The 54,955-nt window shown below is 64.5% G+C and carries 55 protein-coding genes and 1 pseudogene (1 of these 56 running past the window's edge); 20 read left to right on the top strand and 36 right to left on the bottom strand.

The genetic code is table 11. From position 1 onward, the window contains the following. Positions 1-44: 44 nt before the first annotated feature. From Har1131_RS09105 to Har1131_RS09095, 3 genes are read left to right on the top strand one after another with little or no spacing between them, the layout of a single operon-like run. The gene (locus tag Har1131_RS09105; RefSeq protein ID WP_151145996.1) at positions 45-1,325 is read left to right on the top strand and encodes a Single-stranded DNA binding protein; all 1,281 of its coding nucleotides are present in this window, start codon (positions 45-47) and stop codon (positions 1,323-1,325) included. Beyond that, complete coding sequence (locus tag Har1131_RS09100; RefSeq protein WP_151145993.1) at positions 1,322-3,043, top strand: hypothetical protein; 1,722 nt, start codon at positions 1,322-1,324, stop codon at positions 3,041-3,043. Before Har1131_RS09105 ends, Har1131_RS09100 begins: the two co-directional genes overlap by 4 nt. A 48-nt stretch (positions 3,044-3,091) precedes the next feature. Next, positions 3,092-3,841, top strand: a complete 750-nt coding sequence (locus tag Har1131_RS09095; RefSeq protein ID WP_007190136.1) for a metallophosphoesterase — start codon at positions 3,092-3,094, stop codon at positions 3,839-3,841. Between the two features lie 19 nt (positions 3,842-3,860). On the opposite strand, the gene Har1131_RS09090 is transcribed toward Har1131_RS09095, so the two are convergent. Next, positions 3,861-4,709, bottom strand: coding sequence for a class 1 fructose-bisphosphatase (locus Har1131_RS09090; RefSeq protein ID WP_004960905.1), 849 nt, complete (start codon positions 4,707-4,709; stop codon positions 3,861-3,863). A gap of 176 nt (positions 4,710-4,885) precedes the next feature. Here Har1131_RS09090 and Har1131_RS09085 point away from each other — a divergent pair, with 176 nt between their 5' ends. Continuing rightward, complete coding sequence (locus Har1131_RS09085) at positions 4,886-7,720, top strand: DEAD/DEAH box helicase (RefSeq protein ID WP_050038174.1); 2,835 nt, start codon at positions 4,886-4,888, stop codon at positions 7,718-7,720. A gap of 23 nt (positions 7,721-7,743) precedes the next feature. Here Har1131_RS09085 and Har1131_RS09080 read toward each other — a convergent pair whose 3' ends face one another. Both Har1131_RS09080 and Har1131_RS09075 read right to left on the bottom strand, forming a co-directional pair. Next, positions 7,744-8,481 (bottom strand): sporulation protein, encoded by a 738-nt coding sequence (locus Har1131_RS09080; protein WP_014040549.1) that lies wholly within the window; start codon positions 8,479-8,481, stop codon positions 7,744-7,746. Positions 8,482-8,657: 176 nt separating this feature from the next. Further along, positions 8,658-9,794, bottom strand: coding sequence for a PAS domain-containing protein (locus Har1131_RS09075; RefSeq protein ID WP_050038175.1), 1,137 nt, complete (start codon positions 9,792-9,794; stop codon positions 8,658-8,660). Positions 9,795-9,988: 194 nt separating this feature from the next. Here Har1131_RS09075 and Har1131_RS09070 point away from each other — a divergent pair, with 194 nt between their 5' ends. Beyond that, positions 9,989-10,606, top strand: coding sequence for a zinc ribbon domain-containing protein (locus tag Har1131_RS09070; protein ID WP_225308099.1), 618 nt, complete (start codon positions 9,989-9,991; stop codon positions 10,604-10,606). A gap of 35 nt (positions 10,607-10,641) precedes the next feature. Further along, a complete protein-coding gene (locus Har1131_RS09065) occupies positions 10,642-12,399 on the top strand; it encodes a DNA mismatch repair protein (RefSeq protein ID WP_050038176.1) in 1,758 nt (585 codons plus the stop codon). Between the two features lie 5 nt (positions 12,400-12,404). Here the strand turns inward: Har1131_RS09065 and Har1131_RS09060 are convergent, their stop codons facing one another. The 5 genes from Har1131_RS09060 to Har1131_RS21730 form a co-directional block, all read right to left on the bottom strand. Then, positions 12,405-12,869, bottom strand: coding sequence for an SRPBCC family protein (locus tag Har1131_RS09060; protein WP_050007419.1), 465 nt, complete (start codon positions 12,867-12,869; stop codon positions 12,405-12,407). Positions 12,870-13,159: 290 nt separating this feature from the next. After that, on the bottom strand, positions 13,160-13,471 hold the full coding sequence (locus Har1131_RS09055) for a hypothetical protein (RefSeq protein WP_050007418.1): 312 nt from the start codon (positions 13,469-13,471) through the stop codon (positions 13,160-13,162). Between the two features lie 645 nt (positions 13,472-14,116). After that, a complete protein-coding gene (locus tag Har1131_RS09050; RefSeq protein ID WP_151145990.1) occupies positions 14,117-16,498 on the bottom strand; it encodes a cation-translocating P-type ATPase in 2,382 nt (793 codons plus the stop codon). Next, a complete protein-coding gene (locus Har1131_RS09045) occupies positions 16,495-17,268 on the bottom strand; it encodes a sulfite exporter TauE/SafE family protein (RefSeq protein ID WP_008308858.1) in 774 nt (257 codons plus the stop codon). Before Har1131_RS09045 ends, Har1131_RS09050 begins: the two co-directional genes overlap by 4 nt. 1 nt (position 17,269) lies before the next feature. After that, on the bottom strand, positions 17,270-17,446 hold the full coding sequence (locus tag Har1131_RS21730; RefSeq protein WP_023843297.1) for a hypothetical protein: 177 nt from the start codon (positions 17,444-17,446) through the stop codon (positions 17,270-17,272). Positions 17,447-17,613: 167 nt separating this feature from the next. On the opposite strand from Har1131_RS21730, the gene Har1131_RS09040 reads away from it, so the two are divergent. The 4 genes from Har1131_RS09040 to Har1131_RS09025 are packed head-to-tail and all read left to right on the top strand — an operon-like array spanning position 17,614 to position 21,680. Further along, complete coding sequence (locus Har1131_RS09040; protein WP_014040558.1) at positions 17,614-18,846, top strand: halocyanin domain-containing protein; 1,233 nt, start codon at positions 17,614-17,616, stop codon at positions 18,844-18,846. Positions 18,847-18,850: 4 nt separating this feature from the next. Further along, the gene (locus Har1131_RS09035) at positions 18,851-19,420 is read left to right on the top strand and encodes a cytochrome c oxidase subunit II (protein ID WP_014040559.1); all 570 of its coding nucleotides are present in this window, start codon (positions 18,851-18,853) and stop codon (positions 19,418-19,420) included. Then, complete coding sequence (locus Har1131_RS09030; RefSeq protein WP_014040560.1) at positions 19,420-21,108, top strand: b(o/a)3-type cytochrome-c oxidase subunit 1; 1,689 nt, start codon at positions 19,420-19,422, stop codon at positions 21,106-21,108. Before Har1131_RS09035 ends, Har1131_RS09030 begins: the two co-directional genes overlap by 1 nt. Positions 21,109-21,131: 23 nt before the next feature. Next, positions 21,132-21,680: a hypothetical protein gene (locus tag Har1131_RS09025; protein ID WP_008308848.1), complete on the top strand. Its 549-nt coding sequence runs from the start codon at positions 21,132-21,134 to the stop codon at positions 21,678-21,680. A 5-nt stretch (positions 21,681-21,685) separates the two neighbouring features. Here Har1131_RS09025 and Har1131_RS09020 read toward each other — a convergent pair whose 3' ends face one another. The 9 genes from Har1131_RS09020 to Har1131_RS08980 all read right to left on the bottom strand — a co-directional run bounded on the left by Har1131_RS09020 (position 21,686) and on the right by Har1131_RS08980 (position 31,473). Continuing rightward, positions 21,686-22,957, bottom strand: coding sequence for a zinc ribbon domain-containing protein (locus Har1131_RS09020; RefSeq protein WP_151145987.1), 1,272 nt, complete (start codon positions 22,955-22,957; stop codon positions 21,686-21,688). A gap of 40 nt (positions 22,958-22,997) precedes the next feature. Next, a complete protein-coding gene (locus Har1131_RS09015; protein WP_050038180.1) occupies positions 22,998-24,140 on the bottom strand; it encodes a zinc ribbon domain-containing protein in 1,143 nt (380 codons plus the stop codon). 60 nt (positions 24,141-24,200) lie between these two features. Beyond that, positions 24,201-25,409 (bottom strand): PP2C family serine/threonine-protein phosphatase, encoded by a 1,209-nt coding sequence (locus tag Har1131_RS09010; protein ID WP_050038181.1) that lies wholly within the window; start codon positions 25,407-25,409, stop codon positions 24,201-24,203. Then, positions 25,406-26,644, bottom strand: coding sequence for an FHA domain-containing serine/threonine-protein kinase (locus tag Har1131_RS09005; RefSeq protein ID WP_014040565.1), 1,239 nt, complete (start codon positions 26,642-26,644; stop codon positions 25,406-25,408). Before Har1131_RS09005 ends, Har1131_RS09010 begins: the two co-directional genes overlap by 4 nt. A 56-nt stretch (positions 26,645-26,700) precedes the next feature. Continuing rightward, entirely contained in the window at positions 26,701-27,885 is a 1,185-nt protein-coding gene (locus tag Har1131_RS09000; protein WP_050038182.1) for a VWA domain-containing protein, read from the bottom strand. A 133-nt stretch (positions 27,886-28,018) separates the two neighbouring features. Beyond that, positions 28,019-28,621, bottom strand: coding sequence for a hypothetical protein (locus tag Har1131_RS08995; protein ID WP_151145983.1), 603 nt, complete (start codon positions 28,619-28,621; stop codon positions 28,019-28,021). Beyond that, on the bottom strand, positions 28,611-29,726 hold the full coding sequence (locus Har1131_RS08990) for a DUF3179 domain-containing protein (RefSeq protein WP_023843300.1): 1,116 nt from the start codon (positions 29,724-29,726) through the stop codon (positions 28,611-28,613). Before Har1131_RS08990 ends, Har1131_RS08995 begins: the two co-directional genes overlap by 11 nt. A gap of 108 nt (positions 29,727-29,834) precedes the next feature. Further along, positions 29,835-30,473, bottom strand: a complete 639-nt coding sequence (locus tag Har1131_RS08985) for an alpha/beta hydrolase (protein WP_014040569.1) — start codon at positions 30,471-30,473, stop codon at positions 29,835-29,837. Between the two features lie 166 nt (positions 30,474-30,639). Next, on the bottom strand, positions 30,640-31,473 hold the full coding sequence (locus Har1131_RS08980) for a VOC family protein (protein WP_044952237.1): 834 nt from the start codon (positions 31,471-31,473) through the stop codon (positions 30,640-30,642). A 285-nt stretch (positions 31,474-31,758) separates the two neighbouring features. Here Har1131_RS08980 and Har1131_RS08975 point away from each other — a divergent pair, with 285 nt between their 5' ends. Beyond that, a complete protein-coding gene (locus Har1131_RS08975; protein ID WP_004592453.1) occupies positions 31,759-31,995 on the top strand; it encodes a UPF0058 family protein in 237 nt (78 codons plus the stop codon). A 137-nt stretch (positions 31,996-32,132) separates the two neighbouring features. Here Har1131_RS08975 and Har1131_RS08970 read toward each other — a convergent pair whose 3' ends face one another. Next, on the bottom strand, positions 32,133-32,606 hold the full coding sequence (locus tag Har1131_RS08970; protein WP_014040571.1) for a DUF555 domain-containing protein: 474 nt from the start codon (positions 32,604-32,606) through the stop codon (positions 32,133-32,135). A gap of 251 nt (positions 32,607-32,857) precedes the next feature. Here Har1131_RS08970 and Har1131_RS08965 point away from each other — a divergent pair, with 251 nt between their 5' ends. From Har1131_RS08965 to Har1131_RS08955, 3 genes are read left to right on the top strand one after another with little or no spacing between them, the layout of a single operon-like run. Continuing rightward, positions 32,858-33,766: a DNA-3-methyladenine glycosylase gene (locus Har1131_RS08965; protein WP_050038185.1), complete on the top strand. Its 909-nt coding sequence runs from the start codon at positions 32,858-32,860 to the stop codon at positions 33,764-33,766. Between the two features lie 5 nt (positions 33,767-33,771). Beyond that, complete coding sequence (locus Har1131_RS08960; RefSeq protein ID WP_151145980.1) at positions 33,772-34,095, top strand: acylphosphatase; 324 nt, start codon at positions 33,772-33,774, stop codon at positions 34,093-34,095. A 46-nt stretch (positions 34,096-34,141) separates the two neighbouring features. Next, the gene (locus tag Har1131_RS08955; protein ID WP_050038186.1) at positions 34,142-35,584 is read left to right on the top strand and encodes a bifunctional ADP-dependent NAD(P)H-hydrate dehydratase/NAD(P)H-hydrate epimerase; all 1,443 of its coding nucleotides are present in this window, start codon (positions 34,142-34,144) and stop codon (positions 35,582-35,584) included. A gap of 9 nt (positions 35,585-35,593) precedes the next feature. On the opposite strand, the gene hflX is transcribed toward Har1131_RS08955, so the two are convergent. Then, positions 35,594-36,904: a GTPase HflX gene (gene hflX / locus Har1131_RS08950; RefSeq protein WP_014040575.1), complete on the bottom strand. Its 1,311-nt coding sequence runs from the start codon at positions 36,902-36,904 to the stop codon at positions 35,594-35,596. Positions 36,905-37,094: 190 nt separating this feature from the next. Next, positions 37,095-39,290 (bottom strand): catalase/peroxidase HPI, encoded by a 2,196-nt coding sequence (gene katG / locus Har1131_RS08945; RefSeq protein ID WP_050038187.1) that lies wholly within the window; start codon positions 39,288-39,290, stop codon positions 37,095-37,097. Between the two features lie 201 nt (positions 39,291-39,491). Here katG and Har1131_RS08940 point away from each other — a divergent pair, with 201 nt between their 5' ends. Further along, a complete protein-coding gene (locus Har1131_RS08940) occupies positions 39,492-39,839 on the top strand; it encodes an FUN14 domain-containing protein (protein ID WP_008308823.1) in 348 nt (115 codons plus the stop codon). A gap of 15 nt (positions 39,840-39,854) precedes the next feature. Here the strand turns inward: Har1131_RS08940 and Har1131_RS08935 are convergent. From Har1131_RS08935 to Har1131_RS08925, 3 genes and pseudogenes are all read right to left on the bottom strand, one after another. Beyond that, positions 39,855-40,579: pseudogene (locus Har1131_RS08935) on the bottom strand (ribosome assembly factor SBDS). 87 nt (positions 40,580-40,666) lie between these two features. Beyond that, a complete protein-coding gene (gene psmA, locus Har1131_RS08930) occupies positions 40,667-41,443 on the bottom strand; it encodes an archaeal proteasome endopeptidase complex subunit alpha (protein WP_014040579.1) in 777 nt (258 codons plus the stop codon). A 2-nt stretch (positions 41,444-41,445) separates the two neighbouring features. Further along, positions 41,446-41,931 (bottom strand): Rpp14/Pop5 family protein, encoded by a 486-nt coding sequence (locus tag Har1131_RS08925; protein WP_050007415.1) that lies wholly within the window; start codon positions 41,929-41,931, stop codon positions 41,446-41,448. Between the two features lie 275 nt (positions 41,932-42,206). Here Har1131_RS08925 and Har1131_RS08920 point away from each other — a divergent pair, with 275 nt between their 5' ends. Next, complete coding sequence (locus tag Har1131_RS08920) at positions 42,207-42,569, top strand: hypothetical protein (RefSeq protein ID WP_151145977.1); 363 nt, start codon at positions 42,207-42,209, stop codon at positions 42,567-42,569. 68 nt (positions 42,570-42,637) lie between these two features. Here Har1131_RS08920 and Har1131_RS22520 read toward each other — a convergent pair whose 3' ends face one another. The 4 genes from Har1131_RS22520 to Har1131_RS08905 all read right to left on the bottom strand — a co-directional run bounded on the left by Har1131_RS22520 (position 42,638) and on the right by Har1131_RS08905 (position 44,287). Next, positions 42,638-42,763: a hypothetical protein gene (locus tag Har1131_RS22520; protein ID WP_023843303.1), complete on the bottom strand. Its 126-nt coding sequence runs from the start codon at positions 42,761-42,763 to the stop codon at positions 42,638-42,640. Between the two features lie 195 nt (positions 42,764-42,958). Then, positions 42,959-43,669 (bottom strand): RNase P subunit p30 family protein, encoded by a 711-nt coding sequence (locus tag Har1131_RS08915; protein WP_064287872.1) that lies wholly within the window; start codon positions 43,667-43,669, stop codon positions 42,959-42,961. After that, positions 43,669-44,094, bottom strand: coding sequence for an RNA-binding protein (locus tag Har1131_RS08910; protein ID WP_151145974.1), 426 nt, complete (start codon positions 44,092-44,094; stop codon positions 43,669-43,671). Before Har1131_RS08910 ends, Har1131_RS08915 begins: the two co-directional genes overlap by 1 nt. A 7-nt stretch (positions 44,095-44,101) precedes the next feature. Further along, positions 44,102-44,287, bottom strand: coding sequence for a hypothetical protein (locus tag Har1131_RS08905; protein WP_004515500.1), 186 nt, complete (start codon positions 44,285-44,287; stop codon positions 44,102-44,104). 643 nt (positions 44,288-44,930) lie between these two features. Between Har1131_RS08905 and Har1131_RS08900 the strand changes: the two genes are divergently transcribed. Continuing rightward, complete coding sequence (locus Har1131_RS08900; RefSeq protein WP_044951872.1) at positions 44,931-45,500, top strand: NUDIX hydrolase; 570 nt, start codon at positions 44,931-44,933, stop codon at positions 45,498-45,500. Positions 45,501-45,519: 19 nt separating this feature from the next. Here the strand turns inward: Har1131_RS08900 and Har1131_RS08895 are convergent, their stop codons facing one another. Both Har1131_RS08895 and thiC read right to left on the bottom strand, forming a co-directional pair. Next, the gene (locus Har1131_RS08895; RefSeq protein ID WP_014040585.1) at positions 45,520-46,344 is read right to left on the bottom strand and encodes a hypothetical protein; all 825 of its coding nucleotides are present in this window, start codon (positions 46,342-46,344) and stop codon (positions 45,520-45,522) included. Positions 46,345-46,641: 297 nt separating this feature from the next. Further along, complete coding sequence (gene thiC / locus Har1131_RS08890; protein WP_050038190.1) at positions 46,642-48,084, bottom strand: phosphomethylpyrimidine synthase ThiC; 1,443 nt, start codon at positions 48,082-48,084, stop codon at positions 46,642-46,644. A gap of 118 nt (positions 48,085-48,202) precedes the next feature. Between thiC and Har1131_RS08885 the strand changes: the two genes are divergently transcribed. Continuing rightward, positions 48,203-49,084 (top strand): extracellular solute-binding protein, encoded by an 882-nt coding sequence (locus Har1131_RS08885; RefSeq protein ID WP_014040587.1) that lies wholly within the window; start codon positions 48,203-48,205, stop codon positions 49,082-49,084. Further along, positions 49,059-49,859: an ABC transporter permease gene (locus Har1131_RS08880; RefSeq protein ID WP_050038191.1), complete on the top strand. Its 801-nt coding sequence runs from the start codon at positions 49,059-49,061 to the stop codon at positions 49,857-49,859. Before Har1131_RS08885 ends, Har1131_RS08880 begins: the two co-directional genes overlap by 26 nt. Before the next feature lie 31 nt (positions 49,860-49,890). Here the strand turns inward: Har1131_RS08880 and Har1131_RS08875 are convergent, their stop codons facing one another. The 7 genes from Har1131_RS08875 to Har1131_RS08845 all read right to left on the bottom strand — a co-directional run bounded on the left by Har1131_RS08875 (position 49,891) and on the right by Har1131_RS08845 (position 54,599). Next, positions 49,891-50,718 carry a molybdopterin synthase gene (locus Har1131_RS08875; protein ID WP_014040589.1) on the bottom strand — a complete coding sequence of 276 codons (828 nt, stop codon included), beginning with the start codon at positions 50,716-50,718 and terminating at the stop codon, positions 49,891-49,893. Between the two features lie 72 nt (positions 50,719-50,790). Continuing rightward, a complete protein-coding gene (gene moaC / locus Har1131_RS08870) occupies positions 50,791-51,264 on the bottom strand; it encodes a cyclic pyranopterin monophosphate synthase MoaC (protein ID WP_014040590.1) in 474 nt (157 codons plus the stop codon). A 76-nt stretch (positions 51,265-51,340) separates the two neighbouring features. After that, positions 51,341-51,949, bottom strand: a complete 609-nt coding sequence (locus Har1131_RS08865) for a molybdenum cofactor biosynthesis protein B (protein WP_129755256.1) — start codon at positions 51,947-51,949, stop codon at positions 51,341-51,343. 116 nt (positions 51,950-52,065) lie between these two features. Then, positions 52,066-52,584, bottom strand: coding sequence for a TRAM domain-containing protein (locus tag Har1131_RS08860; protein ID WP_014040592.1), 519 nt, complete (start codon positions 52,582-52,584; stop codon positions 52,066-52,068). A gap of 138 nt (positions 52,585-52,722) precedes the next feature. Then, positions 52,723-53,040: a DUF5783 family protein gene (locus tag Har1131_RS08855; RefSeq protein ID WP_014040593.1), complete on the bottom strand. Its 318-nt coding sequence runs from the start codon at positions 53,038-53,040 to the stop codon at positions 52,723-52,725. Positions 53,041-53,188: 148 nt separating this feature from the next. Continuing rightward, positions 53,189-53,854 (bottom strand): HD domain-containing protein, encoded by a 666-nt coding sequence (locus Har1131_RS08850; protein ID WP_151145971.1) that lies wholly within the window; start codon positions 53,852-53,854, stop codon positions 53,189-53,191. An 85-nt stretch (positions 53,855-53,939) separates the two neighbouring features. Beyond that, positions 53,940-54,599, bottom strand: a complete 660-nt coding sequence (locus Har1131_RS08845; RefSeq protein WP_050007411.1) for a helix-turn-helix domain-containing protein — start codon at positions 54,597-54,599, stop codon at positions 53,940-53,942. Positions 54,600-54,779: 180 nt separating this feature from the next. Between Har1131_RS08845 and Har1131_RS08840 the strand changes: the two genes are divergently transcribed. Next, on the top strand, positions 54,780-54,955 hold the start of the coding sequence (locus Har1131_RS08840) for a hypothetical protein (RefSeq protein WP_007190101.1). The gene runs 400 nt beyond the window's last position; the window shows 176 of its 576 coding nt (coding positions 1-176); the start codon lies at positions 54,780-54,782; its stop codon lies off the right edge, out of view.

Raw genomic sequence — 54,955 nt, 5'->3', positions numbered from 1 at the left:
CCGGCCGAAAACGCTTTTGAGTGCTCCCGTCGAACCGTCAGTCGATGTCTCTCGAAGACCATGCCGAGGAGCTCGCCTCCGACCTCGGTGTTGACAAAGAGGAGGTCACACGCGACCTGGAAAACCTCGTGAACTACTCCGTCCCGATGGACGAGGCCAAGCAGAGCCTCAGACGGAAGTACGGCGATGGCAGCTCGGGCGGCGATAGCACGCCGTCGAGCAAGGCCATCAACGAGGTTTCGACCGACGACTCGAACGTGACGGTCACCGCCGTGGTGCTCACGTCGGGTCGTCGCTCCATCCAGTACAACGGGGAACAGCACGTCATCCGCGAGGGCCAACTCGCCGACGAGACGGGGAAGATATCCTACACGGCCTGGGACGGCTTCTCGGGCGACCTCCAGCCCGGCCAGACCGTCCAGCTCGGCAACGCCGGCGTCCGCGAATGGGACGGCCAGCCGGAGCTTAATCTGGGCGACAGCACCAACCCCGAGGTCGTCGACGAAACGCTCGACATCGACTATGAAGTCGGCGGCCGCGCCGCGCTACAGGACCTCGCACCGGGTGACCGCGGCATCACTGTCGAGGTGCAGGTGCTGGAATGCGAACAGAAGGTCATCGACGGCCGCGACGGCGAGACGACAATTCTCAGCGGCGTCCTCGGCGACGAGAGCGGCCGCCTCCCCTTCACTGACTGGGAGCCCCACGAGGAAATCGAGGAAGGGGCGTCCGTCCGCCTCGACGAGACGTTCGTCCGCGAGTTCCGCGGTGCGCCGTCGGTAAACGTCTCGGAGTTTTCGACGGTGACCGCGCTGGACCGCACGGTCGAGGTCACCGAAGACGCGCCCCGGATGTCCATCCGGGAGGCTGTCGAGAGCGGCGGCCTGTTCGACGTGGAACTGGCCGGCAACGTCATCGAGGTGCGGGACGGCTCCGGCCTCATCGAGCGTTGTCCGGAGTGTGGCCGCGTCATCCAGAACGGCCAGTGTCGCTCCCACGGCGCGGTTGAGGGTGAGGACGACCTGCGGACGAAGGCCATCCTCGACGACGGGACCGACACCGTCACCGCGGTACTCGACGACGAACTGACCGCCCGGGTGTACGGCGGCGACCTCGACGACGCCCGCGAGCACGCCCGCGACGCGATGGACAAGGAGGTTGTTGCCGAGCGTATCAGCGACCGCATCGTCGGCCGCGAGTACGTCGTCCGCGGCTCGCTGTCGGTCGACGAGTACGGCGCGAACCTCACCGCCTCGACCTTTACCGAGGCCGACGACGACCCGGCGACGCGTGCGCAGGCCCTCCTACAGGAGGCGGACACATGAGCGAATCCGGCGACAGCGGCCCCGGCCGCCGGGAGGTCGCCCATCGGCTGTTCGCCGCGGAGTTCGACGACGCCGACTTCTCGTATTCGGAGTCCGACGAGGAGCGCGCGCCGAACTACGTCGTCACGCCGACCGGCGCGCGGGTCAACCGCCTGTTCCTCGTCGGCGTCCTCACCGAACTCGAACAGGTCAACGACGACGTGTTGCGCGCCCGGGTCGTGGACCCGACCGGCCCGTTCGTCATCTACGCCGGCCAGTACCAGCCCGACGAACTGGCGTTTCTGGAAGGGGCCGACCCGCCGATGTTCGTCGCCGTCACGGGCAAGGCCCGCACCTTCCAGCCCGACGACAGCGACCGGGTGTTCACCTCGGTGCGACCCGAGAGTATCAGCGAGGTCGACGCGGACACGCGGGACCGCTGGGTCGTCCAGGCCGCCGAGCAGACCGTCTCGCGCATCGGACAGATGGCCAGCGCGAAACAGGCCGGTTTAGCCGGCGACGAACTCCGCCTCGCGCTGCTGGACCAAGGCATCGACGAGAGTGCCGCGGCCGGCATCACGCTCGCGCTGGATCATTACGGCACGACCGGCGACTACCTCGACACGCTCCGGACGACGGCGCTCGACGCCGCTCGTGTCGTCGCCGGCGACACGGACGAGGCGGAAGGGCTGTCGTTGTCACCGGACGACGGGACCGACGACCCGATTCCGTTCCTTGCCTCTCTCGACCTCGATACTGACGTTTCCACCCCGGAGACGGCGACTGAGGACGCAGAGGGAGACGCGACGGCAACCGAGTCCGGCGCTACTGAGCCGACGACAGACGAGGAGGTGGCCGACGCGGCCGAGAAAGGTGCGCCCGCAGACGCTGCCGACGCCGAGCCCGCGCCCGGTTCGCCCGGCGCACCGGTCGGCGACGAGTCGACAGAGCCAGACGCCGGCGCGGCCACGAGTGACGCACCCGTCGAGACGCCCGAGACAGCGACCGACGCCGCAGCCGACGAAACCACGCCGGGTGAGTCCGTGGGTGAGGACGTGTCCTCGACGCCTGAACAGAGCGAGCCCGTGGACGAACCACCGGTGTCGAGTGAGCCGGTGACCGACGCCGACGCGATGGGACAGGACGAACCGGAGTCGTCGTCCGAACCCGACAACGGCGGTGACCTCGGCGACTTCGACACCGAGTTCGAACTGGACGAGGACGAACGCGAGGAAATCGAACAGGAGTACGGCACTGACTTCCAGAGCGGGACGGAAGTGGATGAGCCCGGCGAGGCCGACATCGAGACGCCGGACCACGAAGAACTGGCCGACGCGGCCCAGGAGGGCGCGCCCGCAGACGCCGCCGACGCCGAGCCCGCACCCGGTTCGCCCGGTGCACCGGCCGGCGATGAGTCCCCCGAGCCGACCGCTGACGCGGCCACAAGCGACGCACCCGCCGAGACGCCCGAAACAGCGACCGAGGCCGCAGCCGACGAAACCACACCAGACGAGTCGGCGAGCGAGGACGCGCCTACCGAGGACGTGGACCTCGAAGACGCCGTCATGGCGGTCATGGATGACCTCGACGACGGCAGTGGGGCCGACCGCGAGGAACTCCGCTCGACGGTCGTGAGCCGCCACGGCGCGGACGCCGATGCCGTCGAGGACGCCATCCAAGACGCGTTGATGGGCGGACGCTGCTACGAGCCCGAGGACGGCAAGCTCACACCCATCTGACGCACCGAGCCGCGGTCCTTTTCTCCCCTGCGACCCAACCGAGCGCAGATGCGTGTCGAACCGCTTCCCGACGTCCCGGCGGCCACCGTCGATACTGACGGGGAGCGACTGCTGGCGGTGGCCGATTATCACGCCGGCATCGAAGCAGGGCTCAGATACGAGGGGGTCGAACTCCAGTCGGCCGCCGAGGCCCGCCGGGAGCGGTTGCTGACATGCCTGAGACGCGCCCGGGCCGACCGGCTGGTCGTCATCGGCGACCTGGGCCACGCCATCGGCGACCCGTTCGCAGACGAGCGAGCGGAGCTCGAAACGCTGTTCGACGCCCTTGACGTGCCCGTGACACTGGTGAAAGGGAATCACGACGGCGGTCTGGAGCCAGTCTTGTCTGACCTCGACGCCGACGTCGAAGTGACGCCGGGACACGGCACCCGCATCGGCGCTGTCGGGTTCGCCCACGGCCACACCTGGCCCGCGCCGGACGTGCTCGAAGCCGACGTCGTCTGTGTCGGCCACGAACATCCCGTCGTCCGACTCGAAGACAGCGTCGGTGGGGCCCAGAAGGAGCGGGCCTGGCTCCGCGGCTCGCTGGTGACTGAGCCCTTTGCCGAACAGTTCGACCAACCAGTCGAGAACGCGCCGGACATCGTCGTCTTTCCGGCGTTTAACGACCGCTCCGGCGGGACGTGGGTCAACGTCGACGGCCAGGAGTTCCTCGCCCCGTTCCTGCCCGAGGGCATGGCGGATACCGAGGCGTTCCTGCTTGATGGCACGCGGTTAGGGGCCTACCGACAGGTCTGAGCCAGCGTTTTGTACCCGCCTATGTTTCCGAGAGCGCCGCTTCGAGTTCGTCGACCAGTTCTGTGTTCCCGAGGAACGTCGGCGTCCGGTCGTGGATACCGTCCGGTTCAACGTCGAGCAACGACTGCGAGCCGTCGCTAGAGGCCCCACCGGCAGCCTCGACGAGGTACGCGAGCGGCGCTGATTCGAAGTGGACCCGAAGCTTACCGTTTGGGTACCCCGACGTCACCGGATACCCGAACAGCCCGCCGTATTCGAGCACCTGCGCCAGGTCGGCGACGGTCGCGCCGCCGTAGCGGAGCTTCAGGTCCCGCTCGAAGGACTGGGCGATGTCGTTGAACGCGTCGCTTCGTTCGCCAGTCTTGCCCGCTAACCCGACAACAGTCGCCTCTGCTGGCAGTTCGAACTGGCCCCAGCGCTCGCTGTGCCCGTCCCGGAGGAGGTGCTCCTGAACGACATCGCGGTCGGACCGGGCGATTGTCAGCGTCGTGTATGGGCCGTACAGCACCATCAGCGATGCGACCATTTCCCGGCCCGCCGCGGGCAGTTCAGCGTCGTAGACCCCGATTATCGTCCCCACGGAGTTGTTCGAGGCGAGGTTCGAGGAGCCATCGAGCGGGTCGATAGCGATACTGTAGCCTTCACCGCAATCGACCACGTCGCTACGTTCCTCGCTCGCGTACGCGCCGATGCCGTCGATGTACGCGAGTGCGTCGAAAAACAGGTCATCGGCCCACACGTCGCCACCGACCTGTTGCTCCCCACTCGGGTTCTCGCCAGCGGCTCTGTTGGCGTAGTTCGCCAGGTTCCCGCTAACGTAGTGGGCCGTGTCCTTTACCGCCCGTTCGATCTCATCAAGCGTGTTCACAGGCCATCACCGGCCGCAGTTGCACAGGCGTCAGTCATGATTCCACATATCCCAGGGCAACGACATAAGGCTGTACCCGTTCTCCCCCGCAACGCCCGCAGTGCTCTGGTTACCGATGGGGGACGAGAGAATGTGACACAACGTGTTTAACCCGGTGTAGTCGCTAGAGAGGGGCGATGACTGACGGGGTCGCTCGCGGCGATGACGCCTTCACTGCGCTCGGGCCGGCCGTCCGCAGTGCGCTCTCCGAGCGCGGTTTCACGACGCCGACCGACCCACAGCGAAAGGCGATTCCAACTCTGGCTGACGGGCGAGACGCGCTAGTCGTCGCCCCGACCGGAACCGGAAAAACTGAAACGGCGATGTTGCCGGTCTTCGACGCGCTGGCCGAATCCGAGGACCGCTTTGGCATCGGCGCGCTGTACATTACGCCGCTCCGGGCGCTGAACCGCGACATGCGCCAGCGCCTCGACTGGTGGGGCGAAACGCTCGGCCTCGAAGTGGACGTTCGCCACGGCGACACGACTGACTACCAGCGCCAGAAGCAGGCCAACGACCCGCCGGACGTGCTGGTGACTACGCCGGAAACGCTACAGGCGATGCTCACCGGGTCGAAGCTCCGGACAGCGCTAGAGGATGTCGAGCATATCGTTATCGACGAGGTCCACGAACTCGCCGCGGCCAAGCGCGGCGCACAGTTGACCGTCGGCCTCGAACGGCTCCGGGAGCTCTCCGGGCAGTTCCAGCGCATCGGCCTCTCGGCGACCGTCGGCGACCCAAACGAGGTCGGCCGGTTTCTCACCGGCGGCCGCACGTGTGCCATCGTGGAAGTGGACATCGGCAGCCGGCTAGATATCGAAGTGGTTCGGCCCCAGATTACTGACCGCGACGAGCAGCTATCAAGCACCCTCGTCACCGACGCCAGAACGGCCAGTCACGTCCGGTACATTGCCGACCTCATCGACGAACACGAGTCTGTGCTGCTGTTCGTCAACACCCGACAGACAGCCGAGGCGCTTGGCTCGCGGTTCAAGGAACTCGGGACCGACCTCGGCGTTCACCACGGTTCGCTGTCGAAGGAGGCCCGCATCGACGTGGAGGACCGCTTCAAGGCCGGCGACCTCGACGCCCTGTTGTGTACCTCCTCGATGGAGCTGGGTATCGACGTGGGCCACGTCGACCACGTCGTCCAGTACGGCAGCCCCCGCCAGGTGTCCCGCCTCGTCCAGCGGGTCGGCCGCGCCGGCCACCGCCGCGACCTCGTTTCCTCGGGCACGGTCGTTACGACTGACACCGACGACACGCTGGAGGCGCTGGCGATTGCGAGACAGGCCGAAGCCGGCGATGTCGAGCCCGCCGAAATCCACGACGGGAGCCTCGACACAGTTGCCAACCAGATCGCCGGACTGGTGATGGATACCGGCGAAATTCGGGCGATGCGGGCCTACGAGATACTGACCCGCGCGTACCCGTTCCGGGACCTCGACGAGGCCCAGTTCAAGCAGGTCGTCGAGGAACTCGCAGCGAACAACGTCATCTGGCTCGACGAGGACCGGGACACGTTAGAGAAGCGCCGCGGGACCTGGCAGTACTTCTACCAGAACCTCTCGATGATTCCCGACGAGGCCACATACGACGTGGAGGACGTGGCCTCAGGCCAGCAGGTCGGGACCCTCGATGAGAAGTTCGTCGTCAACTTTGCCACGCCCGGCGAGGTGTTCGTCCAGCGCGGGGAGATGTGGCGCATCACGAACATCGACGAGGAAGAGGAAGTCGTGACCGTCTCACCCATCGAAGACCCCGCCGGTGAGGTCCCGTCGTGGGTGGGGCAGGAGATTCCGGTTCCGAGAGCCGTCGCCGCGGAAGTCGGCGAACTCCGTCGTGTGGCTGGTCGGCAACTCCAGGACGGCGCGGACACCGAGGCCGTCGCCAGAGACGTGGCGACTCGCTATGCCGCCGGCCCGGAGACCGTCGCCGAGGGACTTTCGCAGGTCGAGAAGCACGAGGGGCCGATTCCGGACGACACGACTATTCTGGTGGAGTTCCACGGCCGGGAGGTCATCGTCAACGCTTGCTACGGGCACAAAATCAACGAAACGCTGGGCCGGGTCCTCTCGGCGCTGCTCGGTCAACGGGCAGGGTCGTCGGTCGCGATGGATGTCGACCCGTACCGGATTACGCTGGAGGTCCCGCGCCGGATCACCGCCGGCGATGTCATCGAAGTCATTGAGGACACCGATCCTGACCACCTCCCAGCACTCATCGAACTCAGCCTGAAAAACGCCGACGCGCTGAAGTTCAAGCTCGCGCAGGTGGCGACGAAGTTCGGCTCGCTCAAGCGCTGGCGGGGCCGGGGGTCGACTGACTTCGGCCGTGACCGCCTGCTGGCAGCGCTTGAGGACACGCCGATGTATGACGAAGCCCTGCGCGAGGTTCGCCACGAGGACCTCGCTATCGAAGCGACAGCCGACCTCCTCCGGGATATCCAGCGCGGCGACGTGGCGCTCGAAACAGTGGGCGAGCACACGCCCATCGGGACCGGCGGCAGTTCCTCCGGGCGGGAACTCCTCTCACCGGAGAACGCCGACGCGAGCGTCATCAAAACCGTCAAGGAGCGCATCCAGAGTGACCGCGTCATCCTCGCATGTCTGCACTGCAAGGAGTGGGACCGCAAACAGCAGGTCAAGCGCGTGCGGGATCAGCCGTCGTGTCCGCAGTGTGGCTCGACCCGCATCGCCGCGCTGAATCCGTGGGCCGAGGAAGTCGTCTCGGCCGTCCGGACCGACGACAAGGACGAGGAGCAGGAGAAGATGACCGAACGAGCCTACCGCTCGGCCTCGCTGGTCCAGAGCCACGGGAAGCGGGCGGTGGTCGCGCTGGCCGCCCGCGGGGTCGGGCCCCACAACGCCGCCCGAATCATCAACCGCTTGCGGGAGGACGAAGACGAATTCTACCGGGACATCCTCCGACAGGAGCGGGAGTACGCACGGACGCAGTCGTTCTGGGGTTGAGAGCGGCACAGTACGCCAGCAGGCTAACTCAGTTCCCGAATCGCTTCCGCAAGTCGTGGCTCGATACCGTCAGGGTCAGGGGCTTCTATCGTGAGTTTCGTGTGTCGCTCGTCGGCATCAGTCACCTCCGAAAGCAGTCCGGCGCTGCGGTCGACCTCGACGTACAGCGTAAGTCCGTCGTCGTCGAACACCGGGACGATCTCGACCTCGTCGACCGCGCCGGCGAACTCGCCGCGCTGGGGCCGGAACTCGAACTCCTGAGCGAAGTTCGCCGAGGTAGTGAACAGGCTCCCGGCCGTCGCCTCACAGGCCGAGGCATGGAGCGAGAAACCGAGCGAATCCAGCGCGTCGAACACCGCTTGCGTGCGGTGTGTCGGTTCGACTTCGATGTAATCCTCGTCGCCGGGGTCGACCGCCATCGAGATATCGAGGCCGGTCTCGATTTCGACGGCCGTCGAGCGCGTAGTCACCGGCGTCTCCCTGGGAATATCTATAGTAGTCTCGAAACGTCGTTTCTCGCCCGCTTCGATAGTGAACGGTTCGGTAAGTTGCCACTGATCGATGATGGCGTCCTTGTACCCCTCGTCGGATTTATATTCGGTTTCCAGCGCGAAGTAGACCGCGTCGACATCCTGATCCGTCGACCCGCCCTCGACGTGGACCTCGGCCTGGACGGATTCGCCGGCTCTGACGGTATCCGTCGGCAGAATCGTGTCTACTGTGGCCGAGCCGATGCCGATTCTGGAGAGCACGTCTTTCATTCGTGTTGTGAAATTCGACCGTCACAGAGTATAAAGTTCAGGGAGCGACGCTATCGAAAGAATGGGGTTACGAGAGTGCCCGGGCACGTCCGGCTCCGGGCTGAGAGAGCCAGTTGGGACCGTTTCACCCTGACATAGCCGTTTGGAGCCGTCGGTTCCACTGCGGACGCAACCGATCAGTCGTCTGATGTACGTTGACTTATCATGACGACTCCAGCCGTGTTGCCGTCCAAGTCGGTGAGAGAGCGGCCGCTGAACTCATACGTACGGCGGTGCCCGCCGTCGGTGAGTAGGGCGGCCGTAACGGTAGCTCGCCCGCGATCGAGAGACCGATGGACCGCGTCGGTAATCGCCTCCCGCTCGGCTTCGGGAAACAGGTCGGTGATCGGCAGCCCTTCGGCTGCTTGTCCGGTGTGGCCTGTAAGCTCACCCGCCCGTTCGTTGCAGTGCTCGATGTGCCCATCTGCACTGAGGACGAACAGTGGGTCCTCCAGCGCATCGAGCGCTTGCTGGATGACCGCACGCTCCTCCAGTAGTTCCTGTTCGCGGTTGTGACGCTCGGTGATGTCAGTAAACGCAACGACCAGTTGTTCGACCTCGCCGTCAGAGATTATCGGCGTAGCGCTGACTTCGTGGATGACTTCCCCGACCGGGTGGTCCAGTGTCAGCGTGTATTCGATTGTCTCGCGCGTGGCGACGCATTTCCGGTACGCACCAGCGATCTTTCTACTATTTTTCTCCCCAAGTGCTTCAACTGGAGTCTTACCGATAAGCTCTGACTCTACGAGGCCAGTGAACTCAAGCACTCGTGAGTTGCATCGCCGGAATCGGAACCCGTCTTGTTCAACATCGACGAGGAGGAGTCCGTTTCGCGTGTTCTCGAAAACAGCGGCGTACTCTGCTGTGGTTTCCTCCAGTTGCTTTCTCGACTGATACTGCGTGACAGCGTTGCTTATTCGATTGGCTAGCAGCTCGTACTGCTCAGCTCCGGATTGTTTCTGCAAGTAATCAGTCGCACCGGTAGAAATGGCATCGCTTGCAATCTCTTCGCTTCCTCGACCGGTGAACATGATAAACGGGAGTTGCGGGTGTCGCTCACGGACCGCCTGCAAAAATTCAAGCCCGTCTGTCTCGGGCATCTCGAAGTCTGAAACGACACAGTCAGGAAGAGAACGATCCATAGCCTGTAGCCCATCGGTGGCACTTGGGACAGTTTCGACCGTGAACCGCTCGTCTTCACGTTCAAGTAGCTCAGCCGTCACTGTAGCGAGGGCCTCGTCGTCGTCCACAAGAAGAATGCTAACCTCCCCCATATATCATGATAGCAGCCGAATGGATTATCTCTTTGCATAGTTCGCACCAATCATGACATTTAAATTTTAACTAAGTGGATAGGCAACGCAACCGCTCTACGATCTCTTAAGCCGTACTTTCTCTAAGTGTGTCCGAATTTATACTATTCTAATAGCAATGGTTTATCCGGACTACTCAAAGCGCTCGGCGTGCAATGGGGGATATGACCGAGTGGCGCGATGCGTCGGACCCCGCCTGCCCGGAGTGTGGCGAGCCGCTGGAGCCGACGGCGATGGCCTGCCCACACTGTGACGCGTCGTTACTCACCGACGAACAGACGGAGATGCTTGACGAACGCCTGACCGAGACGCTCGAGTCGATGGACGCCGGTGCGCCGACGTGGGCAGTCACGCTCACGGGGCTCTCGCTCGGCATCGCCATTGCGCCGCTCGTACTGTACGCCGTCGTCATCCTCGTCGGCGATCTCTCGCTTCCCGTGGCCGTCGGCGTCTTGCTGGCCGGCTGGCTCGGTCCAGCCGCGTATCTCTCGCGGCTGCGTAATCCCAGCGAAGTGCTGGCCCGGGGGCTGTACCTCGTCGTCGCCGGCGTGGCCGTCGTCGTGCTCGCAGTCGGCTACGAGGTCCTCCTGTCGGATGGCCCGTCAGTCGTCTCCGAACAGACCGCGCTCGTGTCGCTCGGTCTGGCGATTCCGGCGGCGCTGGGAGCACTCATCGCGCGCCGCGCGGCCCGGCGGGCTGACCGGCAGGCCCGCGGGGAGCCGGGGCCGCTGCACGAGCGCTTCGGTATCGACGACGACGAGCCCGACAACTGAAAACGCCTAAGCGGGCCGCCGTTGTCCACCCGTGCATGCGACTGGAGGAGTACTGGGGCATCGGCCCGAAGACGTCCGAACTGCTCACCGAGGAGCTGGGCGTCGAGCGGGCCATCGAGGCCATCGAGTCGGCGGATACGCGTGCGCTAACCACGGCCGGCCTCTCCCGGGGGCGAGCGACGCGAATCCTCCGGCGGGCGACCGGGGCCGAGTCGATGGACCTGCTCGCCACCAGAGATACCCGCGACGTGTACAAGGAACTACTCGACCTCGCCGAGGAGTACGCGGTCACCGAAGATGCGGCCGACAGCATCCGGGTGCTGACGCCGCTACCGACCCGCGAGGCGATGGACGAGCGGCTGGACGACGTGCTCGAAGCGCGGGATACGTGGGCCGACCTCTCGGAGGCGGACCAGCGGGCCGTTCTCGACGCGTTCGACGCGTTCGACGCTGACGGGGGTGAACTAGCCGCGGTCGACGTGGCGCTGGCGCTCCGGGACACCGGCATCGAGAGCGGCGTGTTCGAGCCACTGGCGACCCTCGACGGCGAGTCACTGACGGCTGGCCGGGCGGCGCTCGCCGGCCTCGCGGGCGACGGCGAGTCCGTCGGCGAAGGGGCCGACGAGGAACTCGACCGCCTGCGCGACCAGCTCGGGCAAATAGAGGATCTTGCAGCGGCATCAATGGAGGTCGTCGAGGCCGTTCAGGAGGGCGCTCGGCGGCCCGACGAGTTCCAGGACGCGCTCGTCCGGCACGTCACGGGCGAGACAGGTATCGACGCTGCCAGAGTCCGCGACGCGATGCCCCGCGAGGCGACCGACGCGCGGGATTTCGTCGACGTGGCGCTCCGGGAACTCCGAAGCACGCTCCGAAGCGACGTCCGGGAGCGCGAGGGGACGGTCGCCGACCGGCTGGAAGACGACCTCGCGGACGCCCGCGGGGACATCGACGCCGCCATCGAGGCGGTGGACGACATCGCGTTCTCAGTGTCGCTCGCCCGCTTCGCCATCGCGTTCGACCTGACGCGGCCCGCCTTCGTCGAGGACCGCAAGACCATCGCGGTGAAGCGGGCCCGGAACCTCACCATCGCCGACGTGGAAAGCGTCCAGCCGGTCACCTACGCCATCGGCGACCACACGCTGGACCTGGACCGGGCGAACCAGCCGCCAAGCGGCGACCGGGTGGCTGTCCTGACCGGCGCGAACTCCGGCGGGAAGACGACCCTGCTGGAGACGCTGTGTCAGGTGCAACTGCTGGCCCAGATGGGGCTGCCGGTCCCCGCCGAGGCCGCCGAGGTGGGCATTGTCGACACCGTCGTGTTCCACCGTCGGCACGCCTCGTTCAACGCCGGCGTCCTCGAATCGACGCTGCGCTCTGTCGTCCCGCCGCTGACCGAGAGCGACCGGACGCTGATGCTCGTCGACGAGTTCGAGGCTATCACCGAGCCCGGCTCCGCCGCCGATCTCCTCCACGGACTCGTGACGCTGACCGTCGACCGCGACGCGCTGGGCGTGTTCGTCACTCACCTCGCGGACGATCTCGAACCGCTGCCTGTCGAGGCCCGTGTCGATGGCATCTTCGCCGAAGGGCTGAATCAGGACCTCGAACTACAGGTCGACTATCAGCCCCGGTTTGGCACTGTCGGGAAGTCCACGCCGGAGTTCATCGTCTCCAGGCTCGTTGCGAACGCAAAGGACCCTGTCGAGCGAAACGGGTTCGAGACGCTCGCCACGGCCGTCGGCGAGGAAGCGGTCCAGCGGACCCTCTCGGACGCGCTCTGGACCGACGAGTAGCGCGGTTACGACAGCGAACTGGCGACGACTCGCTCCTCTCCTTCGACCGCCTCGGCGACGTTGTCCAGCAGCCGCCGTACCTCCCGGCGGTTGTACCACCTGATAAGCGGCGCGAGGAGAACCTCCGGGAGTGGCCCGGGGACCTCGTACTCGGCCGCGTATGTGAGCCGCGTGCCCCCGCGCTCCGGTTCGAACCGCCAGGCTATCCGGCCCGTCAGGTCGCCGCTCATCTCGTAAACGATACGCTCGGGCGGCTTGTACGTCGAGGCACGGACCTCACCGGTGAAGGTGATTCCGAACATTTTGTACTCGTACGCAGCGCGGTTTCCGCTGTTTGGCAGCCGCTCGATGCGTTCGGCGCGGGTAAGGCTCGGCGTGACGGCCGCCTGGTTCGACGGCTCGTCCATGAACGTGAACACTGTCTCGACTGGTGCATCGAGCCAGCGGTCGTCGGACGTATGGACCGTCATGTGTCCTGCTTCGCACTCCAGTATCTTACACGCTCGGCCACACAGTGACAACAGACCAGTCTGGGGGTCAGGAACTAGTGCGACCGGTCCCGGCGGCTACAGCCGACGGGTACGGCGTGACTGTGCTCGGCTCTTCGAGTCGCGTCGCCGCCTACCGATGACAGCGGCGAGGTAGGTTCTATGCATCATGAATGACTCCCCGGCAGGAGCCGAACCTGCGCCGGGCGGGAACCCGACTCCGCCTGGTGATTCCATGGAGGCAAGAGACGGGACGAGTTGGAGGGGTGCGCTTACGCGTCACCGGCCACGTCGACGCGGTTGACCGCCATCACGCCGAACCCCGCTTGCAGGAGTTCGGTGCGGCCGTCGGCGGTGTTTTCGTCGTCGTTGACTCGCAGGGTCAGCGACACGTCGGCGTCGACCCGGATGTCGGTCCAGGTCGGCCGGACGCTGGTCACGCGGTCGACCGCCACGTCTTCGACGCCGTCGACGGCCGCGAGGACACCGGCGACACCGGCTTCGAGGGTCTCGGACCCGCCACGCGGAACGCGCAGTGATACGTCGGCCGATACCTCGGTCGGGGGAGTCGCCTGCAGCGACATAACGCCGACGGCCGGAGTCGAACCGGGCCGAGAGGGCACTCACCAGTCGAGTCGCGTCGGTCGGAGACTGCGCGGGTGGCGGGCGCGTACGTCCGGCCCGGAACGGCCGGTACAGGATTCCCACACCGGGAGGATGGGGAACCCGAAGGCTGGACAGCGAGATAGCTACACGACACAGTACAGACTCGGGGGCGAGTGGCACAGGCCGACAGGCCACACTGGGCGGTGCAGGCCTATCAGACGGAGTGGCCGAGCGGGAGACAGGGCTTCACCGCTTGACAGTGAGCCCGAACGAATCGCCACCGCAGTGCGGCGTCCGTGAGTGGGACGCCGGTCCCACGGCAGCGAACCAGTCTATGGTGCCACGGGCGGAATTTTCACCGAGCGGGTGTCCGCAGTGGCCCGTTCCCCAATAAGGGATGCGTACTCGACCGTAGCGTCAAGGCTACGTTCGATAGCCGACCGCCCGCTGTACAGCCAGCGAGCGAACGACGTTGGCGCGGGAACGGGAATTGCGTAAGTCATGGGTCACCACGTCGGTGAAAGCGACGTATATCCGACCAGAACCGGTGATATATTAAATCTGTTTCAGACATGATACCAAATGACAAGAACGGGCGCGTTCGCTGGCACGACAGCACGGCTTCAGCCGGCCGCTGCTGGTTGCTGCGTCGCAGTCGGTCCCTCGGCACTCGCCTTGCTGTGTGACGCGGTTCCCGCGAGCGTCCGCGTGGAGTTCCCCACGACGAGCAGGCTGCTGGCCGTCATCGCCAGCGCCGCAAACAGTGGGTTCAGGACGCCAAGCAACGCGAGCGGGAGCGCCACGGCGTTGTAACAGAACGCCCACGCGAGGTTCTGTCGGACCCGCGTGCGAGTTGCGGCCGTCACGGCGAACATGTCAGGAACGGCGCGCAGGTCGTCTGTTGTGACGACCGCGTCGGCCGCATCGGCGGCCAGTGACGTGCCTGACGCCATAGCGATGCCGACGTCGGCGGCAGCCAGGGCCGGGGCGTCGTTACTCCCGTCGCCGACCATCGCGACAGTCCCGCGGGACTGCAGTCGCTCGACGACTTCGGCTTTCGCCTCCGGCGGCACCCCGGCGAACACTTCGTCGACGCCGTCGTGGCGCTCGAACGGGACGGCGGCCTCGGGCCGGTCGCCAGTGATGACGACGACATCGCGGTCCCGGGCGAGCGTCGAGACGACCGACTCCCAGTTCGCGCGGAGCCTGTCCCCCGCGACGAGCACGTCCTGTGCTTCGCCGTCCCAGCCGACGAGCGCCGGGACGCGCCCGTTCTCGGTCGCACGTTCACACCGGGTCCGGAGGCCGGCGGGCACGTCGAACCCGAGGTCGTCGAACAGCGCTTGCGTCCCGACGACAACCCGGTCCCCGTCGACCGTCGCACTGACGCCCTGCCCCGGGTGTTGCTCGAACTCGGAGACAGTCGCGTCGGGGACCGACACGGCGTCCGTCACCGCTTCGGCGACGGGATGCTCCGCGAACTGCTCGACTGCGGCCGCCCGGGCCATCGCCCGCTCGTCGGCCTGCTCCAGCAGTTCCATCTCGCCCGTCGTCAGCGTCCCCGTCTTGTCGAACGCGACCACGTCCGCGTCGGTCGCCGTCTCGAACACCGCATCGCCGGTGATGACGGTCCCGCCGTCCAGCGCCCGACGGATGCCGGCCGCGGTTGCCAGCGGCGTCGCCAGCCCCAGCGCGCAGGGACAGGAGACCACGAGTACAGCCAGCCCGGTCAGCATCGCGTCCGTGGGTGTCGCTCCGGCGACGAGGTGCCCGCCGGTGGCGAGCACAGCCAGGAAAACCACCAGCGGGACGAAGACGGCGGCGATGCGGTCGACCAGCCGCTGGACGCCGCCGCGCGTGCTCTGGACCTCCCACAACAGGTTCGTCAGCCGGTCGACGGTGCTCTCGGCGTCCGGCCCGACCCGGACGACGACGCCGCCCTGCGTGACCAGGGACCCGCCGATGACCTCGTCGCCGTCCGTCTTCCGGACGGCTAGCGACTCGCCGGTCACGAGCGACTCGTCGACGGCAGCGGTCCCTTCCACGACGGTGCCGTCGACCGGGACGCGATCCCCGGACCGGACAACGACTTCGTCGCCGGGCGACAGCACCCCTACATCGACCTCCTCGTGACCACCGTCGGTGCGTCGCCGGGCGCTATCGGCCCGCTGTGTCGTGAACTCCGTGAGGCGGTCCAGCGCGCGCCGCCGAACCCGGTCCTGGTAGTAGTCGCCGACCGAGACGGCCATGACGATGACCGTCGCCACGTCGAAGTACACCTCTGTATGTCCCAAAATGACGGCGACAACGCTGTACAGGAAAGCGGTCACGGCGGCCATCGCCACCAGCAGGTCCATGTTCGGACGGCCAGCCCGGAGACTGACGTAGGCCCCGCGAAGCAACGGCCACCCAGTGTACCCGACTACGACGCCGGTCATCACGGCCATGTTCCACAGCAGGTAGTCCCCCGCCTGCCCCGCCGGGTCGAACAGCAACAGCGACGAGTCGACACCGAGGTAGGCCGGGTAGAGAAAGAGGACGTACCACAGCATCGTCATCATCCCGAAGAAGCCGCCGACGATGAGACGCCCCTCCAGCTCGTACTCGTCGTCGGTCTCCGTGGCTTGCAGGCTGGCGTCGTAGCCGGTGCCGGCCACTACGTCTGTGAGGTCTGACTCCGAGAGCGCGTCGGCGTCGTAGGTGATTTTCATCGTCCCCGTCGGGTAGCTGGCGGCCGCGGCGGCGACGCCGTCGTGGTCTGTGGCCCGCGCTTCCAGAAACGTCTCGCAGGTCGCACAGTGCATCCCCTCGACGGAGAGGAAGGCCGTCTCGCCGTCGGCGTCGTCCGGATCGGGTCCTGTGTCGGCCGCGTCGCGGGTCTCCGTCGCCGGGTCGTCGAGCGTCCGGGCGACCTCCAGACAGCCGCGACAGCAGAACGTCCCCTCGACCGCGTCGTCGGTGACCGGCGTATCGACCGGCAGGTCACAGAGCGTACAGTGGGTCATGTCCAGGGCATCGGCAGGGGTGGTTTCGGGATGGCGATACCGAACGCCGCCAGCCCGTTCGACAGCGGGACGAGCGCGAGTGCGATGAAGACGACGCCGAGCACCCGGTGCAGCGTTGCGCGATGGCCCGGCGACAGCGTGCCGAAGGCGGTCCCGTAGGCAAACACCAGCGGGAACGTCCCGAGGCCGAGCGCGGCCAGCGAGAGCCCGCCAGTGAGCGCGGAGCCCGTCGCAAACGCATACAGGAACGCCGGGTAGAGCAGCGGACAGGGGAGCAGCCCGTGCATTGCACCCAGCGCGACCATCCCCGGGCCGTCGACCCACCGGTCGACCCTGGCGACGAGCGACGCGGAGAGTCGCTGGAACAGGTTCCCGACCAGCGGCAGCGACCGGGCGACATCGACGGCGCGACCGCGCGAGAGATACCCGATACCGACAGTGATGATCGCGAGGCCGACGAAAACCCCGACGGCTCCACGGACGGCGGTCCCGAGGCGTGCTAAGCCGGCCACGTCGTACAGAACGCTGCCAGCAGCGCCAAGCACCGTGCCGACGAGCGCGTAGCTCAGCGTCCGTCCGGCGTTGAACAGCGCGTGCTGACGTATTTCGTGGCCTGATACCGGCCCGCCGTCGTCAAGTCTATCGGCGTAGGTGGTGACTAACGGCCCGCACATCCCGAGGCAGTGGACGCTGCCGACGAGTCCCAGCCCGACGAACGCCGCGAGGCCGGCCGTCTCACCGGAACTCAGCCCCGCCGTCCCGAACTGCATATCAGACGGTACTCGACTCGGTTGGTTGTGTCATCCAGAACAGGCTGCCGGCGATGATGACGACGCTGACCAGCGAGAGCGCGACGATGGAGCGTCCGGTTCCCTGCATGTAGTACGCGACCGGCGCGAGACCGAGCAGCGCCAGCAACGTCACGAGCCGAGGGCTTGACGCAGACATATCTGGCCGTACGTTAGAGGGATTATAAAAAGAAACGGGTCGTTCCTGCCGGCTGAAAACACCATCAGGGGTTTTTTTAGGTAATCTGCTATCTTCCCAGATATGGTACGGCACGAAGCTAGAAGCAGCCAGCTGCCAGATTCGCACGACGCGGTGGGGGTGCGACGATGGCGCTGAGTCGGCGACAGTTCGTCGGTGCCGCAGCCGGGACGGCGGCGCTGGCCGCGACCGGCACGGCGACAGCACAGGAAGAACCGGACTACGGCGGCTGGTTCGACGACGTGTCGAACTACGACGGGACCGCCGACAAGCGAGGCCAAGACACTGTTACAATCACCGTCGGCGCGCAGGGCAACAACGGCGCGTTCGCCTTCGACCCGCCGGCAGTGATGGTCAGCCCGGGCACAGAGGTCGTCTGGGAGTGGAACGGCGAAGGCGGCGGTCACAACGTCGTCTCTGACGGCGACGGGCCGCTCGACTCCGGGGGCGCGGTCAGCGAAGCCGGCACGACCTACAGCCACACCTTCGAGTCTGAGGGGATGTTCAAGTACGTCTGTGTTCCCCACGAAGCGCTCGGAATGAAAGGCGCAGTCGTCGTCCGGTCCGGTGGCAGCGGGGGCGGCGACTCCGATGGCGGCGGTCAGCAACAAGGACCGCCGGCAAACCCGGATTACGGCGGCTGGTTCGACGACGTCTCGAACTACGACGGAACGACAGTCGACAGAACCGACGCCGATAGCGTCGAGATATCGGTCGGTGCACAGGGCAACAACGGCGCGTTCGCCTTCGACCCGCCAGCGGTTCGGGTGACACCCGGCACCGAAGTGACGTGGAAGTGGACCGGCGAAGGCGGCGGCCACAACGTCGTCTCCGACGGTGACGGTCCACTCGACTCCGGGGGCGCGGTCAGCGAAGCCGGCACGACCTACAGCCATACCTTCGAGGAAATGGGCGTGTACAAATACGTCTGTGTCCCTCACGAGTCACTCGGGATGAAGGGCGCTGTCGTTGTCGGTGGCCCGCTCGATGGCAGCGGTGGTGGCAGTGACGGCGGCAGCGGACAGGAAGGGAGCGGTATCGAACTCTCCGGCCCGCAGTGGCTCCTTTCAGGCTCGGTCCTGCTGGCGTTCTTCTCGCCGCTGTTGTTCGCGGTCGCGATGCGACGCCGCCAGAACGGGCGGCCACCACAGACGGGTGAAGGTGGCGAGCTACGGCGGGCGAGCGGCCCGGAACCTGTTGAAGAGGCCGCTGAAACTGAACCGGCTGTCGAGCTGGGCCACGACGAGTACGACCCGAAGGGAACGGCGGCGTTGGTCGCCTTCTACTTCGTGTTGATTGCCCTGCTGTGGGTGTTCATGTACTTCGTCGAGTTCCTCGGCCGCGTCTCCATAATCGGGTGATACCATGCAGGTTCATAGATTCGAAAAAGTTTGGCTCGGTGCAGCGATACTGCTCATCGTCGGTTTCATCGCCACCATCGCGTACGGGTCGGTTGGTGTCGGCGTCGGGATGGTCGACGATACGGGCGGACAGATCAGCGCAGAAGAAGTACAGAACGGTAACACTGGGACCCAGTTCGACGACCCCGGTGTCGTCAAAGAGGACGGGCAGTACGTCGTGTACGTCGTCGCCCGGCAGTTCCAGTTCTCTCCCGGAACTGGGGACACACCGATCCGCGTGCCCGCGGGTGAGAACGTCACGTTCAAGGTGACCAGTGCAGACGTGGTGCACGGCTTCTCAGTGGTCGAAACCAACATCAACACGATGGTCATTCCCGGGCAGGTCTCGGAAGTCTCGGCCCGGTTCAACGAGCCCGGCACCTACGGGCTCATCTGTCACGAATACTGCGGGGCGGCCCATCACACGATGGGTGGCTCCGTCGAGGTCGTCCCGCCGGAGGAGTACGATATGCAGCAAGAGAACATCGACCAGTCCGCAGATGACGCACAGGCTCAGGAGGAGGCGGATCAGTAATGGTGTTCGTCGACTCCTATCCGAAAACGTCGAAGCTCGTCCGTAGCGAGTTCCTCGTCTCGTTCATCGCTCTCGGAATCGGTGCGCTGTTCGGCGTCATCCAGGCGCTCCATCGGACCGGCGTGTTCCGGGGCTTCGTCAGTTCAGCCGACTACTACACGATTCTGACGGGCCACGGCGTCTTGCTGGCGCTCGTGTTTACCACGTTCTTCATCGCAGGACTGTTCACATGGGCTGTCGCCAGCAGTCTCGAACGGGAGTTGCCACAGCGTATCGCCTGGTCGGCCTTCTGGATAATGCTCACGGGGACGGTGCTTGCGGCCGTGTCTATCATCGGCGGTATCGTCGGTTCGCCGTCGATCCTGGGTCACGACCTCGAAGCGGACGTGCTGTTCACCTTCTACGCCCCGATGAAGGCGCACCCGGCGTTCTACATCGGCGCTGCGCTCATCATCGTCGGCTCGTGGGTCGCCGGCCTCGCGTACTTCAAGTCCCTGTGGGAGTGGCGCTCTGAGAACCCGGGTGAACGCATTCCCCTGCAGACGTTCATGGTCCTGACGACGATGCTGATGTGGTACGTCTCCACCATCGGCGTCGCCGTCGAGGTCGTCGCCTTCCTCATTCCGTGGTCGCTCGGACTCATCCAGAACGTCGACCCGCTGCTGACGCGGACGCTGTTCTGGTACTTCGGCCACCCGGTCGTGTACTTCTGGCTCATGCCGGCGTATCTCGTCTGGTACACGATTCTACCGAAGCTGGCCGGTGGGCGGCTGTTCAGTGACCCGCTGGCTCGCGTCGTGTTCGTCGCCTTCCTGCTGCTCTCGACCCCGGTCGGCTTCCACCACCAGTACACCGACCCCGGTATCCCCTCGGGCTACAAGTTCATCGCGATGACGAACACGATGTTCTTGCTGTTGCCCTCGCTGCTGACCGCGTTCACCGTGGTCGCCTCGGTCGAACACGGCGCTCGCCAGCGGGGTGCAAAGGGCTATCTCTCCTGGCTTCGGAATCTGCCCTGGGGTAAGCCGGCCTTCGCCGGCTGTATGCTCGCCGGCCTGATGTTCGCCGCAGGAGGGTTCTCCGGCATGATCAACGCCGGGATGAACATCAACTACCTCATCCACAACACCATCTGGGTGCCCGGCCACTTCCATCTCACCGTCGGGACTGCGTTCGCGCTAACGGCGATGGCGATCAGCTACTGGCTGGTCCCACAGATCACCGGGAAGAAACTCCGACAGCGCACCATCGCCACGCTCCAGCCGTACGTCTGGTTCGTGGGCATGGCGGTGATGTCGAACGCCATGCACCGCGCCGGCCTCGCCGGCATTCCGCGACGGACTGCCGAACCGACGTACGACGAGTTCGCGTTCGAGGGCGTCGCCGGAACGGTCGGCGAAATGCGCATCCAGATCGCCATCGGCGGCTTCCTGCTGTTCGTCGGCGCGGCGATGTTCCTCATCGTCATGGCCGACACCTTGCTCGCTCGCCGCGGCGGGACGCTGTCGGTCAACGGGACGATTCCGGAGCCGCTGTCCGGCGCGGACCACAGCCCGCGTATCCTGGACAACTACAAGCTCTGGACGGCGATTGCCCTGCTGCTCATCGCCATCGCCTACGGGCCGCCGCTCGCCAGCATGGTCGCTGATGGACTGTTCGCGCCCGGTAGCCCGCCGATCCCGGTCTAACACAACTTCACTACTCTCTCATCATGTTCGACGACGTCGACGGTCCGGAGCAGAAAACGCTGCTACGACTCCTCATCATCGTTGGAATCGGCTTGCCGATCCTCATCGAGGTCGTTACCTTCGGGAGTATGATGGGGCATCATTTGACCGGGGACACCGGGGGTGAGGCAGTCCCCGAAACGCCGACTGCGGAGCCGGCCGGTGCCGGCGTCGGCGACCCGATTCTGGAATCCGCGAACGTCTCAGCCCGCATCGATGCGGCGTCTGTTGTCACCGCTGACGAGGGGTGGCGGTTCACGCTCACGGTGAACGTGACGAACACCGGGTCAGACCCCGCGGCAGTTCGTCTCGACAGCGTCACCACCCGCAGCGGCGAGACGATTGCGGAATCCGCGAGCACCGGACAGCTACCAGTGAATCAGACTGACGACGTGACCAAGTCGTGGCTACTGCCCCCCGGCGAACGACCGGACACCGTCTCTGTAACGGTGCTAGTGTATCCGGACGGGGGCTCGGTACAATCGACGCAATACACCGTTGCGCTCGGTGACATCCCCGTTTCGAACCGCTGACCGTCTCACCCGTCCACGGGGTCGCCACAGGACGGGCAGGCGGTAGCGTCGGGCGGGAGCGACTCGCCGCACTCGCCGCAGTACGACTGTCCGGCGTCGCGGCCGCCCGGCGTGAAGACGGACGTATCGTCCATCCATGCCTCGTCTGTCTCCGAGGCAGCCTCATTCGAACTGTCCGTCCCGGCCGTTTCCGATTCCGTTTCTGTACCGCTGTCGTCGACCGGCGTCTCCGGTTCCGCGTCGTCGTCCGACGGCTGCGCGTTGTCCTGTTCCGATCCGTGAGCGGGCGGTTCCGCCGCCGGGACCTCGTCGGGCGAAAACACTCGGGTCCCGGTGTGTCCCGGTGGCTCCTCGTCGCTGTCAGCATCTGCGGTGTCGGTCCCCGCTCCAGTCTGTTCCCGGGAGTCCGGTGCGGCGTCCACAGTCCGTTCAGCAGTCGGACTCTCGTCGCTGCTTTGTGAGCCGCCGACCGGTGGCATGATAGGGAACCGCTGGTCCGGACGGCGCTGGGGGTTCGAAAGCGGCGCACGGATTCGAACGACGGTTCCAGCGAGCAGTTGGAACAGGAGGTACGCGCTCGCCAGCACACCGGGGACGGCGATGAACAGAGGTGTGGCTTGCGATGGCTGTACGCCCGTCAGTTGCAGCGCCGTCTCCGCCACGGGACCGACGCCCGCCCGCGCCAGCCACGGGGACAGCGACGACGACACGCCGGGTGCGACGACCGGCTGGGTCAGCCACCCAGTCCCGAGAGCAGCGGCGCTTACGAACACCAGCAGCGACAGGAGTCGTGGAACCGAAAGCGTGTAGACGCGGTGTCCATAGGCGACGGTCCGGACGACGAGATGCACCGTCCCGAACAGTGCAACTACCGTGAGCAGACGTTGCTGGCCGAGCGTGACACTGAGCAACAGGCAGCCCAGAAGCACACTGCCGGGGAGGGCGAGCAACAGGCTCGGATGGTCCAGCCGATACGCGTCGGCGAGGTTGCCGTAGCTGTTCCGAAGCCGTCGGTTGACGAGGACAACGGTCGCCAGCGACGGACCGAGGAGCCAGAGACTGGCGGCAAGTACAGTGCGTAGCGAGATAGTCCGGCCAGTAAGTGTCACAAGAACAGTACCTTCGATCCCTGGGAACTGCGCCAACAGCAGCCCCGTCGCGAGCACCCAGCCACCGTAGACGAGCCATGCCAGACCCACACCCACAAACAGCCAGGTTTCAGTTCGCAGTAGTGCGGCGGACTCGCGGAGTTCCAACCCCAGTCGACCACGCTCCATCAGCCTGATGTTTCCCGACCGACCGCTTAACTGTGGGTGGTCACGCCGCCCGAATTGTCATCGTGGCGACGCCCGACAGTTCGAGTTCGTCGCCCGGTTGGATCGGTTCCCGGTCGCCTTTCTTCAACTGGGTCTCGTTCAGCCGCGTCGGGTTGTCCCCGAGGTCGACCAGATAGTACCCTTCCGGCTGGCGGTCGAACCGGACGTGTTCGCGGTGGATCCGAACCGCTTCGTCTTCCGGTCGCCCGGCATCCAATAGTGCCGCCCGAATCTCCCGGCCGATGCGGTCACCGTCTTCGATGGTGATGTCACGACCCTCGACCGAGAGGACGAGTTTGTCCGGTACCGCCGCGTCGTCGGTGGACTGTGACGCGAGTGTGTCGACGGCGTTGCCCGTGGCTCCTGACTCACTCTCCGTCTCATCGGCGGTCGACGACCCTGTCGAGTCAGCCGTCGGCGTGTCGCTCTCGCCGCGATGTGCGTCTAAGTCCTCCCCACAGTTGACACAGAAGCTGGCATCGTCGTCGACAGCGGTGTCACAGGACGGGCACGCGTCGAGCGAGCCGTCGTCGCCCGGTGTGATATCCTGTACGTCGGCACCGCAGGCGACACAGAAATTCGCGTCGGCGTCGAGTTCGCGGTCACAGTCCGGACAGGCGATCGTCGCCGCATCGTCATCTGTCTCCGAGGCGTCGTTGGATGTCTCGGCGTCCGCATCGGAGTCACTGCTGGACTGGTCCGAGGTGTCATCATTCTCGTCGGGTTCTTCCGCAGCCTTCGGCTCGGTTTCGTTTTCGGCATCGGTGTCGGCTTCAGGCTCGTGTTCCGTCGCCGTCTCCGCCGTCCCCACCGTCTCGTCTCCGGCCTCGGCTGCCCCAGTATCCGAGGCTCCATCCACCGATGCGTCGTCGTCGCTGTCATCGTCGAGAGTGTGCCCATCCGGGGCGTCGGCTTCGTCGCTAGCCCCCATCGACCGGCCATCCGTCGGGTCCGCCTCGTCCGTGCCTTCCGGTATCAGGTCGGCGTCGTCCGGCACCGCATCGTCGGTGTCAAAATCAGCAGCGCTTTCGTCAGTGTGTTGCCACTCACCACAGTCCGGGTTTGTGCACCATCCGCCCGCGACTGTCGGATCAAAGTCCTCGTCGCATATGGGGCATTTTACCGTGCGGTCGGATTCAGGCATGGGTTTCGTTAGAGAGTATAGAGTCGAGAAATAAAATACTTGTCCCACGAAACTTTCTCTCTATTCGTCTGTCATAATAACGGTATCCCGTTCGGAAATGTCGAGATCAGGGTCGATATCTCGGACTGGCATCCCGCCGCTTTCCGGTGTTTCCGGAAGCGCACTGTCGGCAAACAGGAGCACGGAGATGTTGTCCTTCCCCCCGCGGTCGTTTGCCAGTGACACGAACTCCCGACTCGCCGCGTCGAGGGACGCTGCATCGAGGACCACGTCACGGATCTCGTCGTCGGTGACGGCCGCTTCGCGGATACGCTCGGCCACTGAATCGGCGTGGTCCGAATCGACGTACTCCTCGTACAGTTCCGGCGCGTCGGTCTGTGCGTCGATGAGTCCGTCGCTGGTCGCCAACACCGTGTCCTCCGCGTACAGCCTGACCGTCCGCGTGTCCACCCCGACAGTCGCCTCGTCGGGGTCCTCGTAGCCGGACCCGCCCAGCGCGCGTGTGATCTCGTTGCCGTTCGGGTGGACGTGTGCCTCGACCGGGTCGATTTCGTCGTTGTCGACCCACTCCTGAACGACGGCGTGGTCTCTGGTCAGCGGCGAAATCGTCTCACGGGCGCTGTTGACGACGTAAGCCCGGCTATCACCGACCCAGCCGTAGTGGAGTTTGCCGTCGGCGTAGATGCCTGCAACGACCGTCGTGTAGGATTGGGTCCCGGTCTCGTTTGCGTACCGGATGATCTCGCGGTGGGCCGCCGTAATCGCCTCCGCCACGGCAGTTTCGAGTTCCTGTTCGCCGGGCGGGTCCGGGAGGACATCGCGGGCGACATCGACGTCGAACCCGCCGGGATAACTCCGGGCCGTTCGAATCGCCACGGGGGCGAGGTGTTCAGCCACGATAGTCGTCGTAATGTACGACGCAATGTCTCCGGCGTCGTGTCCGCCGGCACCGTCGGCCACCACGAACACGCCGGCCGAACGGTTCATCGGTCTCCCGTTGCCCTCAGTGTCAGCTGAAGCCCCTTCGTCAGTGTCCGCTGCGTCCGTGTCGTCAGCGGTATCGGTCGCCGTCTCAGTACCGGCTGTCTCGTCTGTCACATCCGCCGTCTCGTCGCCGTCTGCTGTGACCGGCTCCTTCGACTGTGGCCTGTCTTGCCCGCGGTAGCCGTCCCGATGCCCCTCCTCGAACACCGTCAGCGAGACGCTGTCCTCGTTGATGCCCTGTCCTCGCTTCCGCTCGCCGATGTCGTAGTTCGTGCTGTATCTCATGACTCCTCCGGATGGAACTCGAACGTGACCCCGTAGGTCGGATGGACCAGCGACACCAGGTCGCCGTCGGTGAGTGTCACCGACTCGGGTGGAACGTTGCCGTGTCTGTCGGTCGGGTCCTCGCCCTCGGAGCGCAGACGGTTGCGTCCGGGTTCGGAGAGGACCCGCTGCCAACCGGCCCCCTTCTGGACGAACGTCCCGTTGAGGCTCCGGTCGTGGAGGGACCACTCGCCGTCCTCGATATCGAACTGTACCTGCACCGAGGAGATGTACTCCCCCTGCGGGTCTTCGATTGTTATCGATGCCGGGGGACCGCTCGCGCCCTGTCGCCCGATAGTGTCGCCCGGTTCGACGGTGAACTGCCTGTCCGCTTGAATGTACGTCACTGACGCCGTCGCGGGCGGCGTTGGATCGCGCCGTTCGAGGACCTCTTTGAGGACCGTCGCGTTCCGGTATCGGTCGCGGTAATGTGACTGCGTGGCCCGTTCGACGATTTCGGCCAGATAATCGTCGCAGTCGGCCCCGAACGCTTGCGGGTTCACCCCGTCTTTCTTCGGGACGCTCCCCTTGAGCAAGAATAGGAGTATCTTCCCGATAGAATACACGTCCGACCACGGCCCCTGCCGAACGTCGGTTCGGCTGGCCTCGGCGACTTCGCGGGGCTTGAACGGCCCCAGAATCGTCGTCCCGGTGTTGCCGGAGGACGGATCCTCGGTGGCATCGAACCCCGTCGCCGTATTGAAATCGATCAGCGTGGGCGTGATGTCGGGTGTGAGCATCACGTTCTCCGGTTTCAGGTCCCGGTAGACGATCTCGTTCTCGTGGAGAAACCCCATCGCGTCACAGAGGTCGATGCCGATCTGTCGGACCTGTTCGCTGTCGTCGATTGGGCCGTGCTGGTCGATGACTTCGTCGAGTTCGATGCCGTCGACGATCAGCTGGACGACCAGAAACGGAACGTCACGCTCCGTGACCTGATCGTAGTAGTCCATCACGTTCTCGTGACCGCCGGCCCGGCGGATGCGTTCCAGTGATCCGACCTCCTTTTTGAAGTACTCCTCGATGATGTCGGGGTCGTTCTGGGATTCGGTGTAGTTGGGGTACTTCACAGCGACCGCCTCACCCGTCTCGGTGTCTCTGGCGCGGAACGCCTTCGCGAACCCTCCCTTGCCGAGGAACTCCTCGAGTTCGTACTGGCCGGCGATGACATCACCGCTCTCAGGTTCCCAGTTCATGGATCACCCGTTTCTCCGGCCAGTAGCGGCCCTGCCGACACTGCAGGTCGTTGCAGTCACTTCTGGATGCCCTCGTCAGTGACGATCTTCGTCGCCTTGTTCTGCTCCTTGCGTCCGCCTTCCATCACGATCCGCGTCTCACGCTCAGCGGTCTGGACGGCCTCGGTGTCCTCGCCGTGGATGCGCGTCATCCGCTCCAGTTGGGTCTGTGCCTCGGCGACGTTGCCCTTGCCGAGTTCCGTCTTGATAACGGTCTGTCGGTGGTCCACGTCGACCTGTTCGTTGTGCGCGGCCAGTTTCGCCTCGTCGTCGGTGTAGTCGACGGTGATCGATTCCCGCGTCGTCTCGCCGCCAGCGTGCAGCGTGACATCCGCCACGGACACGGCGTCTTGCGGGTCGTTGGCCGGCGCGTGTATCTTCAGCACGACTCGCTGAGTCTCCCGCTCTAGCAGGTCGGGCAGCGGCACGACAGCCGCGTTGTCCTCCCAGTTGGGGTCTACAGACTGGGTCTGTGGCAGCGAGCGGTACACTTCACTCACCTCGACACCGTCAGCCACGTCAAGTTCGAGACGGGCGTCGGGAGCGACGACGGTCCCGGCCTCCTCGACTGCGTCGCCGAAGAACGACTCGATGTCACCGGCGGCGTCCAGGTGTGTCCATTCGCCGCGGGCAACGGTACCGAGCGTCCGGATCGTCTCCTCGCGGTAGTCGCTCCCGATACCGGCCGCCTTGATTCTGATGCCCTCGGTGTCGATTTCGCGTGCTAGCGTCCCGAACGCTTCCGGGTCGTGGGAGTTGTCCTTCCCATCAGAGAGGAGCAGGACCCGCCGAGCCGTGTTGTCGTCTGTCGGCAGATCCTGCAGGGACGCCTTCGCTTCCAGCAGGCCGCTGTACATATCGGTGCCCCCGCCAGCGGAGATGTCAGCGACCGCGTCCACTGCCGTTTCACGCGAAATAGTCCCCCACCGGGTCGGTGCAAGAACCGTCGTGACCTCGTTGTCGAAGGCGATGATCGAGATGTAATCGTCCTCGTCGAGTAGCCCGAACACCCATTCAGCGCCAGCGCGGGCCTGTTCGATGTCTTCGCCGGCCATCGATCCACTCGCGTCGATACAGAGAGCAATCTGTCGCGTGGGTGGCTCCTCCAACCGTCCGGGCTCGACTTCGATCTCAGCGGTCAGTTTCGCCCCGCCCGTCGGCACGTAGGGTCGGTTGACCTCGCTCACGACAGTAGCGGTCATACTGGTAGATGGGTCGTACGGAGTAATTATATGTTTCCCTCAAATCGAGGGAAAAAAGTTCCAACCGCTACCTGGGTCGGTAGCCTGTAGCTACTAGCTACCTCCCGGTAGTAGGTGCTGTCTACGCCGCCTGTCACGCTGTCTCGACTCGGCTGCCGACCCAGAGAAGGGTTCCGAGCAGTGCCACGACAGTGAGCGGAAGGAGCCACTGGAACAGCGAGAGAAGTCCAGCGCTCGCCTGCACACCGACAACGAGCAAAATAGTGGGCCCACAGCAGGCGAATCCGGAGAGCAGTCCCGGCAACCCCGACACAGCCCCTGCCCCCGGGCCGAGACGGCAGGCCGATGGGCCGCGCCACGCGACGGCGGAGACGGCGAGGTTGAGTCCGACCAGCGATGCCAAGACGGCACCGAGAAGCACGTTCAGCGGCGAGACGAGCAGTTCGACTGGGCCGACGACGACCAGTGCAATCGGTTCCCACTGAAACGGCCCGACCTGCCGGAACGCACGGGTAAGCGGGTTACTGACGACAGAAACCTCGTAGCCGGCTGGGCCGAAACCGAGGTGTCTGAGACCAGCGAGGTACAGCAGGAAGTACGCCAGTCCAGACACACCCAGAAGCAACTGACCGTCGCGGCGGGTGAGCGCTCCCCGGACCGCAACCGCAGTGTGCCGAAGCAAGCGTTCGATGCGAGCGGCCACACCAGCCCCGTCGGCTGCACTATCAGTCGACATACGCACTCTCCGGATAGAAACCGGCCCAGGCGAACCACATGGCGTCGAAGGCCAGTGAACGGTCCAGCGGGAGCGAATCGGCATCGTGTGTGGTCCCTTCGAGCGTGTAGCCGTCGTCCGCCGCTTCGACCGTCGCTGACTCCGGATTCGCGTACACGTAGCCCGTTTCGAGGTCGGTGTCGGCGACGGCGACGTACGGCGTGTCGCCGATGTTGCCTGTCAGAACGCGCTGACTCAGCAGTGTTCCCTTATCGAAGGCCACCGCCCCCGTCTCCGTCCGGGTCCCGATGACGACGGTCTTTGGGTGCGCGCGGCTGTCACCCTGCAGCGGCTCAAACAGCGTCCGAGTGCTCGAATAGTAGCCGCGTTTCGCGTTGTACTGGCCGTATGGATCAGTGCCGTAACGCCGCGAGAAGCTGGTATCCTCGGTCAGAACGGTCGTTTCCGGATAGGTACTGGACCAGCGGTCCCACGTCGTCCAAGTGATCCGGAACTCCCGCAGCGACTCGCCAGTTAATGGGCCCGTAATCGCTGTCGCCAGCATCTGTGGCCACCAGCTATCGGTGCCCCGGTCGTACATCGTCAAATTCGAGTTCACAAGCCGCCCTGAGACGCCGAACTCCACCGGACCGCGCTCAAATCCCTGTGCGGTGCCCGTCAGCGGACAGTACGTCACAGCGACGGAATTACCACCGACAGTGTCGTTCACGATTTCGTGGTGGACGAGAATGTACTGCGGATAGGCTTTCGCCTCCCCGTCGCGGACCACGCCGAACACCGGGTCGTCCGGAGCCAGTATCTCTGGAGGCGTCTCGGCAAACGTCGGGTCGTCGATGGACGGAATACCGTCTTTACGAACGCCGCCGCTGACGATCTTCTCTTCGAGCGTCCCGATCTCGTAGTCTAGATGCAGGCGACCATCAGCCGTCGGTGGCTTCGACCCGTCGCTTCGGTCGGTTGCCGTCGATGGCGTCCCGGTTCCGCCGCCGGACCCGGCCACTGAACGCGATCCAGTAGTCGAGCCGTCATCTCCCGCGCAGCCTGCGCCACCGAGTGTCACACCGGCACCAACCGTCGTGAGAAGCCGTCGGCGGGAAAGGTCCATGCCATGTGTAGTCTTTCCAATCACTAAGTCTCGCGGTGAGGGGCCGGTAACTCCCTGCTGGCACGCTCAGCGAGGCTATCTCGGTGTACGAACCAACGCTCGGACGGCCTAATTGACGAGGGTGGCGGCCAGCGACGAGACGTACGCCAGTTCGTCCTCGTTCACGCCGTGGCCCATCCCCTCGTAGATGCGTTCCTCCACGTCCCCGTTCAGTTGCTCGAAGACCGAGGCCGTGACGTGAACGCGCTCTTCGGGAATGTGCGGATCGACGTCGCTACAGCCCAGGAACACCGGCGTTTCCTCGATGTCGCCCTCGTACTCGCTCTCGTCGATGGTCTCGCCGATGAGGCCACCACTGAGAGCCACGAGCCCGCCGTAGCGCTGCGGGTTACGGGCGACGAACTCGCTCGCGAGACAGGCCCCCTGGGAGAAGCCCAGGACGAGCACACAGTCGGTTGGTATCCCGGCTTCCTCGGCCTCCGTGACGGCGTCCTCGATAGCCTGCAGTCCCGATGTCCGCCCGGGTTCGTTCTGCTCGACCGGCGAGAGGAAGGAGTTAGGGTACCAGGTGTTCCGCGCGGCCTGGGGGGCGAGCAGAGCCAGCCCGTCCTGCTGGAACTCTGTTCCCATCTGGACGATACTCCGGGCAGTCGCACCCCGACCGTGGACCAGCACCGCCGCCGCGCTCGCCTCCGATAGCGCGGCTCCAGCAGTCACGAGTTGCTGGCCCTGATGGGGGCCGCTCATCGCGCTCCTCCCGGCCGTCGGCTGTGCCCTGTCACGTCCGTGCAGTCCGTTTCTGTTCCCGTTCGCCCGGTTGCCGTAGCCAGCCACCGTGTCGTGTGCATACCTCAGATAGCGCGCGAAGACACTTGACTTGGCACATCGGTCAATCGGTCGAGATATCCCGTGTTCAGGCTCGCAATCGGAGTTCGATGTCGTCACCGTCACGCACTGTGAGACCGGTATCGGTTTCGGAGACAGCGTAGCCGGACTGACGGAGGCGCTTACGTGTCGCAGCAAGGGTTGCTTCGTCGGGGAATCGAATCTCGAACCACGCCAGACCCTGTCCGGCGTGGGGCCTTGACCGCCCCTGCCAGACGTTGGCTCCGATGTGGTGGTGGTAGTCACCGGCCGCCAGAAACACCGCGCCGTCGTACGCGGCTCTGACACGCAATCCGAGTGCGTTGGCGTAGAACGACCGGGCCGTCTCCACTGACGAAACTTCCAGATGTACGTGTCCAATATCGGACCTAGCGGGCATCGACTGTTCACCGGTCGCGGCAGCCGCGACTGACTGCGTATCGAGGGGCTCTGTCACCATTTCGACGTGACCCGACGGTGTCTCCTGCCACGGCGCCCGCGGAAAGTCCCGATAGATCTCGACGCCGTTACCGGCCGGGTCCGACAGATATAGCGCCTCGCTGACACCGTGATCCGATGCGCCGGAAAGTGTCCACTCCGATTCGATACGCTTGAGTGCATCACCCAGCGCCGCTCGCGACGGAACGCGAAACGCGACGTGGTACAGCCCGGTCCCGGCAGAACCTCTCGCTGGTGCGTCTGGCCGACGGTTCAGGATCAGTAGTTCCTGTCCACCCGCACCGAGTATCGTCCGGTCGTCGTCTGAGTCTAGGACTTGGAGGCCGACAACATCACGGTAGAAATCGACAGTCGGTGGTAAGTCAGCAACGGTCAGGGCCACCCGGCCGATCTCGGTTTCTGATGGGAGAGTGGCTTGGTCCATACCGATAGCAGGTATAGGCAGCCCATAACTCTGGGTGCCAGCCGGAGACTCCCGCAACGAGTTTGAGTCGACAGTGTTCGAGTCGAGGCCGTCCGTCATCGAAGCGTTGTACATTGCTAGCACTCGACAGTGCCTTTGGAGAAATGGTAAAATTCAGTGTAAAAAACTCAAAATATACTCCGCACCAGGAATTATTCATGAACTATTACGTATTACTAGCAGAGCCGTGTGTTAACCTTCATCAGAGTAGTACTATAACCTTCGAGTTGTTACCTTGGGTTGACTATGAAAAAGCAGGAGCTCATCCACCTTCACGGCCTGCTTGCACAGGTACAGAACCACTACGAAGCCGAATCCGGGACAGAAGTAGACCACGACGAATACGAGGAACTGGGCGTCAAGCCGACATCGATTCACAAGTCGAAAACAGACCACAAGGCCGCTGTCTTTGCGATTGCTGACGGTATTGCCTCCGAGATGGCTGACGAGACCAAAGAGCCAGTTTCTGCCGCCGCGGACTAACAGTTCTCCGTCGTTTCTATGCAGTTCTCCCGACGAGCAATGCTATTAGTGACTGTATAACGGCTGTCGGAATCATATTGGAGACGCGATACGTCGAGGGTGTTGAACAGAGAGACCCTGTTGCTCGGTAACCGGACTTACTCGTCGATTAATTCCTCGAATTCGGGTAACACGTCGTCCGATTCGTCCTCGGACTGGCCCGACGACTGGTCATCGGCCTCTGCTGTCGACTCTGTCGACGAAGACTCGTCGTCCGTCGTTTCGTCGGCCTCCTCCGGAATCTCCTCGATTTCGAGCACGTCGAGCGGGATGTTCTCGAGTCGTTGCCCAATCTCCTTGCGTGCAATTCGGGCGGCATGTTCGTCCCGTTCGACGTTGAACACGGTCATCTCCAGTTCGAGTGCGACGAGACTCTCATCGGCCGCGAGAAAAGCCGGTTCCAGTGTCTCGCCGCAGTGCGGGCAGTGCCGGTCGCCCATGTTGATCTCGACGTAGTTGAGGTCGGGGTTCAGCATTTCCCCCGTCTTCGAGATGGCGATGCGAACTGCCTCGTCCGCAGATGCCACATCGTACACTGGGACTGCGGCCTCGACAACAACTCGGCAATTCATGCTAGTATGTTTGTTTCCCAATATAATGAAGGTTAGCCCTGAAACGGGGATCACCTCTCACCCCATATATCGTGGTATAGAGGGGCAGAAAGCACCGTTGAGCCGCACAGACGCAAGCGACATAAAACATCACGACGGCGAAAAGCAGTGACAGATCAGACGGATATGAACGTCCGCTAGTCGAGAGAGGTCTCCAACCCGTGCGAGCGGAACTCGTAACGCCATTACCTCCGGGTCCGTACACACGGACAATGGAACAGGGCGTCATCGACGTCGGGTCGCTGGCCGGCGGTATCGACCTCCAGGCAACTGTCGAGAGCGGGCAGTCCTACCTCTGGAACCGGGAGGACGGCGAAATGTACCAGCGCGACGGGGGAACCGGGGACGACGCGTGGTACTGGACGACAGTCCGTCGAGACGGGTCACCAGCAGTCATCCGCGTCCGGCAGCGGGACGGTGTCCTCGAATGGGAGTCCACGATCGACGCGGAGGCAGACCTCAAGCGACTCCTGCGGCTTAGGGACGACCTCTCCGCGATTCGGACGACGGCACCGGCCGACGACGTGGTCCAATCAGCCTACGATAGGTTCTGGGGGATGCGTCTCGTTCAGGACCCACCGTTTGGCTCCCTCATCTCGTTCATTTGCTCGGCCCAGATGCGCGTGGCCCGGATACACAGTATGCAACAGGCGCTCCGCGACGCGTTCGGCGAGACAGTCGAGTTCGACGGGCGGACGTACAACGCCTATCCGACGCCGTCAGCGTTGGCCGAAACGACCGAAGAACGCCTCCGGGACCTCGGGCTGGGCTATCGAGCGCCGTACGTCCAGCGCACCGCGGAGATGGTCGCAGGCGGCGAGGCCGACCCGGAGGAAGCCGTCGGTCTCGACTACGAGGACGCCAGGGAGTCGCTCACCCGCTTCGTCGGCGTCGGCGACAAGGTCGCGGACTGCGTGTTGCTGTTCTCGCTTGACTACCTCGAAGCGGTCCCGCTAGACACCTGGATCCGGTCGACCATCGAGGAGTACTACCCGGAGTGTGAGCGAGGGAACTACACCGACACGTCCCGGGCCATCCGGGCCGCGCTCGGCGGCGAGTACGCCGGCTACACGCAGACCTACTTGTTCCATTATCTCCGGACGGGCAGCGACGAAAACTGACGCGGGTGATGGAAGGCGACAGTATAACGGAGTCCGCAATCAAACCCTCGGACATGGCTCGCACGCGAGCACATGTATTCGTCTCCGGTCGTGTCCAGGGCGTCTATTACAGAGCGACCACGCGGGAGCGTGCACAGGACCAGGGGGTCGACGGGTGGGTCCGGAACCTCGACGACGGGCGCGTCGAAGCGGTGTTCGAGGGCCCCGAAGCCGACGTGGATGCGATGGTCGAGTTCTGCCACGAGGGGAGCGAACGCGCGAACGTAACCGACGTCGAAGTCGAGTTCGAGGAGCCGAGGGGCATCGACGGATTCGAGGTCCGCTGGTAAGCCGCCGTCCCGTAGAGTTACTTCACTGGCGGGCGAACCTGCGGGTATGCTCACCGGCTCCGAAATGGGTGTCGTCGATGAGAACGCCGCGGCGCTCGGCGTCCCGCGCAAACAGCTGATGGAGTCGTCCGGGCACGCCGTCGCACGGGCGGTCCGTACCCTCGCTGACCCCGGCGACCAAGTCACCATCGTCGCTGGTCGAGGGAACAACGGCGGAGACGCGCTCGTCACCGCCCGCTTTCTCGACGAGTACGACCTCCGCGTCCTTTTGTTGGGCCGCCCGGACGCAATCTCGACGACGATTGCCAGGGAGAACTGGGATGCCCTCCAGCACGCCGAGTATCCGACGAAACCAGTCAAAGATTCCTCGGCCTTCGACCTTGGGAGCCCTGACGTCGTCGTCGACGCGATGCTAGGAACGGGAATCGCCGGTGCCCTCCGGGAACCGGAGGCAACGGCCGCCACGGCGATGAACGAGAGCGACGCGATCGTCCTCTCTGTGGACGTCCCGTCGGGCCTCGACGCCGAAACGGGGCGGCTAGCCGAGAACGCCGTCGACGCCGACCACGTCGTCACGTTTCACGACACCAAACCCGGTCTGGCGGACCTCGACGTCCCGGTCACAGTCGCCGACATCGGCATCCCCGACGCCGCGGAGTTGTTCATCGAGCGCGGTGATCTCACCCGCCTCGAACGGGACCCAGCGAGCCACAAAGGCGACAACGGCGAGGTGCTGGTCGTCGGCGGCGGCCCGTACACCGGCGCGCCGGCGCTCACGGCCCAGGCCGCCCTCAGAGGCGGGGCCGACCTCGTTCGAGTCGCCTGCCCGGCAGTCGTCGCGCGGGAAATCCAGTCCTACAGCGAGAACCTCATCCTCAGACCGTTCGACGGGGACCACCTCGCGCCACCCCACGTCGACAACCTCGCCGAACTGGCGGCAGAGCACGACACGCTGATCGTCGGGCCGGGACTCGGGAACGCCGACGCGACGCTGGAAGCGGTCGGGGACCTGCTGTCAGGATTCGAGGGGACGGCTGTCGTCGACGCCGACGCTCTTTCCGTGGTTCCGGACATCGAAACGGACGCGGACCTCGTCTGTACGCCCCACCAGGGCGAGCTTCTCGGGATGGGCGGCGAGACGTCCGAGGACTGGCGGGAGCGGGCGGACCTCGTGGAGTCCTTCGCATCGGAGGTCGACCAGACACTGCTGGTCAAAGGCCCGTACGACATCGTCTCCGACGGCGAGCGAACCCGCGTCGGCCGGACGGGCAATCCGGGGATGACGGTCGGCGGCACCGGCGACGTGCTCGCGGGCGTGACGGGGGCGCTCGCCTGCGTTCAGGAGCCGCTCGACGCGGCCGCCATCGCCGCCTACACCGTCGGCACGGTCGGCGACCGGGTCGTCGACGACCGCGGCTACGGATTGGTCGCAACGGACCTGCTAGACGAGATACCGAGCGTACTGTGGCAGCGGGAAGCAGAAGCGTAGCGTCCGCAGTCAGGCCGACGCACCGACCAGCTCCCCGGCTTTCGCTCGGGACTGCTCGATGATCGCGGGCCGCGCCTCGAACTCGATAACCACCTGGTCGCCGTAGTCGACCGTCTCCACGCTGGCGTGGTCGTGAATCCACGAGACGAGGCTCATCGTGTCGTCGGTCATCGGGAGCACGAGTCGCTCGCGTTCGTAGTCCGGCAGTTCGTGGTCGATGCGGTCCGCCAGGTCGTCGATGTTGAGCCCCTGCTTGGCGCTGACGGCGACGGGGTTCGGAGCCAGCGACGAGAGCGCGTCTTTCTTGCGGCGGACCTCTTCATCATCGACCATGTCGGTCTTGTTGAGGACTGTGACGATGGGCGCTTCGTTGCGCTCGTACAGCGTGTCGTGGCTCGTCACCAGTTTCTCCCGGATTTCCTCGACCGACTCGGAGACATCGACGACGAGCAAGACCAGATCGGCGTGGTACACCGACCCGAGCGTCGATTTGAACGATTCGACGAGCCAGTGCGGGAGGTCCTGAATGAACCCGACGGTGTCGGTGACCAGCACCTCGCGCTTGCCGACCGCCGCGCGGCGGGTGGTCGTGCCAAGCGTCGTGAACAGACGGTCCTCGCTCTCGGCCGTGGTATCGAGGTCGGGATGCAAGTCGTCGTTCTCATCGACGTCGAGGTCGTCGGCGAGGCGGCGCAGGAGCGTCGACTTCCCGGCGTTGGTGTAGCCGGCCAGCGCGACGAGGTCGAAGCCGGACTCGCGGCGCTGCTCCCGGCGGTGTCGCTCGGTCTCCTCGATGGATTCCAGTTCGTCCCGGATGTTGGCGATCTGCTTTTTGATGTCCTCTTCGCGGGACTCGTCGTACTCGCCGAGCCCCATGAACCCCGGCCGCTCGTCGCGTTTGGCCAGGCTCGCCTTGGCCTCGGCGCGCGGGAGTTCGTAGCGCAGTTCCGCGAGTTCGACCTGGAGTTGGGCTTTTCGCGTCTGGGCCCGCTGGCCGAAGATTTCGAGGATGAGCCGGAAGCGGTCGATGACGCGCACCCGCTCGGGGAGCTCGTTCCCGATGTTGTACGTCTGGTACGGGCCGAGCTGATTGTCGAAGATCACGACGGCGGCCCCTTCGCGAGCGACCGCGTTGCTCAATCGCGTTACCTTCCCCTCGCCGAGGTGGTACGCCGGGTCCTCCGTTCTGGTCTGTGTGATCTCGTCGACAACCTCGTAGCCGGCCGCCCGGGCAAGGTCCCGGATTTCCGTCGTGTCGGCGGTGCCACTGTCGACGCGCTTCGCGATAACCGCTCGTTTCGTGGTGTGTGTCGCCGTCACTCGTTGGAAAACTACGGCGTCCGATTATTTAACCCCCCGGGAGGGGACTCACACTCTTCCGGGGGTCGGCGGTTGGACGGTAAAATGGCAGATACTGAGCGATTCCTGCAGCCGGCTGGCGAAACTAACGACTTCGATACCCGCTCGAAGGCTGAAATGCAGCCAGCAAAGCGGTAGCGGTCAGTCCGGCTTATTCGAGGTCGAAGCGGTCGAGCTTCATGACCTTGTTCCATGTGTCCACGAAGTCGTGGACGAGCTTCTCCTCCGCGTCGGCCGAGCCGTAGACTTCCGAGATGGCCCGGAGCCGGTCGTTCGAGCCGAAGACGAGGTCGATGCGTGTGGCTTCCCACTTGACCTCGCCGGTATCACGGTCGAGCCCCTTGTAGACGTGTTCGGAGTCCGACGCCGGCTCCCACTCCGTGCCCATGTCGAGCAGGTTCACGAAGAAGTCGTTGGTCAGTGTCCCCGGCTCGTCGGTGAAGACGCCGAGGTCGGTGTCCCCGTAGTTCGCACCGATCGAGCGCATCCCGCCGATCAGGGCCGTCAGTTCCGACGCCGTCAGGTTCAGCAGGTCCGCGTTGTCGACCAGCACTTCCTCGGCCGGTCGCGTGATGTCGTCCTGGATGTAGTTTCGAGCCCCGTCGACCTTCGGCTTGAGAGCGTCGAAGGAGGCGGCGTCGGTGTGTTCCGGTCCCGCATCGACGCGGCCGGGTTCGAACGGGATCTCGACGTCGTAGCCGGCGTTCGCTGCCGCCTGTTCTACGGCCGCGTTGCCGCCCAGCACAATCAGGTCGGCAAGCGAGACCTGCGTCCCGTCGGAGCGCGAGTCGTTGAATTCCGTCTGGATGTTTTCGAGCGTCCCCAGGACCGTCTCTAGCTGCTCGGGCTCGTTGACTTCCCAGTTTTTCTGGGGTTCGAGTCGGAGACGAGCGCCATTAGCGCCGCCGCGCTTGTCGCTGTCGCGGTAGGTCGATGCCGACGCCCACGCGGTCTTGACGAGCTGGGAGACAGAGAGGTCCGAATCGAGGATCTTTTCCTTGAGCTCGGTGACCTCCTCGTCCCCGATCAGGTCGTAGTCGGCGTCCGGGAGCGGGTCCTGCCAGATCATCTCTTCGTCAGGAACCTCCGGACCGAGGAACCGCTCAGGCGGCCCCATGTCGCGGTGGGTCAGCTTGTACCAGGCCTTCGCGAAGTTCATCCCGAACTCCATCGGGTTCTCCTGGAAGGTTTCCATGACCTCTCGGTAGTCCGGGTCTCGCTTCAGGGCGATGTCCGTCGTGAGCATCATCGGCGTCTGCTTTTCGTCTGGGTCGTGTGCGTCCGGCACGCTGTTTTTCAGCTCCTCGCTCGTGGGTGCCCACTGCCACGCGCCGCCAGGACCCTTCTCCGGCTCCCACTCGTAGTCGAGCAGGTTGTTGATGTATCCCATATCCCACTCGGTCGGCGACTGGGTCCACGGCCCTTCGATACCGCTCGTGATCATCTCGCCGCCTTTGCTGTTCCCGTTCTCGTTTTGCCAGCCGAGGCCCTGCTGCTCGATGGGGGCCGCTTCGGGCTCGGGACCGAGGTTCTCCTCGGGGTCGTCAGCGCCGTGGACTTTGCCGAACGTGTGTCCGCCGGCGATGAGCGCGGCCGTCTCCTTGTCGTTCATCGCCATCCGGTCGAACGTCTGCCGGATATTCTTCGCCGACGCTTCCGGATCAGGGTTGCCGTCCGGTCCTTCCGGATTCACGTAGATGAGGCCCATCACGGAGGCACCGAGCCCTTCTTCGATTTCGCCTGGCTCGTCGAAGCGCTCCTGGGTTTCCATCTCGTCTTCCGGCCCCCAGTTGACAGCCTTGTCCTCCTCAAAGGCGTCCTCGCGGCCGCCGGCGTAGCCGAACGTCTTGAATCCCATCGACTCGATGGCGACGTTCCCTGCGAGGATCATCAGGTCGGCCCATGAGATCTTTTTGCCGTACTTCTGCTTGATCGGCAGGAGCAGCCGTCGCGCCTTGTCGAGGTTCGCGTTGTCCGGCCAGCTGTTGATAGGTGCAAAGCGCTGTCGGCCGCCAGCCGCGCCACCGCGGCCGTCGGCGGTCCGGTACGTCCCGGCGCTGTGCCAAGCCATCCGGATGAACAGCGGGCCGTAGTGGCCGTAGTCGGCTGGCCACCAGTCCTGCGACGACGTCATCAGCTCTTCGAGATCCGACTTCACCGCTTCGAGGTCGAGTTTCTGGAACTCCTCCGCATAATCAAAGTCGTCCTCCATCGGACCGACATCACGGGCGTTCTGGTCGAGGATCTCCAGATTCAGCTTGTTTGGCCACCAGTCCTGATTAGATTTCGGTCGCTTCGAATGTCCACCTGCGGCACCGCTCATATCGGAATTCGGTGTTTCTGCCATCTTAACAGTAAGTAAGATTCGTCGGTAGCATACAAATCTTTGGATATGAGTAAAGAAATGGCATCGTGTGAAAAATATCGCCCCGAATTCTTTGGGACACCCCGGTAGCAACGACCCCCGTTCCTGTGGCGGAGGCTGTGTAAAAGGGAAAGCGCCAGAGGGAGCACAAAGGATTTAAAAACAGGCGGTCAGGTACGCTGTATGGGTGAGTTCGTACTCCAACTAGATGGGTTGGGCCTCCAGCAGATGGGCCTCGAATTCGGTGGCGGCGGCCTTATCGGCGGGATCATCGGGTTCGCCGCCAAGAAGGTCGCAAAGCTCATTGCCGTCATCATCGGCATCGAGCTGGCACTGTTCAAGTTCCTCGAGACGCGTGGCATCCTCCAGGTGAACTGGGACGCGATAGGCGGGGCCGCACAGAACGCGACCGGCACCGCCGGGAACGCGGCGTCGGCGCAACCGCCGTCCTGGGTCACGTCACTGCTCTCGGCGCTGCCGGTCAGCGCTGGTTTCACTGCCGGGTTCTTGGTCGGCTTCAAGAAAGGGTAACGCGACGCCGCGGCGTTAGCGCGTACTGATGTCGTCTTCGTCTTTGATTATCTGGGTTTCTGCCTCGCCGCTGGTGTGTTCGTTCACCACGTCGTAGAAGTCGTTCTGTAGGCCGGCCGGGAACGTCATGACGCCGACCCACGAGCCGTCGGACTGCCACTCCTCGCGTTCGAGGTCGCCGAACTGTCGGATCTGTGCCTGGGCGCTCCCAGCGTAGTCCGCGGGGACCTGCACGGCGACGGTGACCTCGTCGAACCGGATCGGAATGACCGGCCGGAGCGCATCGAGGGCGTCGTCGACCTGCGCCTCGACGGGTTCCATCGGGTCGACTCTGAAGTCCGTCTCTTCGAGCGCGGATTCGATGCGCTCCGGCGGGTGCGGCGCGTCGTCCATCTGTGGGTTGACCGCGTTGCGCGTGATCCGCTGGATGAGCTGTTTGTGCTTTTGTTCCTGCATCTCGCGGCGCTGGTCGGCCGTGATCTGTATCTCCCCCCGCTTGATGACTTCGGGGATGATGGCCATCGGATCAGTGGTGTCAAACACCTCTTCGAGCATATTCTCGGGCGGTCGGTCCCCCGCGAGGCGTCCTCGAACACGTCCTCCGCGGCGATAACGTCCTCGAGGTCGCCGTCGAAGTCATCACGTTTTATCGCTAGCGCCGCGTCCGGATCCACCAGTACCTCGAACCGCTGGCCGTGGGATTCGAGGCGCGCCGTCACCGCCTCGTCAAGCGATATCATACCCGTCGGTAGCAGTGGGCCAGTTAAAGGCCTTACTGCGTGGTCGGACAGAAAAAGTCCAGTCGCCCGCGAGGGCTGTCGGAAGGGTTACTCTTCGGTGGCGTCTTCGCCTTCGTCGTCCGCGTCTTCACCGGTATCAAGGAGGTCGGCCTCCGCGAGGTGAGTCTCCTTCTCCTCGTCGGTCAGCTGGCCGAACGTCTCCGTTTCGACGTCGACCGTGGCGACGCCGATGCCTTCCGGCGTGAGCCCGTCCTCGTTGACCGACGCGAGAGCGGCCAGCGCGAGGTCGACGCCCTCGTCGAGGTCCATCCCCTCGTCGTAGTGCTCTTCGAGGTAATCCCGGATGTCGCCGCGGTCGGCTCCGACAGCGAGGGCCTTCCATTCGTAGGGCGTCCCGGAGGGATCGGTCTCGAACAGGCGCGGCTCGCCGTTGACGATGCCGCCGATGATGAGCGCAACGCCGAACGGGCGCGCGCCGCCGACCTGCGTGTACTGCTGGATGTAATCGGTGATTTCCTTGGTGAGGGTCTCGACGCCGACCGGCTCGCCGTAGCGCAGCTGGTTCACCTGCGCCTGGCGGCGGGCGAAGTCGATGAGCTGTCGGGCGTCGGCGACGTGGCCGGCCGAGGCGATGCCGATGTGGTCGTCGGCCTTGTGGATCTTCTCGACCGAGGAGCGCTCCATCAGCGGCGACCGGATGCGCTTGTCCACGGCGAGAACGACGCCGTCGCTCGTTCTGACGCCGATGCTTGCTGTGCCGCGTTTGACCGCTTCGCGGGCGTACTCGACCTGGTAGAGGCGTCCGTCCGGCGAGAAGATAGTAATCCCGCGGTCGTAGGCCTGCTGTTGATTTTGTCCCTGCATAGTTATCGGAAATCGAGTGCTGTCGCGCCGACGAACGCGCCGCCGGAGGCCGCTTCGACATCGTAGCGCGGAGGCCGAACAGTAGCGCTCCGGTCTGCGTTCTCGAACACGACGTGTCTCTGTTCAGTGGCTTCCGGCGGCCCGCGTATATACTTTTCTTCACAGGCACGCACAGTGCCGCTAATCCCCCGGACACGGACCCGAACCTCATCGCCGTCGACGCTCTCCAGACAGGTCAGTGCGGCCCGCGCTGGGTCTGTCTGGCCGCGTCTGGTCCGGACGATGGCCTCGGCCGTGCCGTCGTAGTCGTGGAACTGGAGGACGGTCATGTCCGTCTCGGCGCTGCCGGTGTCGCCCAGCAGGTTCTGGGCGGCGTACCACACCGCCCGCTGGAACGCCCGACGGTCCAGCGACGCTGTCGGCCACGTCTCGATACCGACGGCCAGATAGCGCCACCGGGGCCGGAGATGCTTCGGGAGGTGTTTCATACGCCAGCGTTGGGGCGGAGGACAATGAGCAGTGTGGTGTAGCTACTGACTTTGAAGGAGGTACGACTCGTCAGTCACGCGCTGGCGTTCTTTGTACCGGTGTGGGTCCTTACCCGGTAGTATTTCTCGCACACAGGGCCGTTGTATTCGTCTTTTGACCAATCCACAAAACACTTAGCGACCAGAAATCATAATTCACTGTGGATTTGTTCCGACGGTCAGTGCTTCGGCTGGCTGGTGTTACACTCGGTGGACTCGTCACGGGATGCTCGTCAATGGATACAGAGCCACCCACAACGCAGTCACCGAAAACTGTGGCTCAGCCAGCACTGGAACTCACCGGAGAGGTTAAACGCCAAGCAGCAGCCGCGGCCCCTGCACGAGTGGCAGCGACGCTGACAAACGTCGGGAGCGAAACGGTCCGTCTCGGGTACGGTCCGACGCTGCTGTTTACCGATACGGGTCCAAGTGAGGACGTGACCCGGACCGACACCCTCGTGTTTGATCCGAAGAGTCGGGGCGTACTGCGAGCCGACCCCGTACAGACATCAGCAGGGTGCTGGCGGTACCAAGCGGACGGGAGAGAAGGGATCCAGAGTTCGATACAATACCGGGAGCTGACGCCAAACGACGAGTGATCCGGAGAGTACGATATTTATACGGCTGCCGCGGCCGAGGCGTGTCTCCCTGCAGGGACGTATCGACATCAAGACATCGTCGAAACGCCCGAGCCAGTTCGGTCGGCGACGCTGACGCTCCAGCTGGACATCGACGAGCAACAGCGGATCGCCGTCTCCGGCGAGGTGTCGGCATTCAGGAGCGCGGCGTCCACCCAATAGGCACGCAGCTACTGCGGGATCGATGTCGCTCGAAAAACACACTCCGGGAAACGCCTTTGGTGATACGTCCCCCCGTCAGTTCCGGGGTGGGGCTATCGGAGTGGTTTGTCGGCTCAATGTGTCTGGCAGCTGTCCGGGTCGCTACAGAACGAAGGTAGCAGGGTTGTTATACGTCAGAACAGCACCCGCTACGTTTCGTCGCCCTGGTCGTCGTCTTCCAGTCGGACGCCCGGTTCGATGACGGCGTCGCTCTGGCGCTCGCGGTTGCGCTCCGCGACCCGCTCCCACTCTGCCAGGCCCTTTCGGAGGGTATCAGCGTCGAAGCCGATGGTCTCCCCGACCGCGATGAGATCCCGCGGTGCGCGAATCTGGAGATGGTTACTCGGCGATGCCGAGACGACGAACGGTGCGCCGGCGTCCTCGACCAGTTCCCTGAGCTTCCGCAGTTCTTTGATGGCTCGGACGCGAGTGCCGCCGGAGGCCCGGAGCACCGGGCCGAAGTCGAACTCGACGCGGACGCCGTTGTCGGCCGCCGCGTTCGCCAGAACGTGGTTGAAATCGCCGTCCTCGCGCATCGGGTGGGCGAGCACGTCGACGGTCGGTTGCTCGACAGCGAACCGATTGATGCGGCGGTCGCCGCCGTGGACGACGACGACCGTCCGGTCGCTCCGGTAGTTCCCGACGAAACCGCTCGCTCGCGAGGGGTCGTCCGCCCGGACCTCGACGCCGGCGGCGACGTCGATGTCGTACGCATCGCTGATAGCGTCGGCGTCGTAGTCCGCCTGCGCGTCGCCGTGGTTCCTGACGACGATGCCGTCGTAGCCCGAGTCAGCGGCCGTCAGCGCGTGCCGGGCGACGGTGCTGTCGCCGTCGGGATGGGCGTAGACGGCCTCGTACATCACAACTCCTCTAGGAGTTCGCGGGCGTTTGCGACGGCCCTCTCCCGCTTTGCGGGGTAGGCCTCGACTTTCGCCCGGAGCGTGATGCCGTCGCCGCGTTCGACGCTCCCCCCGAACGCGGCCTGTTTGTCGAAGGTGAGAAAGAACGAACAGTTGTCGTCGACCCGGTCGTCCAGTTCCGCACGCACTGCGTCGATATCCGGCGCTGACGCGACCTGCGTGAGTACGTGCCGGATATCGTCAGCGTTCTCGACGCGAGCCGAGAGGACGACGATCCGGTCGCCGTAGTGCCCCTCGCTCTGTGCGCGCTCGATAGGGTAGTCCTCAGGCAGGAACGTTCGGAGCGCTCCCTCAACACGCTTGTCGTCCTCTGTCGCATAACAGAATGTCCGGAGGTCGACGTAGTGGAACGGAACCGACGACATTGAAGCCCTACTCGTCCTCGGCGGCTTCGAGGTTGTCTTCGGGGACGCCCTGCTCCTGTCCGTCCTCGAAGGAGACCGTGTAGTTGGCGTCGCCGAACATCGTCTCGACGACCTGCGTGATGGTGCCTTCCTCGCCGTCGTAGTCGCTGTGCTCGTCGTGGAGAATAACGCTGTCGTCCTCTTCGAATGCCATACTGGGCGGTACTCGGTGGCTCGTCAAAAAGGGACTGATTCAGGTTTGCTCGGCCCAGTCGCGGACGTGGTGGGAAAATGTCCCTGTGACACGGCCCAGATCTGACAATCAGGACCGCGACAAACCTCGATCAGCCCAAAGCCAGGGGTACGCTGATCAGGGCTGACCGATCTTGGTGTTCCCTGTCGCTTCCGTTGCGAAAGGCATGGCCATGATTAGACTTGTCTAAATATTTTCTTAGATAGATAGAATTAAGTGTCAGATCATTCTACAGTCACATGCGTTCCATCAACCACGGAACGCAAAGGCGTACAGATCGAGTGGGTAGAACAATCCGTCAGGTCGTCGAAACAGCCAATGAGTTCCTGCTACACGGGAGCGTGGCTATCCTTGTTCGGGCCTCTTCCCGTGTTTCGCTTCGAATGAGCCGGACCAGATATGTATCCGCGTTTGCAAGCTCTCCACCAGTGTCAGTGGCACAACGGATTCGGTTTCGAAACCCCCCTGAGATACGCCACGGCAGCCGATACGTCACAACAACTGTTATGGGACTCTCTCGACTAACCATCGACATGATCAGTCCACCGCTCTCCCCCGTCAAGACGGTTGTTTCGTCGAGGTGTCAGACACAGATAGGACACAGATGACGAGCGTCGACGACCTGTGGTACCTCTCCGACGGGGCGTGTCAGACCGCCGAGCAGACGTATCACCAGCTCCGGGAGCAGTACAGCGGCTACATCGAGTTCACGCGCCACCGTAACGTCCCGCGGAATCGGTTCCGGGACGTGGCCGCTGTCGCTCGGGACCACGGCGCACCGTACGGGGCGCACACGCTCGCCTACCGGCCCACCGGTGAACTCCTGCTCGTCCGCCACGAGGGCGTCGACATGTGGGTACTGCCCGGCGGCGAACTCGATGCCGGTGAATCCCTGCAGGAGGCCGCACTGCGGGAGTTAGGCGAGGAAAGCGGCATCGAAGCGGCCATCGAGGGACTGGGGCTGCTCGGACGGGTCGAGTTCTACTGTGACGGGAACATGGCCTGGGGCGTGCTGCCGGTGTACGAGGCGCGAGCGGAGACGACCGACATCGCAGTCAATGACCCAGATCATGAAATCAGTGAAGCCCGGTGGTTCGACGAACTGCCGGCCGATACGCGCGACCGCGAAGAGATTCTGCAGTGGCGCGGGCGGCGGTTCGGCGGCGGGGCGTAATCCGCTGAAACTGCACGGGTTACTCCGGGCCGAACGACTGGCCTTCGCGAGCGTCGGCGTTCATCCGCCGGATGGTCGCGCGAGCGTTGCTGGCGTCGTAGCCGAACAGCACGGTTTCGGCGTACTCTTCGGCCACTTCGACGGCCTTCGAGAGGTCGTCGACGTCCACGTCGACGGCGTACAGTTCGATGCTGAACGGGGTCGAGAGACGGTCCTGCCAGCCCTTTGCGAGAATCTCCAGCCAGTAGGTCGTCGAGTACGCCATGTCGTAGATGGGGACGACGAACTCGTCGACGAACTCGGCGATGTCGTCGACGGCGACGCCGGAGCGGGCTTCGAGGTGGCCGGGATAAGGGTCGGGATACAGCGTGAGGTACATCTCGCCGGGCACGCGCTCGCGAGCCTCGGCGACGAACTCCGTGATGACGTTACTGCGCCAGGCCGACCAGTCCTCGAACTCGCTGTCGGCAAAGCGTTGCTCACAGCGATCACAGTGACAGTACTCGTCCCGGGGGAAGCCCACGTCGTCGAGGCGCACGTCCTCGTTGACGGCCGCTGCCTCCTCGATTATGTCGAGCAGGCCTTCGCGGTAGCGGTCGTGGGTCGGGCAGACGTACGTCCAGTCGAAGTACGGCTGGTTCCGGGTCGCCGGTGTCCCCTCGTCGTCGAACGCGAGCAGGTCCTCCTCGCTCTCGACTGCGTTGTCGCCGAAACAGGACACCATGTTCACCGCGCCGGCAATCGGTTCGACAGCGCGGCCGGTCACGTCCTTGACCTCGTAGAACGCCCGGTCGAACTCGGACCACTCCGTCTCCTCCTCGTTACGGGTGACGACGCCGTACATACACGCTGGTACGGCGGTTCGCCGGGTAAGAGTTCGGAAAGCGACGGCGCTGTCGCTGACAGCGCAGAGACCGAGAGAATACTGCCGGCCATCGGGATACCCCACCCCATACGACGCCGTTGAGGACCAGTAGGCAGGGCGGCCGACAGTAGATTCAGAGGGCGATACAGTCGATTCGCGCAGCCTTACCGCTTGACGTAGTACGCGAGGGCAAGTGCCATGACCGCGACGAGGGCGATGACTTTCTTTGACATCGTTTCAATAAACGAACACCGATTATAAAGAACTACCGCCGTGCTAATCGTCAGCACTCCCCTCTGTATCAGCGGGCATATCGGCGTCAGAGCCGGGGATATCGGCCCCGTCGTGGGTACCGACCGGCGGTCGGTTTACCGCTGCCGCTGACGAGTCTTCGAGGGGAGTCCGGTCGTCAGCGTCGGCCTCGATCGATTCCATGTCGCCGTCTTCTCGCGCGTCCTGGTCGATCCGCATCGAACAGAACTCAACGCCGCACATCGAGCAAAAGCGCGCCTCTTTGTAGTTGTCACCGGGGAGCGTCTGGTCGTGGTACTCGCGGGCGCGGTCGGGGTCTAACGCCAGGTCGAACTGTTCGCGCCAGTCGAAGGCGTACCGGGCTTCAGAGAGCGCGTCGTCCCAGTCTCGCGCCCCCTCGCGCCCGTTTGCCACGTCGGCGGCGTGGGCGGCGATGCGATAGGCCGCAAGCCCGTCCCGCACGTCGGACTGCTCCGGGAGGCCGAGATGCTCTTTGGGCGTGACGTAGCAGAGCATCGCCGCACCAGCACGGCCCGCCTCCGTCGCGCCGATGGCGCTCGTGATGTGGTCGTATCCCGGCGCAACGTCGGTCACGAGCGGGCCGAGGACGTAGAAGGGCGCGCCGTCACAGACCTCCTGCTGACGTTCGACTTGCTCGGCGACCTGATCCATCGGGACGTGGCCCGGCCCTTCGACCATCACCTGCACGTCGTGCTCCCAGGCGGTCCGCGTGAGTTCCCCGAGCGTGTCCAGTTCGGCGAACTGCGCGTCGTCGCCGGCGTCGGCGAGACAGCCCGGCCGGAGGCCATCGCCGAGGCTGAAGGTCACGTCGTACTCGCGGAATATCTCGCAGATGGCCTCGAATTTCGTGTACAGCGGGTTCTCCATGCCGTTCTCCTCGATCCACTGGGCGAGGATAGAGCCGCCCCGGGAGACGATGCCCGTCTTCCGGCCGTCGGTCAGCGGCAGGTGTTCCATCCGGACGCCGGCGTGGATGGTCATGTAGTCGACGCCCTGCTTCGCTTGCTTCTCGATGACGTCGAGCAGCAGTTCGTGGGTAATCTCGCTCGGGTCGCTGGCGCGCTTGACCGCCTCGTAGATGGGAACTGTTCCGATGGGGACCGGCGAATGCCGGACGTTGGCCGACCGTATCTCGTCGAGGTTATTCCCTGTCGAGAGGTCCATCACCGTGTCCGCGCCATAGTGGACAGCGGTGTGGAGCTTCTCCAGTTCGCCCTCGATGTCGCTCGTCTCCTCGCTGTTGCCGATGTTTGCGTTGACCTTCGTCGCAAACTCCCGGCCGATAATCATCGGGTCCAGTGAGTCGTGACCGACGTTTGCGGGAATCACCGCCTGTCCATCGGCGACTTGCTGCCGGACGAACTCCGGTTCGACACCTTCGCGCTCTGCGACTCGCGCCATCGCCTCGGTGACGGTTCCGTTCCGGGCCGCTGCTAGCTGCGTCATAATCACTAGGTTATACTACTTGGTTATAAAGCTGCGGTGATCGGTCGCGGTAAAGAGACCCTGTCAATACTGGGACCGACCCCAACACCGATGTACGCGAACAGGAAATAGACGAACAATGGCCCGCCGGACCCGCCGCGCAGTACTCACGGCGCTGGGGAGTGGTATCGCCGCGACGGCAGGCTGTGGGTCGTTCGGTCGGGAGCGGGTGGACGTGCTGGTCGCGGGGAGTTTACAAAAGGCGGCCAGTGAGACGCTACAAACCCAAACAGACGTGGAGGTCGCTGTCGAAGCCCGCGGCTCTGTTCAGGCCGCGCGTCTGGTCGCCGACGGGAAGCGCGACCCGGCTATCGTCGCGCTGGCGGATCCGACCCTGTTCGACCGGGTCATGGACACCGCCTGGCACGCTGTGGTCGCCAGCAACGAGATGGTGTTGGCGTACAACCCTCAGACGGGCGGCGGGACGCGCGTCGCGGAGGCGGACCCGTGGTACGCCCCGCTCCGGGGGGACAGTGTCTCACTGGGCCGCACCGACCCGACGCTCGACCCGCTTGGCTACCGGACCCTGTTCGTGCTGGCCCTCGCAGCCGACTACTACGACGAACCCGGCCTAGCTGAGGCGGTTCTCTCGCCGGACCAGACCTATCCGGAAACGCAACTGCTCGCACAGTTCGAGACGGGAGCCGTCAACGCCGCGTTCGTCTACCGGAGCATGGCAATGGAGCGGGACTACCCGTTTCGGGAGTTCCCCCCGGAGATACACCTCGGCGACCCCGCACACGCGGAGCGGTATCGGACCACCAGCTACGAACTGCCAAACGGCACGGCAGTCGCCGGCAACCCAATCGAGTACGGAGCCGTCCGCCGTGACGAGCAAGAAGCGACGCGTACAGCCTTCGAAACAGTCCTGTCCGGCGACTGGCTCGCACCACACGGATTTACCGTCCGTCAGGCGTATCCTCGACTAGTGGGAGATGTCCCGAGTACTGTCACGCGGTGAGACCAGAGCCGGCCACGCGGTCGGCGTGCGGGAACTCGTGCCCGTCCTGGGAGCGGTGCTGCTCCTGTATTTCGTCGTCCCGGTGATGGTGCTCGTGCTCACGTACTCCCCGACAGCGCTACTGACGAGTCTGACCGAGACGTACGTCATCAACGCCGCAATCACGTCGCTCGTCGCCGCGCTCGGCAGTACCACCATCGCCGTCGTGTTCGGCCTGCCGTTGGCCTACTGGCTCTCGAAGAACACCGGCGCGCTGGCGACCGCCGCGATGGGGGTCGTCGTCCTGCCGCTCGTCCTCCCACCGATCGTCAGCGGGATGTTGCTGTTGACCGTCGTCGGCCCGAACGGACTCGGCGGCCTTACCGACCTGGCGCTGACCCGGTCGCTGCTGGGCGTCGTCGCCGCCCAGACGTTCGTCGCGTCGCCGTTCTTCGTCGTCACCGCCAAGGCCGCCTTCGACGGCATCGACGACCACCTCGAAGAGGCCTCCCGGTCGCTGGGCCGTGACTGGGTCGGGACGATGCGCTCGGTGACGGTGCCGCTCGCAAAGCCCGGCCTGCTCGCCGGCCTCGTACTGACCTTCGCCCGCGCGATGGGCGAGTTCGGCGCGACGATGATGCTGGCGTACTACCCGCGGACGCTGCCGGTCCAGATCTGGGCCTCGTTCATCTCGGACGGACTGGACGCGGCGCTTCCCGTGGCAGTGGTCCTGCTGAGCGTCGCGCTCGGGACGCTGCTGATAGTCCATGCGCTGCGGGCGACACCGTGGCGATAACGGTCGGCGTTGTAAAAATCGCGCCGCCGACTTACCGCTCGTGCGCCCAGAACTCCTCGTCGACGGTGACCTCTTTCTTGAACAGCGGCACCTCCTCCTTGAGACGGTTGATGCCGTCTTCGACAGCACGGAACGCCTCGCCCCGGTGGCCGGCCAGGATGACCACGAAGACGATGTCCTCGCCAGCGTCGACTACCCCGGTCTTGTGGTGCAGGCGAACCGCGTAGACGCCGTCCCGCGCTTCGAGGTCCCGCCGGAGCGCGGCCATCTTCTCTGTGGCGACCTCGTCGTAGCGCTCGAACTCAAGCAGTTCCGTCGGCTGGTCCTCCGGTCCCTCCTGTGCGCGGACGCGCCCGGTGAAGGTCGCAATTGCGCCGGAGTAGACTTCGTCCGGATCCCGCTTTACGTCCGCTACGAGCGTCTCCAGCGTGATGTAGGGGTCCCGTTCCTCCATCGCCGCGACGATGTCGTCGAGATCGGCGTCCGCGCCGTGGGGTGCGCGATGCACGACGGGGTCGGCGACCTCGCGGTCGTCCAGAACGACCTTCGGGATGCTCGCGTCCGAATATCCCTCGACAAGTGCGTAGTCGTAATCGGGCGCGAGCGCGTCCAGCGTCTCATCGAGCGTTCGGGATTCGCCCGTCGCGTACCACTCGCCGTCGTCGGTGAGCGCGACCGTCTCGGCCGCGCCGGCGTCGCGGTGGCGAGCCGTGTCTTTTCCGTCCGTGTCGACGTCCGGGGCGTGCGTGCAGTGTTTGACCGTCGCGACGCGTCCGGACCCGGAGAGCCGCTGGGTCAGCCGCTCGACCAGCGTGGTCTTCCCCGACTCGGAGTGGCCGACGATACCGAGGACTTGCATGCACACCGGTAACGGGGCGACGTAGATAGACCTTTTTCATGGCAGCCCCGAATCCGTCGCCAGTAGCCGTGCTCACCGGTCGACGGTCTTCTCGACCACGCGGATGTCTTCGATGGCCGTCGCGGGGTACTCGCCGTCCTCGTCTTTCTCGTTTGCCTTCACCATGTCCCACACGACGTTGAGGCCGGTCGTCACGCCCTCCAGCGCCTCCATCTCGCAGCCGGTCTTGCCGACCGTCTCGACGGCAACGGTGATTTCGACGGCCGCGTCGCCGACGGTGAACTCGACTTCGACGTTCGTGATAGGAATCTGGTGGCACATCGGCACTGTCTCCCAGGTGTGCTTGACCGCCTGAATCGCGCCGATGCGGGCCGTCGTCAGCACGTCGCCTTTCTCCACCTCGTCGGCGTCGATGGCCGCCAGCGTGGACTCGGTGAGCCGAATTTGTCCGCGTGCGACCGCGCGGCGCTGGCTCTCGGCCTTGTCTCCCACATCCACCATCTGTGCGTCCCCGTCCTCGTCGACGTGCGTGAACTCCTCGGGCATGCCTCCCTGTAGCCGACGCCGGCCCAAAACCGTGCGGGTGCGGGTCCGCGTACCGGCGGAACCGTGCGGGGCCGCGTTACCGACGGACGAGGCCGAGCAGGTGACCCACGGCTGGCGCGACGAGTTTCTCCGCGCCCGTTCGGGCAGCGTTCTCGCTCCCGGGCAGGCAAAACACCAGTCGGTCATCGACGACGCCGGCGGTCGCTCGCGACGCCATCGCCATCGGCCCGACCTCCTCGTATGAGAGCCAGCGGAACAGTTCGCCGAAACCGGGAACCGGCCGGTCGAACAACGGTTCGATGGCGTCAACGGTCACGTCATCGGGCGTGAGTCCGGTCCCGCCGGTCGTCAGGACGACGTCGACGCCGTCATCCAGCAGATCGGCGACGGCGTCCTCGATAGCGTCCATCTCGTCCGCGACGAGGCGGCGCTCGGCGATTTCGTGGCCCGCGTCCTCGCAGGCCGCGGCGATGATGTTGCCGGCAGGGTCGTCGTCCAGCGTTCGCGAGGTCGAGACCGTGAGGACCCCTATTTCAACCCCTTCGGCGTCGTGGGCGTGATGGTCGTCGTGGGCGTCGTAGTCGTGCTCTCCATGACTGTGGTCGTGGTCACTGTCATGGCCGTGCTCTGCGTGTTCGTGGCCCGCCTCGCTGTCGCTGGCTGCCTCGTCATGGTCGTGTCCCATACCCGAAACGACAGTCGGCGGAGAAATATACCCTCGGCTGTTTGGCCGGTGACCGGCGGTCGGACGGCGGCCCCGGCACCGCGCCAAGCCAGGTCTGGGGCCGAGAGGTCAGCGGCTTACTCGTAGTACGGCAGGCGCTCGACGACCTCCGCGAAGGCCACGTTCTCGCGGACCTGATCCATCTCGACGCGGAGACGCTCCCCGACATCTGCGTCAGAGACGATGACGACGTACCCGCCGTCGATACGCGCGACCCCGTCGCCTTTGTCGCCGATGTTTTCGATCTCGACCACGCGCGTTTCACCCTCGGCAACTGGCGGGGACGACGGTGCGAACTCCGGTTCCCTGCTCCGCCCGTCGGACCGGGAATCGGACTGGGTCTCAGACTTGGATTGGGAATTGGACTGAGGCTCGGGCTCCGATTGGGAATTAGACCGAGGCTCGGGACTGGAATGAGACTGTGACTGGGGAGTGGGTGCCGAAGCCGCCGACTGGAACAGTGCAATCCGGTACAGCGTCTCGGGGGCCAGCGTTCCCAGTTCGACTTCTTGTTTCGGAATCTCGACCACGTACGAGTCGTTCTGCTCCTCGACGGAAGCCGTAAAGAGACAGTGAAGATCTGAATCGGTCGCCATTAGTATAATTGGTTCAGCTAGCACCGGAACTGCATTGATTCTGGTGTTTTCGATCCGTCGGGCCGAGCACTGCTGGAAGGGGTGACAGACAGGCTGTGCACGCCCGCTATCGAGCGATCCGTCGGGCAGAACTCGGGGTTACTCGAACTCGAACAGCCGACAGAGCTCGCGCTCGATGGCGTCGGTGAACGCCGACAGCACTGTGTCGAACGTCGCTTCGTCGCCCGGGAGAGACTGTGCACGCGCCGCAGTGTCGTCGGGCAGCCGGATGCTGAACGTCCCGTCCCCCTCGTACACCGGCTCGCTCTCGCTGAGAATCTGCCGGTCGATCCCGCGAAGGACCTCGGAATCGTACTGCCCGTGTAGCTCCTGGTACGCGTTCGAATACGCCGTTTCGAGCTCCTCGAAGTAGTGGACGTACTTCTCGTCGAACTTCTCGGCGTCGAACTCGGTCATAGATGCAGTGTCGCCGGGGCGAGGGTAAAGGGTTCCGTGCCTCAGAGATGGAGTTCCCAGCCGAAACCGCTGCAGCGTCAGTCGACATCAATGCGGTCGGATTCGGGCTCCGCCGGTCGAGGGTCTATCGGTCACGACCGGACGCCGCTTACCACTCCCGCGTACCCCCGATTTCACCGTCGAATCGAGTGAAAAACTCGTCCATGAATTCCCGACGAGTCCGACCGAGACGGCGGCCGGGGTGGGTGTACAGCATATCTAGACGTTCTCGGGCCCATTCCCGAAGCAGCGTGATATCCGGATGATCCGACGATTCGAGGTCAGTATCTGACGTGTCATCGATGACAGCGTATTTCTTACCCGTCCGCCCAGATCGCTCGCCGACGATACAGGCCAGTCGGACGAGTCCGCGTGCCCCGGCAGCGTCCAGTTTGTCCGCATCGAAGAGGAGTTTCGCCTCCAGCGTTCTCGGCTCCGGAGAACTCGCGCGGATACTGTGTGCTCGGATACAGTGTTTGACACGGTCGATTCGGTCGGGCTTCACGTCTTCGGCCGCGAGTAGTTGCGCGGCTTCCGCCGTGGCCCATTCGTCGTGGTCATCGATTTCACCGGCCCGCTCCCGGGGCCGACCGATATCGTGGAGCCACGCCGACGCGGCAAGGACATCCCGGTCGACCGAGCCGTCGCAGTGCCCCGCGAGCCGAAGCGCGACGTCTCGGACTCGCTTGGCGTGAAACTGGTCGTGCGCTGGGAGGGCGTCTTCGTAGTACGGGACTGACAGTGTTCGAGTGAGGGGACCAAGTTCCAGTGTCATTGGCGGCGGTGGCACCTCGCATGCCGGCTGGAATAACTGCTGTGAAATGCCTCTGTATCGCTGACATGAAGTGGAGCGGTCCCACTCAGCGGGAGTCAAGCAGGTCGTCGAGGAGTTTCCGCTGGGCGGCGGCGAGATGTTCGGTGAACGTCGAGGTGGAGATGTCAAGCGCTTCGGCCACGTCGCCGGCAGTCGCATCGCGCGGATGCTCGAAGTACCCCATCTGGTGGGCCTGGCTCAGCACCTCGCGCTGGCGATTGGTCAGTTTCGCGCGGTCGAGCACGACCGGCTGATCCGTCTCCGTGGACGTGTCTTCGAGTAGCCGCCGTAGTTTGACGGTCTCGCCTTCCGACTGGAGGTCGGCAACGATATCCCGCAGAGTCGGCATATCGTCGACGAGAAACGTGACAACGATGGATTCGGTATCCGCCGTGAACTTCTGGACGACACAGCCGGCCGCTTCGATACGTTCACAGACACAACCCTGTTCGGCCGCCCGGGACACCTGGAAGACGTGTCGCTGGTCGTAAGCGAAGACATGGTCCACATTCGGGAGTTCGCTCTGTAGCGCTCCCGGGTGGTCATCACCGCCCTTGAGCGTGAACTCTTCGAGAACGCGGTCGGCATCGCCACTCGTTGCGCTCCGAGAGACCGACGACACTGACCACTCCTCGTCAGCGTGTGGCTGTACTTGACAGGACCGAGGACCGAACACTTCGACCTCGGCGAGCATTCGGCCCGACATACACGGTAGATGGGCCGGCCTCCATAAGAAAGGGCAGGCGAACATGTTCGTATAAAAAACCGCCATATAATGGGCCTAAGATGTCGGGCTGGCAGTTCATCCGGGTTCTGGGACAAACCCCGAACACAGCGACACAGCGCAGCCGTTCGAATCGCTGGCGAACCGAGATAACACAAGATTATGAGACGCAACACGATACTCATCGGTCTGTTGATAACAGCGGTGTTGCTGCCGATGTGGTACGTCGCTTTACACGGCGAGCCACCGTCGGAAGAAATCGCTATCGACGAGAGCGTCAGCGACATCCGGCCGCTCGAAAGCCCAGTAGAGACGCCGAACAAGCTGTCACCGAGCCA

It is taken from the genome of Haloarcula sp. CBA1131 (genome assembly GCF_008728975.1).
GTDB classification, from domain to species: Archaea; Halobacteriota; Halobacteria; order Halobacteriales; family Haloarculaceae; genus Haloarcula; species Haloarcula hispanica.
This window is presented reverse-complemented; position numbering and strand designations above follow the sequence as displayed.

Excerpts from the sequence above, each read along its gene's own strand:
- Har1131_RS09105 (WP_151145996.1), top strand. The coding sequence starts at position 45 with ATGTCTCTCGAAGACCATGCCGAGGAGCTCGCCTCCGACCTCGGTGTT.
- Har1131_RS09100 (WP_151145993.1), top strand. The coding sequence starts at position 1,322 with ATGAGCGAATCCGGCGACAGCGGCCCCGGCCGCCGGGAGGTCGCCCAT.
- Har1131_RS09095 (WP_007190136.1), top strand. The coding sequence starts at position 3,092 with ATGCGTGTCGAACCGCTTCCCGACGTCCCGGCGGCCACCGTCGATACT.
- Har1131_RS09085 (WP_050038174.1), top strand. The coding sequence starts at position 4,886 with ATGACTGACGGGGTCGCTCGCGGCGATGACGCCTTCACTGCGCTCGGG.
- Har1131_RS09080 (WP_014040549.1), bottom strand. The coding sequence starts at position 8,481 with ATGAAAGACGTGCTCTCCAGAATCGGCATCGGCTCGGCCACAGTAGAC.
- Har1131_RS09075 (WP_050038175.1), bottom strand. The coding sequence starts at position 9,794 with ATGGGGGAGGTTAGCATTCTTCTTGTGGACGACGACGAGGCCCTCGCT.
- Har1131_RS09070 (WP_225308099.1), top strand. The coding sequence starts at position 9,989 with ATGGGGGATATGACCGAGTGGCGCGATGCGTCGGACCCCGCCTGCCCG.
- Har1131_RS09065 (WP_050038176.1), top strand. The coding sequence starts at position 10,642 with ATGCGACTGGAGGAGTACTGGGGCATCGGCCCGAAGACGTCCGAACTG.
- Har1131_RS09060 (WP_050007419.1), bottom strand. The coding sequence starts at position 12,869 with ATGACGGTCCATACGTCCGACGACCGCTGGCTCGATGCACCAGTCGAG.
- Har1131_RS09055 (WP_050007418.1), bottom strand. The coding sequence starts at position 13,471 with ATGTCGCTGCAGGCGACTCCCCCGACCGAGGTATCGGCCGACGTATCA.
- Har1131_RS09050 (WP_151145990.1), bottom strand. The coding sequence starts at position 16,498 with ATGACCCACTGTACGCTCTGTGACCTGCCGGTCGATACGCCGGTCACC.
- Har1131_RS09045 (WP_008308858.1), bottom strand. The coding sequence starts at position 17,268 with ATGCAGTTCGGGACGGCGGGGCTGAGTTCCGGTGAGACGGCCGGCCTC.
- Har1131_RS21730 (WP_023843297.1), bottom strand. The coding sequence starts at position 17,446 with ATGTCTGCGTCAAGCCCTCGGCTCGTGACGTTGCTGGCGCTGCTCGGT.
- Har1131_RS09040 (WP_014040558.1), top strand. The coding sequence starts at position 17,614 with ATGGCGCTGAGTCGGCGACAGTTCGTCGGTGCCGCAGCCGGGACGGCG.
- Har1131_RS09035 (WP_014040559.1), top strand. The coding sequence starts at position 18,851 with ATGCAGGTTCATAGATTCGAAAAAGTTTGGCTCGGTGCAGCGATACTG.
- Har1131_RS09030 (WP_014040560.1), top strand. The coding sequence starts at position 19,420 with ATGGTGTTCGTCGACTCCTATCCGAAAACGTCGAAGCTCGTCCGTAGC.
- Har1131_RS09025 (WP_008308848.1), top strand. The coding sequence starts at position 21,132 with ATGTTCGACGACGTCGACGGTCCGGAGCAGAAAACGCTGCTACGACTC.
- Har1131_RS09020 (WP_151145987.1), bottom strand. The coding sequence starts at position 22,957 with ATGGAGCGTGGTCGACTGGGGTTGGAACTCCGCGAGTCCGCCGCACTA.
- Har1131_RS09015 (WP_050038180.1), bottom strand. The coding sequence starts at position 24,140 with ATGCCTGAATCCGACCGCACGGTAAAATGCCCCATATGCGACGAGGAC.
- Har1131_RS09010 (WP_050038181.1), bottom strand. The coding sequence starts at position 25,409 with ATGAGATACAGCACGAACTACGACATCGGCGAGCGGAAGCGAGGACAG.
- Har1131_RS09005 (WP_014040565.1), bottom strand. The coding sequence starts at position 26,644 with ATGAACTGGGAACCTGAGAGCGGTGATGTCATCGCCGGCCAGTACGAA.
- Har1131_RS09000 (WP_050038182.1), bottom strand. The coding sequence starts at position 27,885 with ATGACCGCTACTGTCGTGAGCGAGGTCAACCGACCCTACGTGCCGACG.
- Har1131_RS08995 (WP_151145983.1), bottom strand. The coding sequence starts at position 28,621 with ATGTCGACTGATAGTGCAGCCGACGGGGCTGGTGTGGCCGCTCGCATC.
- Har1131_RS08990 (WP_023843300.1), bottom strand. The coding sequence starts at position 29,726 with ATGGACCTTTCCCGCCGACGGCTTCTCACGACGGTTGGTGCCGGTGTG.
- Har1131_RS08985 (WP_014040569.1), bottom strand. The coding sequence starts at position 30,473 with ATGAGCGGCCCCCATCAGGGCCAGCAACTCGTGACTGCTGGAGCCGCG.
- Har1131_RS08980 (WP_044952237.1), bottom strand. The coding sequence starts at position 31,473 with ATGGACCAAGCCACTCTCCCATCAGAAACCGAGATCGGCCGGGTGGCC.
- Har1131_RS08975 (WP_004592453.1), top strand. The coding sequence starts at position 31,759 with ATGAAAAAGCAGGAGCTCATCCACCTTCACGGCCTGCTTGCACAGGTA.
- Har1131_RS08970 (WP_014040571.1), bottom strand. The coding sequence starts at position 32,606 with ATGAATTGCCGAGTTGTTGTCGAGGCCGCAGTCCCAGTGTACGATGTG.
- Har1131_RS08965 (WP_050038185.1), top strand. The coding sequence starts at position 32,858 with ATGGAACAGGGCGTCATCGACGTCGGGTCGCTGGCCGGCGGTATCGAC.
- Har1131_RS08955 (WP_050038186.1), top strand. The coding sequence starts at position 34,142 with ATGCTCACCGGCTCCGAAATGGGTGTCGTCGATGAGAACGCCGCGGCG.
- katG (WP_050038187.1), bottom strand. The coding sequence starts at position 39,290 with ATGGCAGAAACACCGAATTCCGATATGAGCGGTGCCGCAGGTGGACAT.
- Har1131_RS08940 (WP_008308823.1), top strand. The coding sequence starts at position 39,492 with ATGGGTGAGTTCGTACTCCAACTAGATGGGTTGGGCCTCCAGCAGATG.
- psmA (WP_014040579.1), bottom strand. The coding sequence starts at position 41,443 with ATGCAGGGACAAAATCAACAGCAGGCCTACGACCGCGGGATTACTATC.
- Har1131_RS08925 (WP_050007415.1), bottom strand. The coding sequence starts at position 41,931 with ATGAAACACCTCCCGAAGCATCTCCGGCCCCGGTGGCGCTATCTGGCC.
- Har1131_RS08920 (WP_151145977.1), top strand. The coding sequence starts at position 42,207 with ATGGATACAGAGCCACCCACAACGCAGTCACCGAAAACTGTGGCTCAG.
- Har1131_RS08915 (WP_064287872.1), bottom strand. The coding sequence starts at position 43,669 with ATGTACGAGGCCGTCTACGCCCATCCCGACGGCGACAGCACCGTCGCC.
- Har1131_RS08910 (WP_151145974.1), bottom strand. The coding sequence starts at position 44,094 with ATGTCGTCGGTTCCGTTCCACTACGTCGACCTCCGGACATTCTGTTAT.
- Har1131_RS08905 (WP_004515500.1), bottom strand. The coding sequence starts at position 44,287 with ATGGCATTCGAAGAGGACGACAGCGTTATTCTCCACGACGAGCACAGC.
- Har1131_RS08900 (WP_044951872.1), top strand. The coding sequence starts at position 44,931 with ATGACGAGCGTCGACGACCTGTGGTACCTCTCCGACGGGGCGTGTCAG.
- Har1131_RS08895 (WP_014040585.1), bottom strand. The coding sequence starts at position 46,344 with ATGTACGGCGTCGTCACCCGTAACGAGGAGGAGACGGAGTGGTCCGAG.
- thiC (WP_050038190.1), bottom strand. The coding sequence starts at position 48,084 with ATGACGCAGCTAGCAGCGGCCCGGAACGGAACCGTCACCGAGGCGATG.
- Har1131_RS08885 (WP_014040587.1), top strand. The coding sequence starts at position 48,203 with ATGGCCCGCCGGACCCGCCGCGCAGTACTCACGGCGCTGGGGAGTGGT.
- Har1131_RS08880 (WP_050038191.1), top strand. The coding sequence starts at position 49,059 with ATGTCCCGAGTACTGTCACGCGGTGAGACCAGAGCCGGCCACGCGGTC.
- Har1131_RS08875 (WP_014040589.1), bottom strand. The coding sequence starts at position 50,718 with ATGCAAGTCCTCGGTATCGTCGGCCACTCCGAGTCGGGGAAGACCACG.
- moaC (WP_014040590.1), bottom strand. The coding sequence starts at position 51,264 with ATGCCCGAGGAGTTCACGCACGTCGACGAGGACGGGGACGCACAGATG.
- Har1131_RS08865 (WP_129755256.1), bottom strand. The coding sequence starts at position 51,949 with ATGGGACACGACCATGACGAGGCAGCCAGCGACAGCGAGGCGGGCCAC.
- Har1131_RS08860 (WP_014040592.1), bottom strand. The coding sequence starts at position 52,584 with ATGGCGACCGATTCAGATCTTCACTGTCTCTTTACGGCTTCCGTCGAG.
- Har1131_RS08855 (WP_014040593.1), bottom strand. The coding sequence starts at position 53,040 with ATGACCGAGTTCGACGCCGAGAAGTTCGACGAGAAGTACGTCCACTAC.
- Har1131_RS08850 (WP_151145971.1), bottom strand. The coding sequence starts at position 53,854 with ATGACACTGGAACTTGGTCCCCTCACTCGAACACTGTCAGTCCCGTAC.
- Har1131_RS08845 (WP_050007411.1), bottom strand. The coding sequence starts at position 54,599 with ATGTCGGGCCGAATGCTCGCCGAGGTCGAAGTGTTCGGTCCTCGGTCC.